The 42,190-nt window shown below is 39.0% G+C and carries 44 protein-coding genes and 1 pseudogene; 35 read left to right on the top strand and 10 right to left on the bottom strand.

Annotated features, from left to right (window positions below):
• Window positions 1–172 precede the first annotated feature (172 nt).
• From PVV68_RS05960 to PVV68_RS05930, 7 genes are all read left to right on the top strand, one after another.
• Entirely contained in the window at window positions 173–442 is a 270-nt protein-coding gene (locus PVV68_RS05960; RefSeq protein WP_273721044.1) for an EexN family lipoprotein, read from the top strand.
• 64 nt (window positions 443–506) lie between these two features.
• Window positions 507–704 carry a hypothetical protein gene (locus tag PVV68_RS05955; RefSeq protein WP_273721043.1) on the top strand — a complete coding sequence of 66 codons (198 nt, stop codon included), beginning with the start codon at window positions 507–509 and terminating at the stop codon, window positions 702–704.
• Window positions 705–840: 136 nt separating this feature from the next.
• Window positions 841–1,203, top strand: coding sequence for an EexN family lipoprotein (locus PVV68_RS05950; protein WP_273721042.1), 363 nt, complete (start codon window positions 841–843; stop codon window positions 1,201–1,203).
• 26 nt (window positions 1,204–1,229) lie between these two features.
• A complete protein-coding gene (locus PVV68_RS05945) occupies window positions 1,230–1,472 on the top strand; it encodes a type IV secretion system protein (RefSeq protein WP_342752686.1) in 243 nt (80 codons plus the stop codon).
• Window positions 1,473–1,568: 96 nt separating this feature from the next.
• On the top strand, window positions 1,569–1,820 hold the full coding sequence (locus PVV68_RS05940; protein WP_273721041.1) for an EexN family lipoprotein: 252 nt from the start codon (window positions 1,569–1,571) through the stop codon (window positions 1,818–1,820).
• Between the two features lie 95 nt (window positions 1,821–1,915).
• Complete coding sequence (locus PVV68_RS05935) at window positions 1,916–2,161, top strand: hypothetical protein (protein WP_342752685.1); 246 nt, start codon at window positions 1,916–1,918, stop codon at window positions 2,159–2,161.
• A gap of 96 nt (window positions 2,162–2,257) precedes the next feature.
• A complete protein-coding gene (locus PVV68_RS05930; RefSeq protein WP_273721040.1) occupies window positions 2,258–2,629 on the top strand; it encodes an EexN family lipoprotein in 372 nt (123 codons plus the stop codon).
• Between the two features lie 1,168 nt (window positions 2,630–3,797).
• On the opposite strand, the gene PVV68_RS05925 is transcribed toward PVV68_RS05930, so the two are convergent.
• Genes PVV68_RS05925 through PVV68_RS05915 form a run of 3 tightly spaced genes read right to left on the bottom strand, consistent with a single transcriptional unit; the run spans window position 3,798 to window position 4,814 of the window.
• Window positions 3,798–4,400, bottom strand: a complete 603-nt coding sequence (locus PVV68_RS05925) for a Fic family protein (protein ID WP_273721039.1) — start codon at window positions 4,398–4,400, stop codon at window positions 3,798–3,800.
• Complete coding sequence (locus PVV68_RS05920) at window positions 4,387–4,575, bottom strand: antitoxin VbhA family protein (RefSeq protein ID WP_273721038.1); 189 nt, start codon at window positions 4,573–4,575, stop codon at window positions 4,387–4,389. The genes PVV68_RS05925 and PVV68_RS05920 overlap by 14 nt, the downstream gene beginning before the upstream one ends.
• Window positions 4,576–4,625: 50 nt before the next feature.
• On the bottom strand, window positions 4,626–4,814 hold the full coding sequence (locus tag PVV68_RS05915) for an antitoxin VbhA family protein (protein ID WP_273721037.1): 189 nt from the start codon (window positions 4,812–4,814) through the stop codon (window positions 4,626–4,628).
• 602 nt (window positions 4,815–5,416) lie between these two features.
• Here PVV68_RS05915 and PVV68_RS05910 point away from each other — a divergent pair.
• The 5 genes from PVV68_RS05910 to PVV68_RS05890 all read left to right on the top strand — a co-directional run bounded on the left by PVV68_RS05910 (window position 5,417) and on the right by PVV68_RS05890 (window position 9,816).
• Window positions 5,417–5,779 (top strand): ATP-binding cassette domain-containing protein, encoded by a 363-nt coding sequence (locus PVV68_RS05910; RefSeq protein WP_273721036.1) that lies wholly within the window; start codon window positions 5,417–5,419, stop codon window positions 5,777–5,779.
• A gap of 2 nt (window positions 5,780–5,781) precedes the next feature.
• The gene (locus PVV68_RS05905; protein WP_273721035.1) at window positions 5,782–6,435 is read left to right on the top strand and encodes an ATP-binding cassette domain-containing protein; all 654 of its coding nucleotides are present in this window, start codon (window positions 5,782–5,784) and stop codon (window positions 6,433–6,435) included.
• A gap of 107 nt (window positions 6,436–6,542) precedes the next feature.
• A complete protein-coding gene (locus PVV68_RS05900; protein WP_273721034.1) occupies window positions 6,543–7,235 on the top strand; it encodes an ABC-2 family transporter protein in 693 nt (230 codons plus the stop codon).
• Window positions 7,219–8,007 (top strand): ABC-2 family transporter protein, encoded by a 789-nt coding sequence (locus tag PVV68_RS05895; RefSeq protein WP_273721033.1) that lies wholly within the window; start codon window positions 7,219–7,221, stop codon window positions 8,005–8,007. The genes PVV68_RS05900 and PVV68_RS05895 overlap by 17 nt, the downstream gene beginning before the upstream one ends.
• Before the next feature lie 852 nt (window positions 8,008–8,859).
• Window positions 8,860–9,816 carry an ATP-grasp domain-containing protein gene (locus PVV68_RS05890; RefSeq protein ID WP_273721032.1) on the top strand — a complete coding sequence of 319 codons (957 nt, stop codon included), beginning with the start codon at window positions 8,860–8,862 and terminating at the stop codon, window positions 9,814–9,816.
• Window positions 9,817–9,920: 104 nt separating this feature from the next.
• Here the strand turns inward: PVV68_RS05890 and PVV68_RS05885 are convergent, their stop codons facing one another.
• The gene (locus tag PVV68_RS05885; protein WP_273782734.1) at window positions 9,921–10,157 is read right to left on the bottom strand and encodes a hypothetical protein; all 237 of its coding nucleotides are present in this window, start codon (window positions 10,155–10,157) and stop codon (window positions 9,921–9,923) included.
• Window positions 10,158–10,901: a hypothetical protein gene (locus tag PVV68_RS05880; protein ID WP_273721031.1), complete on the bottom strand. Its 744-nt coding sequence runs from the start codon at window positions 10,899–10,901 to the stop codon at window positions 10,158–10,160.
• A 366-nt stretch (window positions 10,902–11,267) separates the two neighbouring features.
• On the opposite strand from PVV68_RS05880, the gene PVV68_RS05875 reads away from it, so the two are divergent.
• The 18 genes from PVV68_RS05875 to PVV68_RS05790 all read left to right on the top strand — a co-directional run bounded on the left by PVV68_RS05875 (window position 11,268) and on the right by PVV68_RS05790 (window position 32,211).
• Window positions 11,268–11,582: a TrbC/VirB2 family protein gene (locus PVV68_RS05875; RefSeq protein ID WP_273721030.1), complete on the top strand. Its 315-nt coding sequence runs from the start codon at window positions 11,268–11,270 to the stop codon at window positions 11,580–11,582.
• Window positions 11,583–11,894 (top strand): type IV secretion system protein VirB3, encoded by a 312-nt coding sequence (locus tag PVV68_RS05870; protein WP_273721029.1) that lies wholly within the window; start codon window positions 11,583–11,585, stop codon window positions 11,892–11,894.
• Window positions 11,891–14,254, top strand: coding sequence for a VirB4 family type IV secretion/conjugal transfer ATPase (locus PVV68_RS05865; protein ID WP_273782733.1), 2,364 nt, complete (start codon window positions 11,891–11,893; stop codon window positions 14,252–14,254). Before PVV68_RS05870 ends, PVV68_RS05865 begins: the two co-directional genes overlap by 4 nt.
• Window positions 14,251–14,730, top strand: a complete 480-nt coding sequence (locus tag PVV68_RS05860; protein WP_273721027.1) for a type IV secretion system protein VirB5 — start codon at window positions 14,251–14,253, stop codon at window positions 14,728–14,730. Before PVV68_RS05865 ends, PVV68_RS05860 begins: the two co-directional genes overlap by 4 nt.
• Window positions 14,717–15,685, top strand: coding sequence for a type IV secretion system protein (locus tag PVV68_RS05855; RefSeq protein WP_273721026.1), 969 nt, complete (start codon window positions 14,717–14,719; stop codon window positions 15,683–15,685). Before PVV68_RS05860 ends, PVV68_RS05855 begins: the two co-directional genes overlap by 14 nt.
• Window positions 15,686–15,889: 204 nt before the next feature.
• Window positions 15,890–16,204 carry a type IV secretion system protein VirB7 gene (locus PVV68_RS05850; protein ID WP_273721025.1) on the top strand — a complete coding sequence of 105 codons (315 nt, stop codon included), beginning with the start codon at window positions 15,890–15,892 and terminating at the stop codon, window positions 16,202–16,204.
• A complete protein-coding gene (locus PVV68_RS05845) occupies window positions 16,194–16,862 on the top strand; it encodes a VirB8/TrbF family protein (protein ID WP_273721024.1) in 669 nt (222 codons plus the stop codon). Before PVV68_RS05850 ends, PVV68_RS05845 begins: the two co-directional genes overlap by 11 nt.
• Window positions 16,859–17,722: a P-type conjugative transfer protein VirB9 gene (gene virB9, locus PVV68_RS05840; protein ID WP_273721023.1), complete on the top strand. Its 864-nt coding sequence runs from the start codon at window positions 16,859–16,861 to the stop codon at window positions 17,720–17,722. The genes PVV68_RS05845 and virB9 overlap by 4 nt, the downstream gene beginning before the upstream one ends.
• A complete protein-coding gene (gene virB10 / locus PVV68_RS05835; protein ID WP_273721022.1) occupies window positions 17,715–18,920 on the top strand; it encodes a type IV secretion system protein VirB10 in 1,206 nt (401 codons plus the stop codon). Before virB9 ends, virB10 begins: the two co-directional genes overlap by 8 nt.
• A 7-nt stretch (window positions 18,921–18,927) precedes the next feature.
• The gene (virB11, locus tag PVV68_RS05830; protein ID WP_273721021.1) at window positions 18,928–19,998 is read left to right on the top strand and encodes a P-type DNA transfer ATPase VirB11; all 1,071 of its coding nucleotides are present in this window, start codon (window positions 18,928–18,930) and stop codon (window positions 19,996–19,998) included.
• A gap of 98 nt (window positions 19,999–20,096) precedes the next feature.
• Window positions 20,097–20,231, top strand: coding sequence for an antitoxin VbhA family protein (locus tag PVV68_RS05825; RefSeq protein WP_273721020.1), 135 nt, complete (start codon window positions 20,097–20,099; stop codon window positions 20,229–20,231).
• A 49-nt stretch (window positions 20,232–20,280) separates the two neighbouring features.
• Complete coding sequence (locus PVV68_RS05820; protein WP_273721019.1) at window positions 20,281–21,915, top strand: BID domain-containing T4SS effector; 1,635 nt, start codon at window positions 20,281–20,283, stop codon at window positions 21,913–21,915.
• A 151-nt stretch (window positions 21,916–22,066) separates the two neighbouring features.
• Window positions 22,067–23,983, top strand: coding sequence for a Ti-type conjugative transfer system protein TraG (gene traG / locus PVV68_RS05815; RefSeq protein ID WP_273721018.1), 1,917 nt, complete (start codon window positions 22,067–22,069; stop codon window positions 23,981–23,983).
• A gap of 105 nt (window positions 23,984–24,088) precedes the next feature.
• The gene (locus tag PVV68_RS05810; protein WP_273782732.1) at window positions 24,089–24,589 is read left to right on the top strand and encodes a hypothetical protein; all 501 of its coding nucleotides are present in this window, start codon (window positions 24,089–24,091) and stop codon (window positions 24,587–24,589) included.
• Window positions 24,564–26,162 (top strand): BID domain-containing T4SS effector, encoded by a 1,599-nt coding sequence (locus tag PVV68_RS05805; RefSeq protein ID WP_273782730.1) that lies wholly within the window; start codon window positions 24,564–24,566, stop codon window positions 26,160–26,162. Before PVV68_RS05810 ends, PVV68_RS05805 begins: the two co-directional genes overlap by 26 nt.
• A gap of 313 nt (window positions 26,163–26,475) precedes the next feature.
• Window positions 26,476–27,717 (top strand): BID domain-containing T4SS effector, encoded by a 1,242-nt coding sequence (locus PVV68_RS05800; protein WP_273782728.1) that lies wholly within the window; start codon window positions 26,476–26,478, stop codon window positions 27,715–27,717.
• A 320-nt stretch (window positions 27,718–28,037) separates the two neighbouring features.
• Window positions 28,038–29,444, top strand: a complete 1,407-nt coding sequence (locus PVV68_RS05795; protein ID WP_273782726.1) for a BID domain-containing T4SS effector — start codon at window positions 28,038–28,040, stop codon at window positions 29,442–29,444.
• 250 nt (window positions 29,445–29,694) lie between these two features.
• On the top strand, window positions 29,695–32,211 hold the full coding sequence (locus tag PVV68_RS05790) for a BID domain-containing T4SS effector (protein WP_273721013.1): 2,517 nt from the start codon (window positions 29,695–29,697) through the stop codon (window positions 32,209–32,211).
• A gap of 631 nt (window positions 32,212–32,842) precedes the next feature.
• Here the strand turns inward: PVV68_RS05790 and PVV68_RS05785 are convergent.
• Window positions 32,843–33,046, bottom strand: a complete 204-nt coding sequence (locus PVV68_RS05785; protein ID WP_273721012.1) for a hypothetical protein — start codon at window positions 33,044–33,046, stop codon at window positions 32,843–32,845.
• Window positions 33,019–33,197 (bottom strand): annotated as a pseudogene (locus PVV68_RS10715) (integrase); the annotation flags it as partial. The pseudogene PVV68_RS10715 and the gene PVV68_RS05785, both read right to left, overlap by 28 nt.
• Window positions 33,198–33,818: 621 nt before the next feature.
• On the opposite strand from PVV68_RS10715, the gene murJ reads away from it, so the two are divergent.
• Together murJ and trpS are read left to right on the top strand one after the other, a co-directional pair.
• Complete coding sequence (murJ, locus tag PVV68_RS05775; protein WP_273721011.1) at window positions 33,819–35,390, top strand: murein biosynthesis integral membrane protein MurJ; 1,572 nt, start codon at window positions 33,819–33,821, stop codon at window positions 35,388–35,390.
• 79 nt (window positions 35,391–35,469) lie between these two features.
• Window positions 35,470–36,540, top strand: a complete 1,071-nt coding sequence (gene trpS, locus PVV68_RS05770) for a tryptophan--tRNA ligase (protein WP_273721010.1) — start codon at window positions 35,470–35,472, stop codon at window positions 36,538–36,540.
• Window positions 36,541–36,713: 173 nt separating this feature from the next.
• Here trpS and PVV68_RS05765 read toward each other — a convergent pair whose 3' ends face one another.
• Window positions 36,714–37,700, bottom strand: a complete 987-nt coding sequence (locus tag PVV68_RS05765; protein ID WP_273721009.1) for a phage DNA encapsidation protein — start codon at window positions 37,698–37,700, stop codon at window positions 36,714–36,716.
• Between the two features lie 194 nt (window positions 37,701–37,894).
• On the opposite strand from PVV68_RS05765, the gene PVV68_RS05760 reads away from it, so the two are divergent.
• Both PVV68_RS05760 and PVV68_RS05755 read left to right on the top strand, forming a co-directional pair.
• A complete protein-coding gene (locus PVV68_RS05760; protein WP_273721008.1) occupies window positions 37,895–38,386 on the top strand; it encodes a universal stress protein in 492 nt (163 codons plus the stop codon).
• Window positions 38,387–38,436: 50 nt separating this feature from the next.
• On the top strand, window positions 38,437–39,015 hold the full coding sequence (locus PVV68_RS05755) for a NifU family protein (RefSeq protein ID WP_273721007.1): 579 nt from the start codon (window positions 38,437–38,439) through the stop codon (window positions 39,013–39,015).
• Between the two features lie 621 nt (window positions 39,016–39,636).
• On the opposite strand, the gene PVV68_RS05750 is transcribed toward PVV68_RS05755, so the two are convergent.
• Entirely contained in the window at window positions 39,637–39,969 is a 333-nt protein-coding gene (locus PVV68_RS05750) for a zinc ribbon domain-containing protein YjdM (RefSeq protein ID WP_273721006.1), read from the bottom strand.
• 656 nt (window positions 39,970–40,625) lie between these two features.
• On the bottom strand, window positions 40,626–40,826 hold the full coding sequence (locus PVV68_RS05745; protein WP_273721005.1) for a hypothetical protein: 201 nt from the start codon (window positions 40,824–40,826) through the stop codon (window positions 40,626–40,628).
• 345 nt (window positions 40,827–41,171) lie between these two features.
• Here PVV68_RS05745 and PVV68_RS05740 point away from each other — a divergent pair, with 345 nt between their 5' ends.
• The gene (locus PVV68_RS05740) at window positions 41,172–41,585 is read left to right on the top strand and encodes a helix-turn-helix domain-containing protein (RefSeq protein WP_273721004.1); all 414 of its coding nucleotides are present in this window, start codon (window positions 41,172–41,174) and stop codon (window positions 41,583–41,585) included.
• Window positions 41,586–42,190 lie beyond the last annotated feature (605 nt).

Below are 42,190 nucleotides of genomic sequence, written 5' to 3'. Positions count from 1 at the left end.
ATCTATGGTCTTCTATGCCATTTTGGGATTTTATAGCAACAGTTTTCAAACTCGGCATCATTCTGTCTGTGCCCTAGATTTGTCATCACGGGTTACAAAAAACTAAAACACAGAGCATAATTTAAAAATTGTGCTCAACCGCAAAAACTGAAAGAAAGAAGGGGAAATATTTATGAATAAAGTTTTCATAACAACATTGCTACTTTGCACTGGAATTATCACTGCTGGTTGCGAAAAAACCTATAGCGTGGCAGAATTTAAAAAAGATAAAAAACTACTCAAAGAATGGGTTGCAAAATGTGGGGTAGCTGGGAATTCAAAAAATTGTGAAAATGCACGATTAGCAACAGCCGAACTTCGTAAAGAATATTACCATAACCTTGCAAATGAATTTCTTGGAAAGAATCAAGAACAAAAAGAATCTGAAAAGAAAGAAAAATAAACTATAAAAAGGGGTAAGTCTCCTCCAAGGAATTGAAGAACCACATATTGCAAAGGAACTAGTAATGGCACTTAGCGCTTTGTTTTTCTTTACGAAGATGGACAAGGCCGTCATGGATCCACTTATTAAGCTAATGGATCAAAGTATTGGCGGCCTTGCGGTTGGTTTACATAATCCAGTTAAACTCTCTGCCACAATTTATATCATTTTTCTTGGTTATAATGTTATCTATGGTCTTCTATGCCATTTTGGGATTTTATAGCAACAGTTTTCAAACTCGGCATCATTCTGTCTGTGCCCTAGATTTGTCATCACGGGTTACAAAAAACTAAAACACAGAGCATAATTTAAAAATTGTGCTCAACCGCAAAAACTGAAAGAAAGAAGGGGAAATATTTATGAATAAAGTTTTCATAACAACATTGCTACTTTGCACTGGAATTATCACTGCTGGTTGCGAAAAAACCTATAGCGTTGCAGAATTTAAAAAAGATGAAAATTTACGCTTAGAGTGGGACGCTAAATGTGGATTTGCAGGAACTTCAAAAAATTGTGAAAACATGCGGTTAGCATTTTTAGAACTTGATAAGGAACGTCAGGCAAAAGCAGCAGAAAGAAGTCGTAAAATTGACGAAGAAAATCGCAAATCAATGGAAAAATTGAAAGCTGAACAAGACGCTTGGATTGAACAAATGAGAGCTAAACGAGAAGCAAGAGAACGCGCTAAAAAAGAAGCTGAACAACAACAAAATAACCATTAATACACGATAAATAGCGGAGCATCTAAATGGCAATAGTAACCAAAGGCGTATTTACCGATATAGATGATATGTTGATGGAACCCCTTACAAAGACAATGAATGAAATCATTCACAATCTTTCATCGGCTTTAGGTGCTCCACTTAAGGTGTCTTGTACAATCTACATCGCATTTATGGGTTACAATATCATCTATGGGCGTTCTTCCATGCCATTTTGGGATTTTATAGCAACAATTTTCAAACTCGGCATCATTCTGTCTGTGCCCTAGATTTGTCATCACGGGTTACAAAAACCTAAAACACAGAGCATAATTTAAAAATTGTGCTCACACTTTAAAAACCGAAAGAAAGAAGGGGAAATATCTATGAATAAAGTTCTCATAACAACATTGTTGCTTTGCACAGGGTTCATCACCGCTGGATGTGAAAAAACCTATAGCGTCGCAGAATTTAAAAAAGATAAAAAACTACTCGAAGAATGGATGGTTAAATGCGGAATTTCAGCTAATTCGAAAAATTGTGAAAACGCACGAATAGCAGATCATGAACTTACTTCTGAAGAATATGAAGATATTGCCAATCAACTCCTTGAAGATGATAGCGAACAAAAAAACTGAAAAGAAAGAAAAATAAATTAATAAGTAAAAGACAAGTGCTTTTCAGCACCCTCAAAGAAATTTTAAAAATACACAATGCGTAGCGGGGCATTTATATGTCACTATTAGATAGAATGAAATTTTTGGGCATGATAGACCATGCAACAACAGAACCACTTGTGAAAGCAATGGATCAAAGTATAGCGAATCTTTCGGCAGCTTTATCTGCTCCAGTAACTGCTTCTGCTATAATCTACATTGCATTTATGGGCTACAATGTTACATATGGACGTTCTTCTATTCCCCTATGGGATTTTATAGCAACAGTTTTCAAACTCGGCATCATTCTGTCTGTGCCCTAGATTTGTCATCACGGGTTACAAAAAACTAAAACACAGAGCAGAATTTAAAAATTGTGCTCACACTTTAAAAACTGAAAGAAAGAAGGGGAAATATCTATGAATAAAGTTCTCATAACAACATTACTACTTTGCACCGGAATTATCACTGCTGGTTGCGAAAAAACCTATAGCGTAGCAGAATTTAAAAAAGATAAAAAATTGATGGAAGAATGGGGCGCAAGATGTGGCTTCACAGGAACTTCGAAAAATTGTGAAAACCTAAGATTAGCAGCACTTGAACTTGACAAAGAACGTCGGGAAAAAGCTGCAGAGAGAATTAGTAAACACAACGAAGAGCTTCGTGATGCTATGGAAAAATTTAAAGCCGAAATGCGTGCTCAAAGTGAAAAAAGTGAAGCTGAATATCAAAAAAGAAAAGCCGAACAAGAAGCAAAAGAACAAGCTGAAAAAACACAAAGCAACAATTAAATCAGAAATAATCAATTTTCAAAAACTTGATAGAATGGGCATGCAATGGCGTTTGACAAAATTACTCTGTTTAGCATGATAGACAACACTTTAACAGAACCCGTTGTCAGTGTAATGAATAACACTGTTAAACATCTTTCATTAAGTTTAAATGCTCCACTTAAAGTATCTTGTACACTCTACATTATATTTATAGGGTACAATATCATCTATGGGCGCTCTTCTATACCCTTATGGAACTTTATCTTGATACACCGTATAATAGCATCGTTTAGAGCAATGATATAAGGCATGTAAACTTTATATATAAAGCGTTTTTGAGTATGTAATGAATATTCAGGACAGGTTTTCTCTGAAGAACTTATGACTGCCCTAAAAGGCAGCGACATGAGGTGAGCTAAATAGAGCTTCCCCAAAAAACGAATGATTGACAGACCAGAACTGGCAGGAGTTTTCGTTCTTTAGAGTGAGGAAAAAGAGATATCAATTGCCCTATTTTTGTAATCCCCCTCTTTTGAGGGGGCAATAATGAAGAGATTCCATAAAATCAAGCGCGACTATTTTAATTCGAGACATAAACAAGAGCCGCTAGCAATTTTTACTGTATTCGCATAAGTCAAATGCCATATGATGTTCGAGCATTATATGAAATATTGAAATTTGGATTTTTTCTTAAAATTTCCTTTAAGGAATATCCTTCTTCAATGCGTTTTAAAATGAAATTTTTGTTGGTAAGAAAAACTATGTACATTTCCCCACTTTGTTCTCTGTTGCATGAACTCACAAAATCTTCATAGGATTTTGTGAGATTTATCGAATCTTTCTAAAACACCAGTATTTTTGTTAATCAAAAAAATATTTTGATAAGTTTTGTAAAAATTTTCTTTTCAAAAAATGGAAAAATGGCAAGATGTGTAATGTAGTGCTACGCAATAAATATTCCTTTACTTATTCGCATAAACTGCAAGGTAGAGAGTTCATTCTGTGACTTTTGCAGCGGACATTCAAATCTTTTTGCGATTGCGCAACCTCGAGTTCTTCTTTTTAAAGGTTGTCAGAAGCTGTCTTTATTCTATCCAAAAGTGGTGCAATTTTTTCTTTTTGTTTTTCCAATAATTCTTTATTGTTCTTAATATAAGAGGAGTTTTTAAAGACCTTGAGAAACCTTTTATTTTCTGTAAATTGGGGTAAGGTTTCTACGAATAAGTGCAGATAAGTATTCAGAATTCCCATGATACGCCGCAACTGATGCATGTATCATTTCTTGTTGCTCAAGAGAGCTCCAATCAATATAATAACCAGCTTCACGAGCCAGTTGCCCCATAAATTCACGCAATGTGCGTCCATTCCCCTCTCGAAACGGATGCAACACATTCAACTCACCCATATAATATCCAGCCCTTATACTAAATTCACCCATATCAAGACTACGCAGATAGTGGTCTTTTACCAGCTGCCGGGTAATATTGGATGCATAACTTTCAATCTGAGTATAATAAGCAAATATGCTATTGCCTTTGGCAATATTCAGCAAACGGATCTCTCCTGCCCATTCATAAACGTCACCAAACAGCTTTCTATGGATCTCTTTCATGTGAGCGAGATCAAACTTACCACGAAGAGGTGTCTGCATAAGTTCAAAAGATCTTACATAAGCGAAAGTAGATTCCACACGCTCCAATGTGGCTTTATCCTTCATCCCAAGCCGATTATACAACACACCAGTTTCAGGATCAGTATAAGGATCACCGCCGCCTTTATACTTCTCCACGTTTTATCCGTTCCATAAGATCCTTGATGACATCACTTGTTTCAAGTTCTCCAATAATAACCCGCTCCATCTGAGAAACGACCTGTGGATCTGGCTCCAACCCCTCTAAAAGTTGACTTGCTAATGCATTTTTAGCAGCAAAGCGACGTCGCTTAATTTCGTCTTCACTCAACATATCAAACCTCCTCCCCTTGACTATTATACCATTAAACTATCTTTTCATTCTCATACTTCACCACGTTTTACACGCTCTATATAATCTTTGATGATATCACCGATTTCAAGTTCACCAATAATAACCCGCTCCATTTGCGCAACAACCTGTGGATCGGGTTCCAACCCCTCTAAACGTTGACTTGCCAATGCATTTTCAGCATAGAGACGACGCAGCTTAATTTCATCTTCGCTCAACATATAAAAACCTCCCTTGCTTGCCTTTTACTATAACGCAACCACCTCCAAAAACAAAATACTTTACGTTTATTGACCATATGACATCCTTTGACTTTAGATACGCTATGGCATGATTTTTGATCTTGCACTTAATCGCTGCTATAAAATTTTTACAGCATTTATCAAAAGAATAAAAACAACTATTCCTTTTTCTAATGCGTTTCCTCTTGAAGCACGGTACCATCACACGAAAGAAACAGAATAACTCACCATTACTTATCACCTACGATACTGTCCTAATGCAAGTCTAGCATACTGATAGCATGAATTTACAGTTCATACTTTTGGCTGCACAATAATAAAGGACTTCAGCTCTCTGCCCATCAGGCTTCATCTCTGCCAAATATCATCTTGAAAAAACAAGAGCTTAGCATATCAATGCCTCATACAAACGAGCACATCTTACTGAAAAAACATACTGTCTCTCAATGAGATAAACTATTCAAGTGCGTTTTATTACGACAAAGGTCTAGGAATATGTCTCCTTTTCCGATAAATGAGAGCAGAGTTTAAGAGATTACGAGACCCTTAAACAAGATCAATTGAAAAGGGGGAGGAAACGAATGGCATCATTATTGATTGACCTTAACAAGGTCTCAAAAATATACTGCAGCAAAGAGCATGCACCTGGTTTTACAAACAAGGTGGTTTCTCTTTTCAAGCCAACCTATAAAAACCATCACGTTCTCAAAGAGATCAGTTTCACCCTTTTTTCAGGGCAATCACTCGCCATCGTTGGACCTAATGGAGCCGGAAAATCAACACTGATTAAAATACTTTCTGGTATACAAACAGCCGATGAGGGATGTGTTAAAGTCTTAGGAGTTGATCCTTATAAAACAAAAAAAGATTTGTTTAAGTCTCTGGGGGGCGTCTTTGGTCACAAAAATTGCTTATGGTGGGATTTGCCCTCCGCTATAGTCTAGAAATGGTCCAACCTTTATATGACCTTGAACGGAGCTCTTTTATCCGTGATCTTAAAGAAATCACTGCGTTATTGGACATTGAGCATATCATGGATAAGCCCGTGCGCATGCTAAGCCTTGGTGAAAGAGTAAAAAGTGAATTGGCGTTTAATTTGTCTTTTAGACCTAAGCTGTTGTTTTTAGATGAACCAACGATTGGTCTTGATATTAGCTCCAAACATGAAATCAGGGAACTGCTTAAAAAACTAAAAAGAGAGCAAGGCTTAGGATATATCATCACAAGTCATGATATGGGAGATATTGATGGGTATGTCGATGATATTCTTCTTTTGCATAAGGGAAAGAAGCAGTTTCATGGCGCTATGGATATACTCAAAGAGATGATCCCTTCATGGGTGAGAATAACAGTTTTTTGTGAACACCTGCCAACACCTTCAACCCTTATAGAAAACATTGATGAACTCGCCATAAAATTGTCCGCTCCTTTAAAAGAGAAACACTTTAATGATGAAAAATGTACACTAGAGATTTCACTGTTGCGTGAAGATGTTCCACGTTTCCTAAGAGAAATCGCAACAGAACTTAACTGTCCGTTTTCTGTCTCCACTCCCTCACTTGAAGAGATGCTCCGTGTTAAATTTAAAGAATTTATCTAACCATTGCTTTGCTCTGTTTTTCTTTGCCAAAAACGGCTTGCTCACCATCCTCAGTGACAGGGCAATGTTTTTTTACCGATTTTGTCATGGGAACACTCTCGCCCTTCATGATTCAACTTCTGTTGTGGAATGCCCTTTTTTCTGATACGGGCAACAACATAAACGGTTTTGGTTTTCATGATATGATGTATTATTATGCCTTTGCCTTAGTTTTCTCACGCTTAAACAATGGTTACGGCATCATTCAATCTTTCTCTAAGCATGTGAAAGAAGGGCAATTAGAAGTCTATCTCACCAAACCATTCAGTTACATGACACAAATGTTGTTGCCCTTTTTGGGTGAAAGTGTGCTCTATGCCATTCCCTTAATAGCTCTTTTTACTGTAAAGCTTATTTTATCATACGAAAATATTTTAGGATTGATCATCGCTTTTCTGTTATTTTTTCTCATTTTTGTTCTCTCCCAATTGCTGTGTTTTTTTCTCTCCTTTGCCATTGCCTTATTGAGTTTCTGGGTGATTGAATACAATATCTTGCTCTCTTTTAGTATTCTTAGTTCAGCACTTCTTGGCGGTACCCTTTTACCTCCCTCTTTTTGGCCAACATGGCTTATTCCATTGATGCAGTATAATCCCTATCGTTTCATCATATCAGCCCCTGCTGAATTCCTCTCCACAAAAAACCTAGCGGTGTTTCAACAATTGATGTTGGGAAGTGTTTTTTATATTTTGTGTCTTTTATTCTTTATTCATCTTGTCTGGAAAAAAGGAATGAAAGCGTATCATGGAGCGGGAGGATGAGATGAAAATAATTCTTCATTTTATCGATATGAATATGCGCCGACAACTTGTTTACGGTAAAAACTTCATTGGAGAATTTCTTCTTTCTCTTTGCTATTATTTTATTCAATTCACCTTTATTGACAGAATTTCTTGCTTTTCAGGAAATATTGAGAGCTATAGCAGAGATGAAATTCATTTTATCTTTGTTGTCTTCATTTTACTTGGGATATTTTTGAATATTTTTACCAGCTCTATTGAAACATTTTTTGAAAAAGTAGCAGAAGGTAAAATTGAGGGATATTTGACAAAGCCTGTTTCAATTTGGCTGTTAATCTTGCTTGGCTGGTGCAGACCTCTTTATCTGATTAAATTTTTGCTTGTTGGTGTGAGTGCTTATTCCTTTGTCTCATTACCCGATATGTCAGAGATAAAACTGCAATGGCTTTCTTTTATTCTGGCCATAATTTGTGTCTTTATCATAAACTTGTGTTTTTTCATGATGTTCAACTTTATAACATTCATGACCAACCGTAAGATGCCGGTTGCCTATTTTCATGCCATGCTTTACCAACTTTCCTTTATCCCCATAGCAATTTATCCCTTAAATCTTGTGAAAGGACTGCTTTTTTTGCTGCCCATGGCTTTTTCGGCGTCCCTCCCCGTCTCACTCCTGCTTGGTAAAAATGAATGGCCTATCAGTTCTCTTGTGTTAAGCACTGTCTTTACCATGGTCATGACTTTGATCGTCTATAAGAAAACAATCCGTAAATTCAATGGATTGGGTGGATGAGACGAAAATCAGCATAATGCCAGCAACATCGCAAAATTATCCTTCAAAGAAGATTGTTAAAAAAATCGGATATTTTTCTGATTTTTTCCACATGATAAGGTGCGGTTTAGATGCCAACTCTCCCCTATAATCATGATTTCACAACCGCGTGAGAAAGACAAAACAAGCCTCTTAAAAACCTCTTTTCTTTGCATTGATTGTTCCATTCAAAAATATTGATTTCCTTAAATGATCACGCTGACACACTTTCTAGCGTACCATACTCAATGCTCTGTTCTTAAGCACATATTCGCCCTCTTGGCGACTCTTCATGAACATGCATCTTAGAGCCATCAATAACACCTCTTACAAATCACTTCATTGCCACTCTTTGCCCAATAAAAGAGATCAAAATAGTTCCCATTCATGGAATGATTATTAAAATCCCAAAAAGCAAAACTCTAAGGATATCAGAGAATAAAGGATCAATAAAAAATTGTTGACGAAACATCGCTTGTCCATTTTATAATTTTTATTTCAAAAAACTTGTAAGTATTTTTAAAGAAATATAAAAAACAACATTCCATAAGGGAGAAAAGTCATGAAAAATTCTATTCTTTGGCTTGGAATTCCCTCTTATGAAAACGAACAGGAAGCTATTTTCAATGCCTGCCATGAACTTGGTTAAATATCGTACTTTTAGCTCCTACTTGCCCTAAAATATGAGAAAATCGTGTCGATTTTTTCAAAGTTAACCTAGCAGATAATCATCAAGTACTCACCCTTGTTGAAGAGATTAAAAAGAACCGAAAATTTGTTTTATCTCTTTCATGGACTAATCCTTACGTTGAGCTTAATACGCTAGTATCACAGATGTTAGAAACGCCTGGAACAAGTGTTTCGTCTGCAACAAGAGCCAGAAATAAATATGAAATGATAAAAACTGTATGGGAAACTTATCCAGAAGACACCCCATCATTTAAATTAATGAAAGAAGAGGCAGATCTTAGCAACATCTCATTTCCCTGTGTGCTTAAACCAATAAGTTCTTCAGGTGCAAAAGGAATATATTACGCAGAAAACGAAAAACAAATGAAAGATGCATTTTATGGACTTATCAACCTTGGTAAAGAAGGGCATGATCAATGGAATTATAACCGTTATGGTCTTCATTTTTTATGCAAGTCTTATCTTTCCGATCAGGAAGTTTCTGTCGCAGGTGTTGTTGTAAATGAAGAATGCTATATTACAGGTATTGGGGATAAAAAAGTCACGGAACCTTGGTTTACAGAATACCAGTATATTTTCCAAACAAGATTAAATGATGAAGTAAAAATCGAAATTGAAAAGGCTACATATAATATTGTTAACGTCCTTGGGTTAAAAAATACCCCCTTTCATTTAGAGGCAAGATGGACAAAAGATGGCTTTAAATTCATTGAAATCGCAGCACGTATTAGAGGTGGAGTAACCACAACACATATTGTGAGCAATGCTTTAGGAATAAACTGGATTAAAAATGTCGTTTCTGCATTGATCAATAATGAAGTTGTTGAGATTCCTAAAGTAAAAACTTATACAGGCATTCATTACAGTATAGCCACTCAGGCTGGTAGATTGAAACACTATGAGTATCCTGAGGATTTACGCCATTCAAAAGCATTTCTTCACGCAAAATATTTGATAAAAAATGGAGATATTGTCTTGCTTCCTCCTGAAGATTTTTCCTATTTACTTTTAGGATATATCCTTGCAAAGGGGGAAAATTATAGTGAAGTGGCGAATTTTTTCAAAAAAGTATCTGAAGAAACCATGATTGAGGTAGAATAATTATAAAGATAAGAAATGGCTAAAAAAATTGAATTTTATGACTAAACACTACACGTAATGTTCCACTATAGAAAATTTTAGCATTTTTAGATGCTCTCTTTCTCCTATAAACATAAACCAATAAAAGATTTCTTGCCACTAACAATAGCAGCTCTTTGTTGTGTACAGCACATCCATAAAACAGAGGGCGGATATAAAAAAACAGACTTTGAAAATGAATATAGGCTATATCCACCACTATGAAAAACAGTGGCAAAGATTTTTATAGCTTCTTTCAATTTTTCTTCACGCTCTGTTTCTATTCGCGTTGTAAATTTCTCGATAGTAACTATATGAGCCAATTAAAAGTCTGCAAAGGGATTATACGATCCATTATCCCGCCGCCATTGGAAAGGTTCCGTAAACTCACTAGACCAAAGACCGATTTTGTTGTTGCGTGCACTCTCTTCAGCGTAGCGATACTGCGTTGGAACAGGATTTTTACTTTCTTTTGAAAGCACCAACATCCCTTCTGCAAGACCTGCTTCAGCTAAATCAACGCCATCAACGAAACATTGTGCATAAGAAATACCATTATGCATAAGAGCCTGCTTACAGGATAAACTCCGCCCCAGTGTTTTGGTCACCAGCCAAGCCGTTGTAACCGCACCACAGGGCCATTCTTGATCATTTAATTTTGCCTTTTGACGCGGCGCACAACTATCCACACCATAGAGATGAATATTGCGCGTCATGTGTTTACGCCAAGATTGTGCAACAGGGGTAAGCAATTTAAATGTAACACCACTGGTAACTGATACCTTCCCCTGAAAAACAGTTGTATTACCCCGTAAAACACTGTTCTGCAAATTCACAGCTGGTTCGTTTTTTGCTAACTTCTGTTTGATGATGGGTTCCATTGTTTTTTTCTCTGCCAAATAGATATTAACAATATCTTGGGCATCCTGCGTCGTAAAAGTCTTGAAACTACTCAAATCTATTTTATCTTTATATTGGCTTATTCCCCACGACATAGAGCCCACAATATAAATAATAACGACCCATTTAAATCGTATTCGTTTGATACATTCGTTTAAAAAGTGCATTATTTCTTTGCCTTTTCACATTTTTATCAACAACTTACCTACTCTTTAAGGAAAAAACTCTAAGTAAGATATGTTGAGTGTTAACGACATTTTGTAAATAAAGAATATTATTCTCACACGATTGGCTATTACCATTTTGAGATGAGATACAACTTAAAATTGCCATTTTTGTGTAACACAATCATAAAATGAAAAAAATATTTTGTCTCTTTAAAAGATTAAAGAAGAAGATTTTGGGAGTGCGTAAGGACCACTATCAAAGCCTTTTAAAAATAATCGAGGGGCATTGAGGCTGTAAATCAGAGGGGAGAAAAATTTTCAGCCATAAAGAGACAAGAGATCAATAAACAGTCAAAGAGAGGTAAAATGACAAACACTTTATCCAAAAACGGCATATTTATCGTTTTCATGCTGCTTTTGACAGCACTCATTTTAATAGAACCTTCTTATGCCGCTGATACTTCACAGGGATTTGGAAAGCTTGATAGTGTTTTAAGCAGTATCGTTGATACGATGACAGGAAATACAGCAAAGCTTATTGCGGTTATATGTGTTATTGGCGTGGGGATTGCTTGGATGTACGGCTTTTTTGATTTACGCAAAGCAGCCTTTGTTATTATCGGCATTGGTATTGTTTTTGGGGCTCCTGCGCTCGTTGGTAAATTAATGGGCTCATCATAAATGAACGAAGATACTCTTTTCCTTGCCTGTACAAGGCCCGCTATGATTGCGGGTGTCACAATAGAAGCGATGGCACTTAATGGTATGGCAACAACCATCCTTTTTATTCTAACCAGCGGTTTTACCATGATTGGCCTTGGCGTTGGTATGCACTTTGTTTTGCGTGAAGTCACAAAATACGACCACAATCAATTTCGCGTACTCTTTGCTTGGCTCAATACAAGGGGAAAACAAAAAAACATCACAAGATGGGGAGGAGGTTCTACATCTCCTCTACGTCTTATCCGTACTTATAAGGAACTAGGCAGATGAAGCAGACGGCCATCATGAAACGGGAAATTTTGCCTGAAGAATATATTCCCTATATACGCCACGTCAATCAGCACGTCATTGCTTTGAACTCGCGTTGCTTGATGATTGTGATGGCCGTTGATGGTGTGAATTTTGACACGGTCGATATCGATCAAATAAATTCCTTACACAACCAATTAAACACACTGTTAAAAAATATTGCCGATGAGCGTGTTGCTTTATATTCTCACATTATCCGCCGGCGTGAAACGATTTATCCAGACAGTCAATTTTCTTCATCTTTTGCCGCAACCTTAGATGCAAAATACAAAAAGAAAATGGTTTCACAAGAGCTTTATAGAAATGATCTGTTTGTTTCCCTACTGTGGAATCCAGCATCCGATAAAACAGAACAGCTCGCTTCCTTTTTTCAGCGCTTAACAAAAGCCAAAAAAACACAATCTGAACCAGATCAGGAAGCCATCCGAAAACTTGAAGAGTTAAGCCAAGACTTTATGGAAGGTTTGGAAGCCTATAATCCACGTCTCTTATCCATTTATGAGCATGACGGTATTTTATTTTCTGAACAAAGCGAATTTCTCCACCAGTTGGTGGGAGGAAGACGTGAACGTATTCCCCTGACATTTGGCACCATTGCCTCAACGATTTATTCCGATCGTGTCATTTTTGGCAAAGAAATTATTGAAATTCGCCATGAAAGCAATGAACGCTTTGTTGGTATGTTTGGCTGGAAAGAATATCCCTCAAGAACACGCCCAGGTATGACCGATGGTTTACTCACCGTCCCCTTTGAATTCATTTTAACACAGTCTTTTGTCTTTAAGAGTAAAACGGCTGCCAGTACCATTATGGGACGCAAACAAAATCAAATGATTAGTGCGGCCGATCGTGCCAGTTCACAAATTGTAGCGCTCGATGAAGCCCTTGATGATTTAGAATCCAACCGTTTTGTTTTGGGCGAACATCATATTTCTCTAGCCGTTTTTGCTGATCATCCCAAAATGTTGTCTGAGAATCTCTCAAAAGCACGTTCACATTTAACCAATGGTGGAGCCGTTATTTCACGAGAAGATTTAGGATTGGAAGCGACTTGGTGGGCACAATTGCCAGGAAATTTTAGCTATCGTGCACGCTCTGGAGCGATTACCAGCAGAAATTTTGCGGCGTTATCACCCTTTCACTCCTTTCCCATTGGTAAATTGGAGGGTAATGTTTGGGGAACTGCTGTAGCATTGTTGAAAACACAAGCAGGTTCCCCTTATTATTTTAATTTTCATTATGGTGATCTTGGCAATACCTTTGTTTGCGGTCCATCGGGATCTGGTAAAACGGTTATTGTTAATTTTCTTCTCGCCCAATTACAAAAACACAATCCGACCATGGTCTTTTTCGATAAAGATCAAGGGGCCGAGATTTTTGTGCGAGCAGGAGGTGGCAAATACAAACCTTTAAAGAACGGACAGCCTACTGGTATTGCCCCCTTAAAAGGTATGGAATACACCGAAAAAAATAAAATCTTTCTTCGTAATTGGATCTTAAAGCTCGTCACAACTGAAGGACAAACAGTCACAGAAGAAGAGCGACAAGATATCGCCAAAGCCATTGATTCCTTAGCAAGTTTACCCCGTGCACAACGCTCTTTAAGCGCTCTTCAACTGTTTTTTGATAACACATCAAAAGAAGGAATTGCCATACGCTTACAACCTTGGATAAGAGGAGATGCTTTAGGCTGGGTGTTTGATAACGATCAAGATGATCTCAATTTAAATGCTCAATTTATTGGTTATGACATGACCGATTTCTTAGACAATGAAGAAATTCGGCGTCCCTTGATGATGTACCTCTTTCACCGCATTCTTGATCTTATTGATGGACGACGCATTATTATTGTTATTGATGAATTTTGGAAAGCACTTGAAGATGATTCATTTAAAGCTTTTGCCCAAGACCGTCTGAAAACAATCCGTAAACAAAACGGGATGATGTTGTTTGCAACGCAAAGCCCCAAAGACGCTTTAAACTCAACAATTGCCCATACAATTATTGAGCAATGCCCCACACAAATATTTTTTCCAAATCAAAAAGCAAATTATCAAGATTACGTTGAAGATTTCAAACTGACTGAGCGTGAATTTGAACTGATACAGTCAGAATTGAGCAGAGAATCCCGTCGTTTCCTTATCAAACAAGGACAAAATTCCGTTGTTGCAGAACTTAACTTACGCGGAATGAACGATGAGATCGCCGTCTTAAGCGGCACAACCAAAAATATTGAACTCGTGAACCAAATTATCAACGAATATGGAGAAACCCCCGATGAATGGCTCCCCATATTTCATCAAAGGAGAGAAAAACAATGAAAAAATATAGCTTAATCACACTGTTATCTTTGTCTTTCAGCCCTTATGCAAATGCACAAACCACCCAAAATGTAGATGAATATTATAAAAGTGCATTAGAAAGTAGGCAGCAAGTACAGGCTTCAACACAAGAAACAGCTGAATCGATTTACGCATCGACAACTGAAACTACCAAAAAAATTGAAGAAATAAGGCAAGAAATTGAAAAGTTAAAATTAAAAACAGAGACAAAACCTGAAGAAATGCAAGCACTTCGACAAGAACTTCAAACAAAACTCTCTCTTCTTCAGACGCAACTTCAAACAGATACTCTAAAACTTCAATATCTCACTATGCTTCAAGCAAAAAATAGCAAAACCAAAGAAGAGCTTCATGAAGAAACAACGCAAGGAGAACGTAAAAAGATTCAAGATCAACTAGCAGAAAAAGAAAAAAAATTAGAAGCACAAGTTGAGAGATCGAATGTCCGACTTTAAGTTTTCCCCGTTTGGGACTGTTTCTGAATATATTGTAGCACCACTCGACAATGTGATGAACACAACGGTGAGTGGGCTATCTTCTGCGATTTCAGCACCACTTAATCTTGCTGCAATTATTTTTACCTTTTTATATGGCTATAATGTTATGACAGGTCGTGTAGCCCTTTCTATGCATAGTCTCCTCAATAATGTGGTTAAGATCGTTGTTGTCACAACAATGGCAACGAATGCAGATACATTTAATATCTATGTCAAAGATATTTTCTTTAATGATTTAGTAAACGCTATTGGAAATGCGCTCAACAGCAATCCTGCGAATTCCAATGTCTTTGATTATATTTTGTTAAAGGCAAGTTATCGCTTTCAAGAAGTCTTATACAATGCTTGGTTTTTTGAAAAAATTGTTGTTGCTATTCTTGGTGGTGTAATGCTTGTGACCGTTATTTTCTTTTGTATAGGTGGTTTTATTGTCCAAATGTTTGCACAAGTTGCACTGGTAATGATTATAGGTCTTGGTCCCCTCTTTATCAGTTTATACTTATTCAATGCAACGCGAAAATACACCGAAGCGTGGATTTCAACTTTGATCAATTTTACCATTTTACAAGTTCTCGTGATCATGCTTGGAACGATTATATGTCAAATTATCCTGCAGGTTCTTAAAGTTTCCTATGAGTCAATCTATATTCTTTTCCCACCTGTCATCGTCATTTCGATCATAGGGGTTATTATCTTCCGCGCACTTCCAGGTCTTGCTTCAGCCTTAGCTGCTGGTGGGCCATACTTTAACGCTGGTGTATCTTCAGGAGGACAGATTGCTTCAATGCTTTACAATAGCGCTAAATCGGGTGGACATAGTGTCGCTTCACACCTTACAAGTACAGCAAGTTCTGCAAGCAGAGCAGCAAGTACAGCAGCAAAATTGGGAGGGCGAGGACGTGGTCGCTTTTAAGAGACATCTCTTTAAAAGAACCAGAGCTCTTATTTATGCATTGCATGCGCGAGAGAGCGCATGCACCACGCACATTTTGCGTGAAATAATTGATATCCTTGGTTTTACACAACCCATCAAAATCTTTCATCACATGCTTTTGTGAGATCGTTCAGAACAAAAGCTTCTATACGTTGTATTCCAAAGTATTTGTGAGTTAAAAAAATGAAACGAAAAATAACTTTTTTTGTGATCCTAACGATTGCCCTTACGGGCTGTGCCTCTCTGAGTGGCCCTAAAAAGCCACCACGATGTAATGGCAAAGTTACCCGTGCTTTAAATAAAGACAAATGGGATTGGGACAATAAAGGCATTATCTTACAAGAAAAAGGTGAAAAGCCTGTCACAACACCCATCATTCTCAATACCCTAGAAAGCGAAAAAGCAACAGCAAGCGTGACACTTAAGGAAGCTACATTAAATCCCATAACCCAAGAAACACTTTCTCATAGAACTGTGGAGGTCATGCGTGAAAAGTAATGAATTTGATGAATATATAAAAGAAGCACGCTCATTCGATATTGACCGCATGCACGGCATGCGGGTGCGGATGAAAATTGCTATGGCTTTTACAGTCCTTTTTGGCTTAATGACAATTGCTTTAGCTTTGGCTATTGCAGCATTAACCCCCTTAAAAACTGTAGAGCCTTTTGTGATCCGCGTTGATAATTCAACAGGCATTGTCGAGACAGTAAGTGCACTAAAAGAAACGCCAAACAACTATGATGAAGCGATAACACGCTATTTTGCTGGCCAATATGTCCGTGCCAGAGAAAGCTTTCAAGCCTCGGAGGCGGAACATAATTTTAGCTTGATCTCTCTTTTCTCTTCACCAGAAGAGCAAAACCGTTTTGCCAAATGGTATTCGGGCAACAATCCAGAAAGTCCGCAAAATATTTATCAAAATATAACTGTTACGGTAGCCATTAAATCAATCTCCTTTTTAAACGACGAACTCATTCAAGTGCGTTACTACAAAACACTAAGAGAACTAAATGGCGCTGAAAATATTTCCCATTGGGTTTCGATTTTAAAGTTTTCCTACATCAATGCAAAAATTTCAACCAAGGACCGCTTAGTCAACCCACTTGGCTTTCAAGTATCCGAATATAGATCTGATCCAGAGGTGATACAATGATTAGATTTTCTCAGATAATTTTAGCCTTCATTGTCGCAATGAGCTGTCATACAACCTCCTCATTTGCAGAAACAGCCCCCGTAAGTGCCCGCAAAGACAATCGCATCAGATTTGTCAATTATGACCCATACAATGTCACGCAAATCATTGGCTCTATTCGTTCTTCAGTCCAACTTGAATTTGCCGATGATGAAGAAGTGACCTATGTAGGCATTGGCAATTCCGTTGCTTGGCAAGTTGCACCGGCTGGCCACTTTGTTTTTCTCAAACCGCGCGAAGTTCAGCCCGTCACCAATTTACAAATTGTCACAAGCCGCCAAGATGGGACAAAGCGTTCTTATCAGTTTGAATTACAAGTGCGTGAAGGCGATGTTTCAGCAGGCAATGAAACATATTTCTTAGTCAAGTTTCGTTATCCAGAAGATGAAGCCTTACGGAAAAAATTAGCCGAAGCCGCCAAAGCTGAGCAGCGCGAAGCAAACTTTGTCAATGATGTTTTAAATATCCATGAAGATTTTGGACCACGCAATTGGGCTTATGAAGCACAAGGCTCAAGCCTTATTGAACCTTCCTCTGTCTATGACAATGGTAAAACAACAACATTCACATTTTCAGGCAACAGAGAAATTCCTGCCATTTACCTTGTCTCGCGTGATGGACAAGAAGCACTTGTTCCAAAATCAATTAAAGGCAACAAAGTTATTGTTCATGCCACAGCTGCGCAATTTACTTTGCGTCGTGGCAATGACGTACTGTGTATCTTCAATAAAAGGTTTGTGCCTGAAGGAATTAATCCCGAAACCGGTACCACATCACCATCCGTACAACGTAAAGTGAACATAGGAAGCAGCCATGAATGACAAAATGGATGAAAAAGACATCAATGATCGCGATACGATAAAAGATGCTCAAGGAAAAAAACAACAAAGCAATGTAGGGAAAGCAATAGCTCTCGTTATTCTTTTTGCTGTTTGTATTTATTTAGCATATTCAACGCTTACCACAGACACAAAACAACCTGTTGAACCTCCAAAAGAAGGAATTATTAAGCAAACAGAACGTTTCCGCCCTGCAGAACCAAAGCCCGTGGTTTTTGAACAACCTCGACAAAATGGTACTTTACAACAAAAGAGCCCTTTACAACGCAACGCTCTATTACCAAAGGTTGAACTCCCCACACCCACAGTAAACCAACCCAAAACCGCTGATGATGAACTTCTCCAAGCAGCACAACGCGCTCCTGTATTAGCCTATACAAACCCCCAACAGAATACAGGAAACACCACAAAAGATAATAGTGTTTTGCTGAACAAACTGGACAACACACCTGATGAAACAGCACAGCAATTTAATCACCTTCTCAAGCCAACAACCCTTGAAGGCATTCGCGCTTCAGCGCTTCCCAATCGTAACTTCATCATCACAATGGGTACGCCCATTCCCTGTATTTTAGAAACAGCCATCAACAGTGACCAACAAGGATTTACCAGTTGTATCGTTTCCAGAGATATTTTGTCAGACAATGGTCGCGTTGTTCTCCTTGATAAAGGAACTCAAATTGTTGGCGAATATCGTGGCGGATTAAAAAAAGGACAAAATCGTCTTTTTGTGCTCTGGACAAGAGCAAAAACACCACAAGGTGTTATTATCGCATTAGCTTCACCAGCAACGGATACTTTAGGGCGTTCTGGTATGGATGGAGATGTTGATAATCATTGGTTAGAGAGGATTGGCTCTGCACTTCTTGTGTCGATTGTCAGAGATGCCACAAACTATGCAAGGGAGCGTTTATCAAAAAGTCGAAAAAAGAAGGATAAGGAAGCAGCTGCTTCGGAAGAAAACGTTGAAACAGTTTCTGCGGGACAAAATATTGCAAACATTCTCACAGAAAATTACGCCAATCTTCCTCCAACATTGACCAAGAACCAAGGGGAAATGGTGAACGTTTTTGTTGCCCGTGATTTAGATTTTTCCAATATTTACAAATTGAAAGTCATCGAAAACAAAAAACAAATCACCAATCGAACCCTTTCAAAAAACTTCTATAAAAAACAGTGACTTTGAAATGAACCAAGACCTACAGCATTTAAACGATGAAACCATCGCTATTGTTTTAACAAAACTTGAACCAATTAACGCTTTTTTGCAAGATGATAGTCTTTTTGAAATTGTCATCAATCGTCCCTATCAAGTGATGACGGAAGGAATTGAAGGCTGGAAAACCATAGAGGTCCCAGCTCTCTCGTTTCACGAGCTTATAGGAATTGCTAAAGTTATCGCGTCCTATTCTAAGCAAAATATATCGGACAAAAATCCCGTCTTATCTGCAACCCTGCCTGGTAATGAGCGTATTCAAATTGTCATTCCTCCAGCGGTCGAAAAAGACACCATCAGCATGACAATTCGCAAACCCTCATCACGGAATTTTTCCCTTGAAGATCTTGCAGATAAAGGTCTCTTTTCGCAGTGTGAGCAAATATCATTTACGCCCTTAAGTGATTATCGATCACGCTTTAATGAACTCAAAAGCGTTGAGCATAACTTAGCAGACGCTTACTGTAACAAGGACTTTGTTTTCTTTTTAAATCAGGCAGTAGCGTGCCAAAAAAATATTCTGATTGCTGGTAAAACCGGATCGGGTAAAACAACATTGTCCAAAGCATTAATTGCTAAAATTCCTGATGACGAGCGTATTATTACCATTGAAGACACACAAGAATTGGTTGTTCCTCAACAAAATCATGTTTCTATGATCTATTCAAAAGATGGACAAGGTTTATCCTCTGTTGGTCCCAAAGAACTGCTTGAATCTGCATTACGCATGCGTCCTGATCGCATTCTTTTACAAGAACTTCGAGATGGTACAGCTTTTTACTATATCCGCAATGTCAATTCAGGACATCCCGGTTCGATTACCACGGTTCATGCCTCAACAGCACTTGCTGCCTTTGAACAAATGACCCTTTTGGTCAAAGAAAGTGAGGGAGGAAGTGATTTAGAGCGTGATGATATCCGTGGTCTGTTAATTTCAATGATTGACATCATCATTCAATGCAAACGAATTGAAGGAAAATTTAAAGTCACAGAAATCTATTACGACCCGTTCAAACAACGAAACATCTTTGGGGGAAACTGAAAAAACACACCTTCTAAAAAAGATTTTTAAAGGCAATTCTTGAAAAGCTGGAAAGGAAGAATAAATGCCAATAAAGGCGCTAGAAAATCCTTGTATCAATGACACCAGAAGAACTGAAAAAGCGCCGTGAAGCAGTTGATGCAGCCATCAGCAGCCACGCCGTTGAAGGGATAACGCTTCATTGCAAAACACTTACAATTTTAGAAGCATATGCGAGGGGAAATATTGCATGAGAGGAGTTTAACACCCTTATGGACAACTCTACATTATAAGGAAGTAACGATGCCAAAAGCCAAAGCAAAGACAAAAAATAGAGACCAGACCTCTCCCCATCATTATGTCTATCCTAAAACGACAACACTCAAAAATAAATATGGAATAAAAGACTTAAAATCCTTTCTGGACAAATGCTCACATGATACAGCACGAGCAATGGGTGATCTGCGTAAGGAACCCCTCCCAGAACATTTTGATATCGCCTATCTATGCCATATTCATAAACAGTTGTTTCAAAAGACTTTTGAATGGGCTGGTCATCCCCGCCATATCCCTTTCACATTTGCAGATGGCACCACAGCCGCCATGCCAGAAATGAAAAGAACGGGGTGGGAAAATCCTTTTGCAATCGGTGATGAGGTTCAACAAGGCTTACAAAGATTAGAGCAAACACTTGCAGAAAAAGATAATTTGCAAGGCTTAACGCGTGAAGAATTTAACACTGAAGCAATAAGCTTATTTAACGCTCTCAACCAACTTCACCCATTCAGAGAAGGCAATGGACGCACACAACGAGTATTTTTTGAAAATCTCGCTCTCGCAGCAGGACATCAGCTTGACTTTTCGCTTGTCACCAAAGAACGCATGATGCTCGCCAGTGTTTCAGTAGCAGAAAAAGGCGATCTAGAGCCTATGCAACATCTGTTTGAGGATATCTCCAATCCAGAAAAAATAAGCCTTTTAAAAGAATTTATGGGCAGCATGAAAGATCTGGGACGCAATGTGAATGATCGTCCTGTTATGGTTGTAAAAGAAGGTGAAACTTACACAGGCACCTATAGAGGTGCTGGTCTCAACAGCTTCGCCTTCAACGTAAAAGGTGCTTACATCATCGGCAATAAAGAGGATCTCACCCCAGAACAATTAAAAACATTAAAACCTGGCGACAAATTTACCTTTACCGCTCCCAAAGGCAGAGATCTTGAGAAAACTCTTATCCCCAAAGAGACATTAGCCCCTCTGACAAAAGGCGAAATAGCGGAATTAATTGCCGAAGACGCCTGTGTCCAGACAAGTCGCAAACAACTCCAACAGTTGTCGAAAACTGTTTATGGCAGCTCGAAAAAATGTGATGATAAAATGATTGCGATTATTAAAAATCCAAGTTGTGGTCAACATATCGCCAATCAGATTGAACAAGTACCGCATTCTGTTGCTCCGCTTGCAGGTTTCAGTTTATGTGGTCTACAAAATCGTACACGCGCAAATGCTAAAAATCATGTTGAGATGCTCTGTGCTGGAGTGATGAATTTTACACACGCGGTACAACATGCTGAAAAAGAAATCTTGCAAGAACATCAAAGAGAGCAAAAACGCCGTGCAACAGAAGTAGAGACACCAAGTCAAAACTTGCAAGACGTTCTTGCCTTGCCAAAAGAATTGCAGCAAGAGGCTTTAGCGAGAAATCCTGTTCTTCAAAAAGAGCTCCGTAATCTTGTAAAAAACGTCAATGCTCGTCTTTCTGCACAAGAACATAAAGCGATCAAAAATGGTGATCATGAAGCACTCGCGCAAGCTCTTGGCACATCTGTAAATAAAGCACAAGAAATTACACAAACCGTTCAAAAAAGCAAAGAACTATACCAGCACAGCCAAACACGTACGCTCCATTGTTCAAAAGCACTCGCTATGGCTAGCTAAAGGCAATGAAATCTCGTTGCTTTATTTCGAAAACATACTGAGAGATGTTTTGACATTCTCTGAAACCATGAAAGAAGCAAACCGTTTAGTAGCCTGTCACCGTAAAATATGAACAACAACAAATCTGGAGAAAACTGAGAGTCAGACAAAAATGAAATATACAAAAACACAGATGGCGCTTATTTTAGCGCCAATCGCTTTAGGGATTTTCACAATATTCCTTATTCCTTATTTATTGTCTTTTGTCACAAATGGGCTGGATAGCGGGCAACTTTATTGGTATCTGCGTTCAGAACCTTTATTAATACTGGTCATGGTTGCCAGTATATCGTTACTTTATAGTCTCTCACAAAAACTGTACCTACGCAAAGCAATCACATTTGTCTCAACTGTCTTTTTTGGCATCACAGCCCTCTATCATATTGGCAGTGAGATACAACGCTTAAGCCCTTATGTTGGTCAACAAGGGATAACTTGGAGTTATGCGCTCAAGTTCATGGACCCCATGGTTGTCTTTGGCATCATCATCAGCTTCGCTCTTTTATCAATCCAACTTATTACAGCCTCTCCACGCAAAAACAAGGTCAAGCGTGCCAAAAAAGGGGTTTTTGGTGATGCTTCATGGATGAATTTGAGAGAAGCAGCTAAAATTTTTCCTGCCAACGGCCAAATTGTTGTTGGCGAGAGATACCGTGTTGACCAAGATAGTGTGTGTAATATTCCCTTTGCACCTGGCAATAAGACGACATGGGGGAAAGGTGGAAAAGTACCCCTCCTCACCTTCAATCTTGATTTTGGTTCAACCCATATGATTTTTTTTGCTGGTTCTGGTGGCTACAAAACAACCAGCACAGTGGTTCCAACATGTTTGACCTATCCCGGCTCTATCGTTTGCCTTGACCCTTCCACCGAGGTTGCACCAATGGTCAGATTTGCACGGAAAAAAATGGGCAATAGAAATGTTATTGTTCTTGATCCCAATTCTATTTTAACAAAAAACTTTAATGTCCTTGATTGGCTTTTAGACGACAGTGTCCCACGCCCACAACGTGAAGCCAATATTGTGGGTTTTTCCAAATTGCTTATCTCGGACAAAAAATCAGATAATTCTTCGGCAGAATATTTCTCGACACAAGCGCATAATCTTTTAACAGCTCTTCTTGCACATGTCATATTTTCCGATGAATATGAGGACCATGAGCGCACTTTAAAAACATTGCGTGAGATATTGTCTCAATCAGAAACAGCTATTGTCAATCAATTACGCATGATTCAAGAAACGACACCTTCTCCTTTTATTCGTGAAATGGTTGGTATTTTCACGGAAATGGCAGAGCAAACCTTTTCAGGTGTCTACACAACAGCTTCAAAAGACACCCAATGGCTTTCTTTGTCCAATTATGCTGATCTTGTCTGTGGTAATGATTTTGCCTCCTCAGATATTACAAATGGCAATACAGATGTTTTTCTCAATCTCCCTGCCAGCATTTTGAACAGCTATCCAGCAATTGGACGAGTCATTATCGGTGCTTTTTTAAATGCCATGATTACAGCTGATGGAAACTATAAAAAACGTGTTTTATTTGTCTTAGACGAAGTCGATCTTCTTGGTTATATGAATATTTTAGAAGAGGCACGCGATCGTGGTCGTAAATATGGCACTTCACTCATGCTCTTTTATCAATCCTCCGGTCAGTTGGTCAATCACTTTGGAGAATCAGGCGCACGCTCATGGTTTGAAAGCTGTTCCTTTGTGAGCTATGCGGCCATTAAAGACCTCCAAACAGCCAAGGATATTTCAGAGCGCTGTGGTCAAATGACCGTTGAGGTTGCAGGAACAAACAAATCGAGAGGCTTGTCTTTAGGACAGAGCTCTTACAACATCAATTATCAGCAAAGAGCGCTGATTTTACCCCACGAAATTATTCAAGAGATGCGTCAAGATGAACAAATCATTCTCATGCAAGGGCAACCCCCTTTACGATGTGGTCGTGCGATCTATTTTAGAAGAAAAGAAATGTTAGCAGCTGCTGAAAAGAACCGTTTTGCTCCAAAAGCAAAGAAATAATGAAAAATGCCTCTTTATGAGGAATGATCATCAAAACAAGAACAACACTCTCAAAGGATAAAGACATCTATTTTATTTAAAAAGCCAGTTTAAAAGGAATCTCACATGCTCCAACAAGAAAAATATGGGGGAGAAAAATCTTTGAACATGGCTTTTATGCGCGTACTTCCCAACGCTATTCGTCTTTATAAAAAATGCCCCCAATACCAAAACAACGCTGGCAATCATGACCAGCAATCTCACGCTCTAAAGCCCCATCAAGGGGCTTTGGCAAAAAAAACACCTCGAAAAACTCCCCCTTGTCAGCCTGACCAACAGAAAAGAAAAAGACTCCCCCAAAACATTTCCCCAAATACACAAAAGCAACCTGCATTAACAACAACGCGAACAGACTCTTCTCTCCCTCTCACAGAAAAAGAATTACAAAAGCACCAAGACAGGGAAGCAAACCACAGATCTATAGGCAAGAAAATGAAGCCAACTGCCCAACATTTCAAAAGAATACACGCAGGGGGGGCTTTTTACATAAAAAGTTTAACACACCCTCATCAACACCCCCTATCCTCTAAGGAGAAAATAGATGCTAGAGCAGAATTATCTGTATAAAAACACCAAAACCCTGAAAAATAAATATGGCATTAAAAACCGCCAAAAACTGTATGACCGCGTTGCCCGTGATGCAGCCAAAGAAGCAGTAAATCTTCGCTATGAACCAGCTCCCCAAAAACTTGATGCCGCTTATCTCAAAACACTTCATTGGAGCCTTTTCCATCAAAGTTTTGAATGGGCAGGCCAAACTCGCGACAAATCTTTTACCTTTTCAGATGGCTCTACAGCCCGTATGCCAGCCATGCGCCCTAAAGGACATGAAGTTCCTTTTGCCGTGGGGGGACAGATTCATAAAGAACTGAGACAATTAGAGAAAATGCTTCGTACAAAGGATAATTTACGGGGCTTATCGCGCCAAGAATTTGCTGCAAATGCCGCTCACGTTTATATGCTTCTCGACCACGCCCATCCTTTTAGAAAAGGCAATGGGCGTGTACAACGAATGTTTATGGAAAAACTTGGACAAGTCGCAGGTCATCACATTGATTTTTCTTCTATAACATACGAGCGCTTAACCCAAGCCAGTATTCAAGCCATGCAGCGTAGTAATCCAGAACCGATGCACCATCTCTTTGAAGATATGACCCATCCCCAAAAAGCACAGCTTTTAAAGGAATTTATCTCCAATATGAGAAACGCTGGACTTGGAGAAATCAACAATCGTCTTGTTGTAGCAGCAAAAGAAGGTGAAATCTATAATGGCATCTATAGAGGTGCAGGAGCAGAAGGTTTTGTCATAGAGGTGGGTGATGCTTTCGTTGTCGCGCCCAAAGATGATCTCGCCCCGGAACAAGTAAAAACATTACAAAATGGCGCATCCATCTGCTTTGCAAAATCAAACGTACAAAATTTAACAGAAACACTCATTCCAAAAGAAACACTACCACCTCTCAGCAATGAAGAAGTGTTCACAAGAGTTGCACACGACCCCTTCGTTGAAGCACATCAAAAAGAGGTCCAACGCTTATCAAAGCTCGTCTATGGCAACGAGAAAGTCCTCAATGCAAAAATGGAGTTGATAACTGCCGATCCAAGCTTTGGTCAAGGATTTGCCGATCAAATTTCCCAAGATCCTCAATCGATCTCTAAGCTTGCAGGGGTAAAAATACTTGGCATGAAAAGTCCAGAGCGCAGACAAGCGCAACAGCATATTCCACAACTGAGTGAAGCACTAAAAAATTATGCCACAGCCGCACAACAAACAAAGGAAGAAGTTCTAGAACACCATGCAAGGCAACAAAATCGCTTGAGCCAATCTGTTGCAAAACCAAGTAAAGACTTACAAGACCTTTTTGCTTTACCACCAGAACAACAAAAAAATGCTTTGTCTCGTTCTCCTATTCTACAACAACAACTCCACAGTTTTTCGCGCCAATTACACAATCGTTTATCACCAGAAGATCGTCAAGCCATAGAACAAAAAGATCATACAAGACTTTCTTGCCTGCTTGGTGTATCGGAAAGCAAAGCCAAAGAAATTGCCAAAACTCTCACTCTCACCAAAGAAACACAATGTCAGATGCGCAGTCTTAAAGTGAGCCGCTCCTCATCCCTAGCTCTCACAGGCTAAACAAAAAACAGAGAAATTTCCCTTTTTCTCTCATCCCTTTATGCGTAACATTCCCTCTTGAGAGTCTTCAGAGTTGTTATAAAATGTTACAAAAAAAAATTATCCAATAAGAGCAAGCAATTTTATATAACTTATTGATAAAATTTCACAAAAAAACTGTATTAAAGACATAAATGTCGATTATCCTTATCCCTGAATAGCGCAAGTCTTTGGAGGTCATTTAAATGGATATTTTGCTTTGTATAAAGAAGTCAAAATATAAAGGCGGAGAGTGCACCAAAGAGGTTTTCTCAAATATTGAAAGGAAACATGCATGAAAAAAAATCAACCGTCCCCTTCTAACCGTGTAGATCAACTAAGACAACAGTTTGAACGACAAAATCTAGAAGAACAAAACCTAGGAGCTGCTGGTGGAGAACCCCTTTACGCACAAGTAAAAAAATCACCAAAACAGCAGCGCCCCCAAGGACCAGCAGAATCTGCCTATGCATCCCCAAGAGCACCAGAAGCTGCCCCCCAATACCCAGAAGAAAGGATCTATGCACCCCAAAAGCCACTAGGCAATCCCTATGACAGACTGCCTGGGAACCCAAGTAATGGGCAACGCGCCAAAAAACTAGTAGACCCCTATGCAATAGGAGATCTGAATAATCTAGGAAGAGATCCTGAGTCTCAACAACGAGTCAATCCCCTCTATGAGAGCGTTGGCGGGGGTGCAGGGGGTAGGCCACGTCCTGAAGAACATCTCTATGCAGAGCTTAACTGGGATCAAGATGGGCGCTCCCCCACAAAACCCGTAGAGTCTGTTTATGCAACCGTTGGCGGAGGTGCAGGGGGTGGGCGAAATCCTCAATCACCAGAACATCTCTACGCAACCGTTGGCATGGGTGCTGATGGTGGGCGCTCTCCCACAAAGCCTGTAGAGTCTGTCTATGCAACCGTTGGCATGGGCACAGGAGGTGGACAAGACTCTCAACGCCTAGACAATCCTCTCTATGAGGGCGTTGGCTCAGGCAGGACCACCCCCCCTCCAAGAACGCCGCAAGATGAGATTAGAACAAAGATGATGCAAACCCCAGAATTCCAATATACTGTATTGGAAATCCAAGAACGATGCCAAGTTGTTTATGGTAATCGGCATGCTTTAAATGAAGGACTCTCTAAGATTCTTGAAAATCCTGGAGCAGGAGACAAGGTTCTGTGGGAACTTGCAGCAAATCCTGAAGGACCTGGTAAACTTGCAGGAAGGACAGTACTTGGCGTAAAAAGCCCAGCCCGCAAAGAGGCTGAAGAGGAATTTGGCTCCCTTTGTTCTACTCTTGAAAGACATATAGCTCAGGCACAAAAACTACACAGTCGTTTGACCCGTGAGCAGGAAAGAGGGCGTGGACATTCGAGAGAGGCAAGTCCAGAAGGGCAAGAACACGGTCGTCATCATCATCACCGTCGTCATCATCATGATCACTCACAAGAGAGAGGACAAAATTCTCCAGAGCAGCAGACGCGGGGCAGACAGAGTCCCGAACATGGTAAAGGAATGGCTTTTGCTATGTAAGTCTGCATGATATAACAACACATAAATTTTTGCCTTTTAATGAATCTTTTTGGCGCAGTTGCAATTAAGCGATTGCGCCAAAAATTGTTATGAAATGTAACAAAAAAACGTTAAAAAAGAGCGCGTCATTTTATATAACTTATTGATAAAATTTCACAAAAAAACTGCATTAAAGACATAAATGTCGATTACAAGGAGGGCGAATAGCGCAAATCTTTGGAGGCTATTCCCATATATCTTCCTTTCTATAAAACTATAAAAACATGAAAGGGGAAGAGTGCACCAAAGAGGTTTTCTCGAAATATTAAAAGGAAACATGCATGAAGAAACATCAATCCCCCCTCTCTCCCTCAGTACATGAACTCATAGAACTCTATGAAAAAGCTGCCGCAGAAGTAGCTAACCAACCCCTACCCTCCACACCATCTTCTCAACAGCGCCAAGAACCATCTCCTCTCTCGAGAGCAAAAGGGCAAAAACAATCAAGCCTAAAAACTCCAGATGATGTGATATACGCAACGGTGACTTCGAAACCCGCAGAGTCTCTGAGCAGATATGCCGAAAGAATACCAAGTCCTCAAACCGTATACACGGAAGTTGCTCCACAAAGTAGACGACTTTCTCCTATACCAGAAGAGAGCAAGCAAACACCGTCTCTTTCAAGAGAAGAACAAACACCCTCCGCAACAGCATCTTTACCAAGAACAAGACTGGTTCTCTCTGAAGCGCAAATTATGGCACTCCTGCAACGCAGCCGATTGATAAACGAATATCAAGAGCAAATCCGACGTATGTGTCAAACTGTTTATGGCAATGCAGATGTTTTGCAAGAAAAAATGGCGCAGATTCAAAAAGATCCTTCTACCGGAGATGGCTTCTCCACACAAATGAAAGTTGTCCCTGAGGGGCTTCATGACTTTGCCGGCAAAAAAAGGCTTGGCATAAAAAATAGCACACGCAAACAAGCAGAAGAAAGCTTCCCCACCCTTTGTATCCTTGTTGACTCTTACGTAGAAGCTGTAAAATCTGTACGAGAAAACTTGCTTATGACCCCAAAAGCAGTGCTTCCATACTATGAAGATTCGCTAGGCAAGGAAGCGTTAGATAGAATCTTGCAAAATCCGCATTCTTCTGAAACAGAATCCGCCTCCCTATCAAATGAAGACATTTCTGAGAAAACAAGACAACATCCCATGGTCAAAAGGCACCATGCACAAATCAAATATTGGTGTAGAGTGGTTTTTGGCAACTCTGAGCTTTTACAACAACAAACTGAAGCAATTTTTAAAAATCCCGCTCTAGTAGAAGAGCTCACATGGCAACTTGCGGAATCTCCCCAGTCTGTTGGTAACTATGCCGGTGTCGGTGTTGGTGGCTTAAAAAACAAAACACGAAGACATGCTGAAGCAGGTCTTTCACACTTAATAAGCGCCATGGGCAATTATGCAAATACTGTACAAAGCGTAAGAGAGGAGCTTGCACAAACGCAGCAACAGCAAACAGCACAACAACATCCTGGATCATCTACTGAAACATCTCAAACCTTGCAGAAACAACAAGATTTCTCACAGTCTCCTCAATTATCACAGGCTGCTAAACCATCTGAAAACTTAGTGGCAAGATCACATCATGAAACCGCTGAACCTTCTAGGCATACACAAGAACCAGCCCAAGATGTGCGACCGCGTAGAACAACATCATCCAAAGCGATGGCTCTTGCTAGTTAACGGTGCATCCCTGTGGCTTTTCATTTTGTTTCTTGGTGCAATCTCCACAAAAGAGTTTGTACCAAGAGGGTGTACGGTTTCATCAAAACACTCCCAATAACCACCCTAAATGATTGAAACTACAATATCAATCATCACCCCATAAACAACGCAAAGCTAAAATCATTCAATTGGGCACCAAAACGAAAGGTGAAGAATGCACCAACAAGATTTTCAAAACAAATTTAAAACAGCTTGAAAGGAAGCTTGTATGAAAAAAAAACATCTCTCCCCTTCTGTAGCGCGCTTAGTAGAAACATTTGAACGAAATAATGAACAATCTACAGCAACACCAACGCCTCCTACCCAAAATACGCAAAAACCACCCCTTGCCAAACATCCAGAACACCTCTCTCATACAAAAGTGACACCACCCCACCCCCCTCACACAAGCGAGGATCTGCAAAGCAACACGACACCACAAGAAAGTCAAACACCACAGAGAAGGACTGCGCCACAAAGACCACCGCGTGCAAGGGAACGACAGCAAAATAACACACCAACACAAGAAACCTTAACCGCACAGGTAAGAGTTGCACCGCAAAGACCACCCCGTGCAAGAGACAAAGAGCTAAATCTCAAACAAGCACAACAAGAGGAAGGCATATATGCAACACCTACCCCCCAAGCAGCACCACGAGGAAGAGGCAACACACAAAATCCCAAACCAAAACAAGAAGATGAAGGAATATACGCAACACCCGCACCACAAAAACCACCACGCACGAGAGGTGGTTCTGTTAAGCAACAACCACAAGAGCCCTCTACACCTACCCCCCAAGCAGCACCACAGGGAAGAGGCAGCACGCAAAATCCCAAACCAAAACAAGACAGTGAACCCATATACACAGAGCTTGAAATAAAGACACCACCTCCCACAAGCAATAGACAAAGACGGGGTGCAATTACTGAACAAGAACAAACCATATATACACAAGTTGCGTCATCAGGAATGACCGCTTCTCTCTCGAAAGAGGAAATGACCACAAAAATCAGAAACAATGCGTTTGTTCAAGGCTGTAAAGACGAAATCCAAGCTTTATCTCAAACGGTTTATGGCAACCCCAATATCTTTCAGAAAAATCTTGAAGAAATTGAACAAAATCCTATCCTTGGGGAAAGCCTTTCATGGCAAGTTGCAGCCAATCCTAAACTGGTTGGAGATCTTGCTGGAAAAAAAGTTCTTGGTGTAAAAAATCAAGCACGCAGAGAAGCTGAAGAGAATATTACCCCCTTATGTTTTGCCCTTGAAAATTATGCTGAGACTGTAAAGAAGGTAAGAGAGAGCATTGTACAGGGACATAGAGCAGGACAAACACTCCGTAGATCGTCAATGGATCTCAAGCAAATGGCTGAAGATCTACAAAAGCCGCGTAAAGCTGAACAAGAAATGGGGACCCTTTCGCAGAAAGAAATGGCACGCAGAGTTCAAAGCAGCTCAATGGTCCAATATTGTCACGCAGAAATCATCTATTGGTGCACCGTTGCTTATGGCAACCCGCGTATTTTACAGTATAGACTTGAAGAAATTCAAAAAGTTCCCGACATGGCAGAAAATCTTGCATGGCAAGTGACAAACCACCCTGATACATTCGGTAAACTTGCTGGTCACAGCCTCTATAGCCTAAAGAATGAAGCACGCAAACAGGCTGAAATTGCTCTTCCACGTCTGGGTGAAGCCATCGAAGGTTATGCAGAGGCGATAAAACACGCAAAAGAAAACATTTTACAAAGCCAAGAAGCAAAACAACAACGCCATGCACCGCCTCCCCCACAAGAGCAAAGCAAGCAAAGGCAGCAAAGCCTCTCAGCCCCCCCTCAAACACCTGAACGCTCATCAACACACCAACCTCAAGCAACTGCTCAAACCTCCACGCAAACGCATTGGGAACAGCTAGGTGCTAAGCCACGCACAACGCTAGCACCAAAACAACAAAGACAAGAGAGGACGCCGTCTCCTTCTCCAACGCAAACAAAACGCCATGCACCACCTCCCCCACAAGAGCAAAGCGTGCAAAGGCAGCAGAGCCTCTCAGAATTCCCTCAAACACCTAAACACTCATCAACACACCGGAATCAAGCAACTGTTGAAGCTACCACGCAAACAGAACAGAGCCCACAAACTGTTCGACCACGCATGGTGAGAACACCTCAAACGAAAAAAACTCCCTCTCTCTCGCTTAAGGAAATCGCTGCAAGAGTTCAAAGTGATCTCTCTGTTCAACGTGCTCTCATAGAAGTCTACAATTACTCTAACATTGTTTATGATGACCCATTTGTTTTTAAATATCAGACTGAAGATATTCAAAAAATTCCTGTTCTGGGTGAAGAGCTTTCATGGCAAGTAGCAAACTATCCTAAAATATTTGCTTCCCTTTCCGGCAGGCAAATGCTTGGTATAAAAGATAATGCACGCAAAAATGCTGAAGAGGCTCTTCCTTCCCTATGCTCTGCTATTGATCGTTATACAGAAACTGTAAAACAAGCAAGAAAAGACATTGTAAAGGCGCATGAGAAGCAACAAAAACTCCAAGAACAATCTCCACAACAAGAGGAAAACAGGCAAAGACAACAAAGCCTCTCAGAATCTCCTGAACTGCCTGAACGCTCAGCAAGAGGCAGGCATCAAGAGGCTTCTGAAACCTCTATGCAAGCAGAAAAAAATTCACAAACCGTTCGATCACGGAAAGCAGAATCATCCTCAAAAGCCATGGCTTTAAGCGGCTAAACTTCATAATCTTTTATTTTGAATCCCATTTCTTGGTGCAATTCTTTCACAAAGATTGCACCAAGAAATATTGTAGAATATCACAGCAAAGAGCACACAAAATATCTCCCTCATTTACCTTCACGAACTGAGAAAACTTCCCAATAATATTGCATAACACAAACATTGCACCGGAAACTCTAGGCATAAAGCAAAATCTTTTGCATCAAAAAAAAGCCTGTTCTTTTTGATAAAAAACACGAACGATAAAGTGGAGTGTGCGCAAAACAAGCTTTCAAAATGGATATTTGTCTTGCAAAAGCGTAAAAGGAAACATCTATGAGAAGCAACAAATCTCTACTATACTTTTCGCGCTAGAAGAAATACAAAAACACCGCAAAACAATCAATGCAGCTGTCTATCAGCAAATAAATAAAGCATCGCAGAATTTCTTTTACCAAAGCGAGCAAGGTACTCAAAAATCAATATAGCATGACCAACCCAGAAATATTAAAAAAACAATGTTCTCATGATGAAGAACAAGAAACGATCAAACAAGAAAAACAGAGACAGTAAAATGTTCCACCGTGTAAAGCCAATGGCATAAAAGCAATAGCGGTGCATACATAAGATTGGATGTTTTCGCTCTATCTCAAGCAAGATCACAGTCATGCCCCTTTCCTCCATCAATTGCCTGTTGTAGAGAGTTGTAGAGAAGAGAAAATGTAAGTGAATACCGATTTATAGAAGGATGAAAAACACTCAACAAATAAGAGGCAGTCTGTTTATGCACAGACAAAAACCGTAGTTTTAAGTATCTTAAAGCAGTAATATAAAACGCCATTGGATTGCGCATTCATGCGCTTGCTTTAATTCTTAAGATCCCCAAGCCCATTTCGTGAGCGTCATACGTGAATGGTATAACGATAAAACCATTAAGAACCATTCTCTTTACGCTTGTAAAAAAGCAAGCCAGCACCATCATTCACTTTGCCAGCTCCCAATATTACACGATAAAGCTTGCTTTAAAACAGTTCATAAGAGGTATTACCCCTTGTACAGTTTTTACTCACACGCCACCCCCACTTGTAACGTGCAAGCAAATAGTCTTAATTGATTCAACATATGGGAAATGTACAATGACCATATTCAGTGCTCTCATTCAATATACAAAACAACAAATGATCGTTATAAATCAATATAATAGAAACGTCACTGTTCAATTATTCAACAGTCTACGAAGCTTTCTCTTTTATAAAGACATTGAATGATCATAATGATATGCAAATCAATATGATAGCATAACGTACAATAAAGAAACCACATACTGCTCAAGTAAAAAATTCAATTGGTTTCCCATTCTTTCACGTTTTTTTCCACGTATTATATGACGCATATTTTTTACATTAAGGAAAAAGAAACTTTGTTTTTTTATCTAGAGAATGGAAATGTCACCATGACAAAGACAGCCCAAAGAATATCAATGCACTCTTATTGACAGAAGGATAAATACCGCCGTAAAACGCCTAAAAAAATGTATTATTTTATTAATATACTGATCAGATTTTTATGATCTAACAGAGTTTTTATGTAACGCCTCTTTTTCATGACAGTCCTAATGTGTTTTTATGATCCTATTTAAAAAATTTGCCACTGTTGCTTCCGGAACCCTGATGAGCCGTATTTTTGGCTTTATACGTGAAATGCTGATGGCTGCGGCGTTGGGAACGGGTCCTGTTTCCGATGCATTCAATGCGGCTTTTCGTTTTCCCAATACATTTCGTCGTTTTTTTGCTGAAGGTGCTTTTAATGCAGCTTTTGTTCCTCTTTTTGCAAAAAAAATTACCGAAGATGGTCAAGAGAGCGCATGCAAATTTGCCGAAGAAGTCTTTGGTGTTCTCTTTTCACTGCTGTTACTTTTAACCATTGCCATGGAATTAAGCATGCCATTTTTGGTAAGAACAATTATTGCACCAGGTTTTGCAGAGGATAGCACAAAATTTAACGCCACCATTCATTTTACCGCCATCATGTTTCCCTATCTCACATGCATGTCTTTGGCTGCCATGATGGGGGGCATGCTCAATGCCTTGCGGCGCTATTTTATTGCAGCTATTGCCCCTCTTTTTCTCAATCTTATTTTAATAAGCGTGCTTGCCTATGCTTGGCTCTATCAGCTTGACGCTTGGCATATTGGCTTAAATCTTTCTTGGGGTGTTTTAGCAGCAGGTATTCTCCAGCTCGCCTTAATTGCTATTGCTTTACGTCAAAGTGGCATGAAAATTTTTCTCCGCCGCCCTCATTTTAGTCCCAATGTGCGAAAACTGTTAACCCTAGCACTGCCTGCTGCCATCACGGGGGGCATTACACAAATCAATTTGCTCATCAATACCAATATTGCTTCCAGTCAATCGGGTGCAGTATCCTCTTTAATGTATGCCGATCGTCTTTATCAATTGCCCTTAGGTGTGATAGCAATTGCCATTGCCACTGTTCTTTTACCAGAATTAACCAAAGCTCTACGCAGCAAAAAACACCAAGAAACACACGATTTACAAAATCGCTCTATTGAATTAACTCTCCTGTTAACACTCCCCGCAACCATTGCCTTTCTCCTGCTCTCCACTCCCATTGTCAGTTTGCTTTTTGAACGTGGACAATTTACCAGTGAATCTACCCAGCGTGTTGCACAATTACTAGAACTTTACGGGCTAGGACTCCCCGCTTTTGTCCTCATTAAAGTGTTTATCCCTAATTTCTTTGCCCATGAAGATACCAAAACACCAATGATTTTCACCGGAATTAGTGTTTTCATCAATATCAATCTTGCCTTAATATTATTCCCTTTCCTTTCCGCACGCGGCATTGTTATTGCCGAAATTACCTCTGGATGGGTCAATACCCTTTTGCTTTGTTGCGTGCTTATCGAACGCGGTTATTGGAAATATGATGCACAACTGATAAAACGCATTGTCTGTCTGATGATTATCACTCTTTTGAGTGCTGGAGTTCTTTATTATCTTATCGATATGCTTGGTTTTTTATCTTACCCTTTATCCTCACAAGCGTCTTTTTTCTTGCGTGCCAGCACTTTGATCGGGATCATGCTTGTCCTATTCGTAGTCTATGTGAGTGCCTATTTTTTACTGGACACACGCTCCTTTTTTCTCACCCTCAAAAATTTCAAAAAACGCCTATGATCTTTTATCTTGCTTTCAGAAAAATGCTTTGTCACAAACCATAAAACGAATAACTTTACTGAAGAGAAAGAACTCTCCTATGGATACTTTCACACCGCTTGTCTTTTCCGGCGTACAACCGAGTGGTCACTTACATCTTGGCAATTATCTTGGTGCCATCAAACATTGGGTTGAACTACAGAGGTCCTACCATTGCCTGTATTGCGTTGTTGATATGCATGCTCTCACCGTAAATCCAGATCCACAGAACCTGATTGAATCAACCAGAGCAGTCACAGCCGCCTTTTTAGCTGCCGGGATTGATCCTCAAAAGCACATTATTTTCAACCAATCTCGGGTTTTTCAACATGCTGAGCTTGCCTGGATTTTCAATTGCATTGCCCGCATTGGTTGGATGCAGCGCATGACACAATTTAAAGATAAAGCAGGAAAAGATCGTGAAAAAGCATCTCTTGGGCTTTTTGCTTATCCAAGTCTCATGGCAGCCGATATTTTACTCTACCGTGCTACGCATGTTCCGGTGGGAGAGGATCAAAAACAGCATGTTGAACTCACACGCGATATTGCACAAAAATTCAATAACGACTATGCTCAACGCATTGCAGAGTTGAATTTTGCTGTTTCAATACAAATAGGTGATGAAAAAAAACAAGTTTTCTTCCCAATACCAGAAGCCCTCATAGGGGAAACAGCCATGCGCGTTATGTCGTTGCGCGATGGAACAAAGAAGATGTCAAAATCAGATCCTTCAGACTTTTCGCGCATTAATTTGACTGATGATGCTGATCTTATTACCAAAAAAATACGCAAAGCAAAAACGGATTCTGCCCCTCTTCCTGACAGCCTTGCCGAGCTAGAAGGACGACCAGAAATTGATAATTTGCTTGGTATTTATGCAGCCTTTGCACAAGTCAGCAAGGAAAAGGCTCTTAAAGAGTTTTCAGGACAACAATTTTCGCTTTTTAAAACAGCCTTAGCTGATCTTGCTGTTGATAAGCTTTCCCCCATAACAGGGGAACTGCGTCGTTTGCATCAAGATAGCACTTATATTGACTCTGTTTTGCAAGATGGTGCACAACGTGCCAGTGTTTTAGCAGAAAAAAATATGAAAAAAGTCCGTGAAATTGTTGGATTTTTGCACAAGACATGAGACAAGAAAAATAGCTGTAAAAAATAAATTATACTCGAATTTTGAGAAAATATTTTTCTCATCTTACAGAAGATAATTTCTCACACGAGAAATCATCATTATTTTTGCTGTGCCTCATCTCATCGCTTAAACAAGCATTTTTACAGCATAGTAGAGATAATTAATTCTCCTATTTAAACCTTTTTGATGAATGGTTCCATAGCTCTTTTAACATCCATTGTCTCAAAACAAATATCACCAAACCTTATAAATTTAGCTAATTGTTTAAGCTCGTAATCTTTTGAAAGACTTCCTTTAATTGCACCTTCGTGTAAAGTATCATCCATACTGTAGGTAATATAATCTTTATTAAAACCTTTTTTAATGAACAATTTATCAGATGCTAAAAAGACAGCTAATTTTTGGTTTTGAATGATAAGGTTAAAATAAGGTCTTTTGGGTATTGATTTCATTTTATTAACGAATGAATAATCATCATTAATACCAATAGTATTAACATTGTCATGGCCAATTAATATTGATTTCTTTTTAAAGAATGTAAATTCATTCATGTGGTGATTTTTCAAATTGAAGAAATCAAAATAAGGATTAAATCGGGAGACACTATTACTTAAACAAATTATACGCCCCTCATCACGGTGTCTAAAAACAGTTTCACATAAACTAATTAATTTCTCCGGTTCATTTTCTAAATATTTTTCCTGTTCACAAACATATTCATCAAAAATGATTGTTTTAACTTTAGGAAAAGGGGACTGTTTGTATTCAATAGCTGAAGATAGAGGGATTAAATACCCACAAAGCATATCATTTTTTGCTTTAAAGAGAGGTGGTTGTCTATATGGTATTTTTGATCCAGTTTCTCCTCCACCTTGAAACTCATCTAAGTAAATTTCTGAATTATAAAGGATATGTTGACCTTTGCATCTAAATTCAGATGGTTTAAGAATGCCTTTATCTTCTAAAGGAATAAACATAGCGTCTTTTACACGTTGAATTTCCTCTTGTGTACGACGTACATATATGAATTGTTCATCTCTTTTTTTGTAAGCATTACAAACAAAACGTAATGCGCTAAACGTTTTTCCTAATTCTTTATTACCATCTAAAAAACTCCATAGTGCATTATAGGAAAGAACTTTATCTAAATCATAACACATTGATTTCTCCCCGCAAAAAAATATTTTTATAATATAATTTCACAGAACCTTCTTTTAAAGACCTCCTTATTCAATTTTTTTCTAAAACGACAATATTTAAAAAATTCTATTGAAAATCTTTCAAAGTTACCTTTACTTAGATATTTGAATAAAGTTTATTTGAAATATTTTTGCCGAAAAAGAGAGAGAAAAGCATGGTTTCTAAGCAAAAAGATCGTAAAAGAGATCATAAGAAGAAAATTCTGGTCATTATCGATGAAACTCCAGAATGTCGACGTGCCGTTTCTTTTGCCGCACACCATGCCAAAAACACCAAAAGAACATTGGTATTACTCTGTGTTGTTGACACTATCGAATTTCAACATTTTCTAGGTGTCAATGATGTTATGCGAACGGAATCGACAGAAACTGCCCAAAAAATGTTGGGTGAAATTGCCAATGATATACACACGACCCATGCCCTTGAAACAGAAATCATGATGCGTGAAGGTAAAACAATCGATGAAATTGCCAAATTGATCGATGAGGATAAAGAAATCGCCCTTATTGTTTTAGCAGCCAGTGGACACACAGAAGGACCAGGACCACTTATCCAATTAATTGGCAACCGAGGAACAGCATTTTCCATTCCCGTCACTGTCATTCCCAGCAATCTTGCTGACGAAGATATTGAATCGATTGCCTAAAAAGACTATTTGGATAGAGTGATTTCATCCCTCATAATAAAGGAGTGTATATGTTTATACAAACTGAAGCCACCCCCAATCCTGCAACATTGAAATTTTTGCCAGGTCGTGTGGTTCTTTCTGAGGGCGTATTAGAATTCCGTGATCGTGAAGAAGCCGCTAAAAATTCGCCTTTAGCTGCGAAACTGTTTAACATTCCCAATGTTAATGGTGTTTTTTTAGGCTATGATTTTATCACTGTGAGCAAAAAAGAGGGTGAATGGCAACATCTCAAACCGGTTATTTTAGGCACCATTATGGAGCATTTTCTCTCTGGTGACCCCGTTATCGCCAGCAACGCTGTAATAGGGGCAAAAGCCCACGCCCTTAACGAAGAATTTTATGATGAAAAAGACGCTGATATCGTCTTAACAATTAAAGAGCTCCTTGAAACGCGTGTTCGCCCAGCCGTTGCCAATGATGGTGGAGATATTACTTTTCGTGGCTTTGAAAACGGTATTGTTTACCTCAATATGCGCGGTGCCTGTGCTGGATGCCCCTCTTCAACTGCAACACTCAAACATGGTATTGAAAATCTTTTACGCCATTTTATTCCAGAGGTTTTAGGAGTTGAAGCCATGCCGCAATAAAAAACAGCTTTGATAAAGCACTGATAAAAACAAACAGGATAATAAAAACATTACTTCTTAGAACTCTCTTACAAAAACCAACTTGGCAAGCAAGAACATTACGCCCTCTCTCACCCTAAACACCATAGGTGCACTTTCTCGATAAGAGTTCTATCATGCAAATGATATCTCTACAGTAGCTTGATTTATAAAGATAATTCTTTCACATGGCATCGTATTTAATTTTCTTCCCGCATATCGCAAGTTTCTTACATTTCAAATCCTCTTGAAAGGGAAGCAATAAACCATTGCTGATATGTCCATAAACTGGCTTAATGTATGAGTAAAAAACTTCAAGAAAACAAGTAAAATATCTATAGATTGTCTCAGATGCTAAGAGCTTTTACAATCATTTTGAGTAGGTAGGCATTTTGAGTAGATCGGTATTTTAAACTGATAGCAAGAATGCAGATACCAGCATGATGCTCTGACAAAGAAAACCACCACAAAACATTGGAGTTTGTTTTCTTAAAGTATGCCTTTTCTTTAAAAGATTTAAAAAGAATGGAAACAGTTTTTGTTTTAAATCTCTAAATTCTGGTATACGCTTTAACAAAGGGAAAATATTTTACAAATTCTATATTAAATTTTTTTCACGAATTCAGATTTTAAGCCAATCTGACCAATTCCAGGAATCTTACAATCGATATTATGATCTCCCTCCACGAGACGGATATTTTTCACCTTCGTACCACTTTTGAGAACAGATGCAGCACCTTTAACTTTAAGATCTTTCACCACCATAACGCTATCCCCATTTGTCAAAATCTGACCATGAGCATCGTAAACGGCATCAGTAACAAGCTCTTCACTCTTTTGTGGCCACTCATGGGCACATTCAGGACAGACAAAATTGTCACCCTCTTCATAAGTATAAAGACCACTACAATGCGGACATTGAGGATATTGGTTCATAGTTGCCCTCTTTTCTTCAAGAAAAATCATTTCTTTGAGTGCTCATAGAGCAATCCGTATTCATTGTCTATTGTCTCATAAAAAAACAGCTCTCTTTTTCAATGCTATCTCCTCCTATCGTGATAAGTAAGCACTTCATAGCACCGCTCTAAAGGGCGATATTTCATAGGCTCCATAAACAAGCTCTCCCCTTATCGCTCACCCTATGCTTTAACAAAACACTCTATGCATAAACTTTATATGCCCTGCCTAAAGAATGGAGTTTCACGACATAACTGGATAACAGACTAGTGTTCATAACAGGCATTTTACAGCTTATCATAAAGAATTTTGATGTAATATACCACTCCCACTGAGCATGCATAAGGGAATGGTTGCTTGCGTCTCTCTCAAGAGAGCTTGAAATGAGAGGAGCTTAAGATATGTGGGAAGAAAATTCAAATTGAAATCATAATTTATCTTTATGAATCAATACACTTTAGTGATGTCATTTGCATGATAGAACTCTCATCGAGAAAGAGCACCTATGGGGCTTTATAAGAGAGAGAGAGGGAGTAGTGTTCTCGCTTATTGATTTGGTTTTTAGGAAAGATTTGAAGAAACTGATATTTTTGTTTCTCCGTTTGTTTGTATCAGTGTTTGATCAAAGCTAGTTTTTATTGCCACATAGCTTTAACACCTGAAACCTCTAGAATAAAATGGCGTAAAAATTTTCCAATACCATATTTTAGCGCCATAAGAGGCTTTCTCTTATAACCATGATTTTGGAGCGGCGTGAGAAGGACAAAACAATCCGTTTGATTGTTGGTCAAGAACTCTGTTAAGCGCCCCGTAAGCGGCTTGACCATTAAACCCAAGAATTATGAGTCCTCTCAACAAACGCGACTGTGACAGCATGATTTCTGTGAGCGAAGAGAACAACTTGAACAGCACACTGCTTGATTGCATGCAAAACACGCCATCACAAGGCTGTGTTCATTTTTATTGCCAATCCTCTCAAATTACTTTATGAATTAAAAGATGTTTTGGTCGTATACGCAACGACCAAGAGGGATTCAAAAACCCGAAACCTCGATCCTAAAATGAACCCACTTTGTGGGTGTCCCGGGATTCCGGGATTTTTTGTCATGTCCAGGTGCTGTTACAGCACTAAAAGCAAAAAAGCTGATTCGAGGTCAGTGTTTTTGACTCCCGGAATACCAATGCGAGGGCGCTCGCAGCCGGTGGGAGGGGAAATGCAAGGTAAAAATCTTCATAACGACAAATTCATTGATCAATTCGTTGGCAAAAAAATTCGCTTCAGACAAAACATGCTGAAAATGTCTCAAAAACAATTAGAACAGTCTTTAGGAGTAAGCTTCCAGCAAATTCAAAAATATGAAACAGGATTAAATCGTGTTGGAGTTGGGCGTTTAAAGGAAATTGCTGATATCTTAAATGTTCCTATAGCCTTTTTTTACGCAGATCTCTTCACACAACAACACACTCCCACTCATCATGATGAAGTCATTTCAAGCAGAGAAGAATATCTGCTGCTCAAAAGATTTCGCGTTCTCACCACAATAAAACGCAAAGCAATTTTACAATTAATCTCTGACCCAAATGAAAACTTTTAAAATCATGCGCCCCCCCACAGGCTTTGTTTATCAGCATGCATTGTGCATTCTTACTGTCATTCCCCTTATAAGTACTTTTTCATTGCATCAAAAGCATCCCACCTCTCATAAAACAAGCTCGTGTTCATTTTTATTGTAAATTTCCTGAAATTACTTTATGAATAAAGATGCTTTGATCGTATACGCGACGACAAAGAGGGTCTTGAAAGCCCGAAACCTAAACATAAATTTATCCCGCTTTGCGGGTATCCCGGGATTCCGGGAGTTTTTGCTATGTCCAGGTGTTTTAGGCACTAAAAGCAAAAAAAGCTGATTAGGTTTCAGTACTTTCAAGCTCCCGGCGCCACATATGACATAAAAATATAAATAAATCAATATGTTATTTAAATAATTTTATATGCACCCCTATCAGAATCCACACTTTTATGCATGATTCATTTGACCATTTTTTATATAAGATTGCCATGTATGAATAGAGCATAAAAAGCAAATCATGATGTAAATATTATAACGCATATGTGCATTCAAATGAAATGAAAAGCAGTTATCATTCATAACAGTTCATAAATTTTATGATACGTTTTTATCATTCAAAAATCGCATGC

This window comes from Bartonella sp. ML69XJBT (genome assembly GCF_028618515.1).
GTDB lineage: Bacteria > Pseudomonadota > Alphaproteobacteria > Rhizobiales > Rhizobiaceae > Bartonella.
The sequence above is the reverse complement of the archived record's forward strand: the minus strand, read 5'-3'. Positions and strand labels throughout refer to the sequence as shown.

Bases quoted from the DNA above. Each gene is read 5' to 3' on its own strand.
- PVV68_RS05865 (WP_273782733.1), top strand. From the start codon at position 11,891: ATGAAGCAGACGGCCATCATGAAACGGGAAATTTTGCCTGAAGAATAT.
- trpS (WP_273721010.1), top strand. From the start codon at position 35,470: ATGGATACTTTCACACCGCTTGTCTTTTCCGGCGTACAACCGAGTGGT.
- PVV68_RS05855 (WP_273721026.1), top strand. From the start codon at position 14,717: ATGTCCGACTTTAAGTTTTCCCCGTTTGGGACTGTTTCTGAATATATT.
- PVV68_RS05750 (WP_273721006.1), bottom strand. From the start codon at position 39,969: ATGAACCAATATCCTCAATGTCCGCATTGTAGTGGTCTTTATACTTAT.
- PVV68_RS05800 (WP_273782728.1), top strand. From the start codon at position 26,476: ATGAAAAAAAATCAACCGTCCCCTTCTAACCGTGTAGATCAACTAAGA.
- PVV68_RS05875 (WP_273721030.1), top strand. From the start codon at position 11,268: ATGACAAACACTTTATCCAAAAACGGCATATTTATCGTTTTCATGCTG.
- PVV68_RS05910 (WP_273721036.1), top strand. From the start codon at position 5,417: ATGGCATCATTATTGATTGACCTTAACAAGGTCTCAAAAATATACTGC.
- PVV68_RS05905 (WP_273721035.1), top strand. From the start codon at position 5,782: ATGGTCCAACCTTTATATGACCTTGAACGGAGCTCTTTTATCCGTGAT.
- PVV68_RS05825 (WP_273721020.1), top strand. From the start codon at position 20,097: ATGACACCAGAAGAACTGAAAAAGCGCCGTGAAGCAGTTGATGCAGCC.
- murJ (WP_273721011.1), top strand. From the start codon at position 33,819: ATGATCCTATTTAAAAAATTTGCCACTGTTGCTTCCGGAACCCTGATG.
- virB11 (WP_273721021.1), top strand. From the start codon at position 18,928: ATGAACCAAGACCTACAGCATTTAAACGATGAAACCATCGCTATTGTT.
- PVV68_RS05870 (WP_273721029.1), top strand. From the start codon at position 11,583: ATGAACGAAGATACTCTTTTCCTTGCCTGTACAAGGCCCGCTATGATT.
- virB9 (WP_273721023.1), top strand. From the start codon at position 16,859: ATGATTAGATTTTCTCAGATAATTTTAGCCTTCATTGTCGCAATGAGC.
- PVV68_RS05810 (WP_273782732.1), top strand. From the start codon at position 24,089: ATGCTCCAACAAGAAAAATATGGGGGAGAAAAATCTTTGAACATGGCT.
- PVV68_RS05930 (WP_273721040.1), top strand. From the start codon at position 2,258: ATGAATAAAGTTCTCATAACAACATTACTACTTTGCACCGGAATTATC.
- PVV68_RS05935 (WP_342752685.1), top strand. From the start codon at position 1,916: ATGTCACTATTAGATAGAATGAAATTTTTGGGCATGATAGACCATGCA.
- PVV68_RS05955 (WP_273721043.1), top strand. From the start codon at position 507: ATGGCACTTAGCGCTTTGTTTTTCTTTACGAAGATGGACAAGGCCGTC.
- PVV68_RS05850 (WP_273721025.1), top strand. From the start codon at position 15,890: ATGAAACGAAAAATAACTTTTTTTGTGATCCTAACGATTGCCCTTACG.
- PVV68_RS05740 (WP_273721004.1), top strand. From the start codon at position 41,172: ATGCGAGGGCGCTCGCAGCCGGTGGGAGGGGAAATGCAAGGTAAAAAT.
- PVV68_RS05890 (WP_273721032.1), top strand. From the start codon at position 8,860: ATGTTAGAAACGCCTGGAACAAGTGTTTCGTCTGCAACAAGAGCCAGA.
- PVV68_RS05895 (WP_273721033.1), top strand. From the start codon at position 7,219: ATGGAGCGGGAGGATGAGATGAAAATAATTCTTCATTTTATCGATATG.
- PVV68_RS05820 (WP_273721019.1), top strand. From the start codon at position 20,281: ATGCCAAAAGCCAAAGCAAAGACAAAAAATAGAGACCAGACCTCTCCC.
- PVV68_RS05785 (WP_273721012.1), bottom strand. From the start codon at position 33,046: ATGCGCAATCCAATGGCGTTTTATATTACTGCTTTAAGATACTTAAAA.
- PVV68_RS05960 (WP_273721044.1), top strand. From the start codon at position 173: ATGAATAAAGTTTTCATAACAACATTGCTACTTTGCACTGGAATTATC.
- PVV68_RS05805 (WP_273782730.1), top strand. From the start codon at position 24,564: ATGCTAGAGCAGAATTATCTGTATAAAAACACCAAAACCCTGAAAAAT.
- PVV68_RS05755 (WP_273721007.1), top strand. From the start codon at position 38,437: ATGTTTATACAAACTGAAGCCACCCCCAATCCTGCAACATTGAAATTT.
- PVV68_RS05880 (WP_273721031.1), bottom strand. From the start codon at position 10,901: ATGCACTTTTTAAACGAATGTATCAAACGAATACGATTTAAATGGGTC.
- PVV68_RS05765 (WP_273721009.1), bottom strand. From the start codon at position 37,700: ATGTGTTATGATTTAGATAAAGTTCTTTCCTATAATGCACTATGGAGT.
- PVV68_RS05795 (WP_273782726.1), top strand. From the start codon at position 28,038: ATGAAGAAACATCAATCCCCCCTCTCTCCCTCAGTACATGAACTCATA.
- traG (WP_273721018.1), top strand. From the start codon at position 22,067: ATGAAATATACAAAAACACAGATGGCGCTTATTTTAGCGCCAATCGCT.
- PVV68_RS05900 (WP_273721034.1), top strand. From the start codon at position 6,543: ATGATTCAACTTCTGTTGTGGAATGCCCTTTTTTCTGATACGGGCAAC.
- PVV68_RS05790 (WP_273721013.1), top strand. From the start codon at position 29,695: ATGAAAAAAAAACATCTCTCCCCTTCTGTAGCGCGCTTAGTAGAAACA.
- PVV68_RS05940 (WP_273721041.1), top strand. From the start codon at position 1,569: ATGAATAAAGTTCTCATAACAACATTGTTGCTTTGCACAGGGTTCATC.
- PVV68_RS05915 (WP_273721037.1), bottom strand. From the start codon at position 4,814: ATGTTGAGCGAAGATGAAATTAAGCTGCGTCGTCTCTATGCTGAAAAT.
- PVV68_RS05945 (WP_342752686.1), top strand. From the start codon at position 1,230: ATGGCAATAGTAACCAAAGGCGTATTTACCGATATAGATGATATGTTG.
- PVV68_RS05760 (WP_273721008.1), top strand. From the start codon at position 37,895: ATGGTTTCTAAGCAAAAAGATCGTAAAAGAGATCATAAGAAGAAAATT.
- PVV68_RS05860 (WP_273721027.1), top strand. From the start codon at position 14,251: ATGAAAAAATATAGCTTAATCACACTGTTATCTTTGTCTTTCAGCCCT.
- PVV68_RS05950 (WP_273721042.1), top strand. From the start codon at position 841: ATGAATAAAGTTTTCATAACAACATTGCTACTTTGCACTGGAATTATC.
- virB10 (WP_273721022.1), top strand. From the start codon at position 17,715: ATGAATGACAAAATGGATGAAAAAGACATCAATGATCGCGATACGATA.
- PVV68_RS05920 (WP_273721038.1), bottom strand. From the start codon at position 4,575: ATGTTGAGTGAAGACGAAATTAAGCGACGTCGCTTTGCTGCTAAAAAT.